The sequence below is a fragment of the Streptomyces sp. NPDC031210 genome (assembly GCF_055570395.1).
On record NZ_JBVIHH010000030.1, the window covers coordinates 1 to 52479 of the forward strand.

At 72.3% G+C, this 52479-nt stretch carries 58 protein-coding genes and 1 pseudogene; 28 read left to right on the forward strand and 31 right to left on the reverse strand.

All coding sequences use genetic code 11. From position 1 onward, the window contains the following. Positions 1-117: 117 nt before the first annotated feature. Together ACZ45Z_RS32635 and ACZ45Z_RS32640 are read right to left on the reverse strand one after the other, a co-directional pair. The gene (locus tag ACZ45Z_RS32635) at positions 118-1419 is read right to left on the reverse strand and encodes a DUF5685 family protein (protein WP_468370313.1); all 1302 of its coding nucleotides are present in this window, start codon (positions 1417-1419) and stop codon (positions 118-120) included. 160 nt (positions 1420-1579) lie between these two features. Continuing rightward, entirely contained in the window at positions 1580-2083 is a 504-nt protein-coding gene (locus ACZ45Z_RS32640; RefSeq protein WP_468370316.1) for a hypothetical protein, read from the reverse strand. A 310-nt stretch (positions 2084-2393) separates the two neighbouring features. Between ACZ45Z_RS32640 and ACZ45Z_RS32645 the strand changes: the two genes are divergently transcribed. Both ACZ45Z_RS32645 and ACZ45Z_RS32650 read left to right on the forward strand, forming a co-directional pair. Beyond that, positions 2394-2855, forward strand: a complete 462-nt coding sequence (locus ACZ45Z_RS32645) for an SRPBCC family protein (RefSeq protein ID WP_468370319.1) — start codon at positions 2394-2396, stop codon at positions 2853-2855. A gap of 195 nt (positions 2856-3050) precedes the next feature. Next, positions 3051-3128, forward strand: a complete 78-nt coding sequence (locus ACZ45Z_RS32650) for a 50S ribosomal protein bL37 (RefSeq protein ID WP_372486533.1) — start codon at positions 3051-3053, stop codon at positions 3126-3128. Positions 3129-3276: 148 nt separating this feature from the next. Here the strand turns inward: ACZ45Z_RS32650 and ACZ45Z_RS32655 are convergent, their stop codons facing one another. The 6 genes from ACZ45Z_RS32655 to ACZ45Z_RS32680 form a co-directional block, all read right to left on the reverse strand. Next, positions 3277-3675: a VOC family protein gene (locus ACZ45Z_RS32655; protein WP_468370322.1), complete on the reverse strand. Its 399-nt coding sequence runs from the start codon at positions 3673-3675 to the stop codon at positions 3277-3279. Between the two features lie 186 nt (positions 3676-3861). Beyond that, on the reverse strand, positions 3862-5148 hold the full coding sequence (locus tag ACZ45Z_RS32660) for a cytochrome P450 family protein (RefSeq protein ID WP_468370325.1): 1287 nt from the start codon (positions 5146-5148) through the stop codon (positions 3862-3864). 23 nt (positions 5149-5171) lie between these two features. Further along, a complete protein-coding gene (locus tag ACZ45Z_RS32665) occupies positions 5172-5888 on the reverse strand; it encodes a TetR/AcrR family transcriptional regulator (protein ID WP_468370328.1) in 717 nt (238 codons plus the stop codon). A 199-nt stretch (positions 5889-6087) separates the two neighbouring features. Next, positions 6088-6777, reverse strand: coding sequence for a hypothetical protein (locus tag ACZ45Z_RS32670; RefSeq protein WP_468370330.1), 690 nt, complete (start codon positions 6775-6777; stop codon positions 6088-6090). A 3-nt stretch (positions 6778-6780) separates the two neighbouring features. Beyond that, positions 6781-7374 (reverse strand): sigma-70 family RNA polymerase sigma factor, encoded by a 594-nt coding sequence (locus ACZ45Z_RS32675; RefSeq protein WP_468370333.1) that lies wholly within the window; start codon positions 7372-7374, stop codon positions 6781-6783. Next, on the reverse strand, positions 7371-7577 hold the full coding sequence (locus ACZ45Z_RS32680) for a hypothetical protein (protein WP_468370335.1): 207 nt from the start codon (positions 7575-7577) through the stop codon (positions 7371-7373). The genes ACZ45Z_RS32675 and ACZ45Z_RS32680 overlap by 4 nt, the downstream gene beginning before the upstream one ends. A gap of 575 nt (positions 7578-8152) precedes the next feature. On the opposite strand from ACZ45Z_RS32680, the gene ACZ45Z_RS32685 reads away from it, so the two are divergent. Then, the gene (locus ACZ45Z_RS32685; RefSeq protein ID WP_468370338.1) at positions 8153-8443 is read left to right on the forward strand and encodes a hypothetical protein; all 291 of its coding nucleotides are present in this window, start codon (positions 8153-8155) and stop codon (positions 8441-8443) included. Positions 8444-8474: 31 nt separating this feature from the next. Here ACZ45Z_RS32685 and proP read toward each other — a convergent pair whose 3' ends face one another. The 3 genes from proP to ACZ45Z_RS32700 all read right to left on the reverse strand — a co-directional run bounded on the left by proP (position 8475) and on the right by ACZ45Z_RS32700 (position 12553). Then, the gene (gene proP / locus ACZ45Z_RS32690) at positions 8475-10067 is read right to left on the reverse strand and encodes a glycine betaine/L-proline transporter ProP (protein WP_468370341.1); all 1593 of its coding nucleotides are present in this window, start codon (positions 10065-10067) and stop codon (positions 8475-8477) included. 204 nt (positions 10068-10271) lie between these two features. Beyond that, a complete protein-coding gene (locus tag ACZ45Z_RS32695; RefSeq protein WP_468370343.1) occupies positions 10272-11006 on the reverse strand; it encodes a Mut7-C RNAse domain-containing protein in 735 nt (244 codons plus the stop codon). Positions 11007-11083: 77 nt separating this feature from the next. After that, entirely contained in the window at positions 11084-12553 is a 1470-nt protein-coding gene (locus ACZ45Z_RS32700; protein ID WP_468370346.1) for a UDP-N-acetylmuramoyl-L-alanyl-D-glutamate--2,6-diaminopimelate ligase, read from the reverse strand. 597 nt (positions 12554-13150) lie between these two features. Here ACZ45Z_RS32700 and ACZ45Z_RS32705 point away from each other — a divergent pair. Further along, complete coding sequence (locus tag ACZ45Z_RS32705) at positions 13151-14212, forward strand: hypothetical protein (protein WP_468370349.1); 1062 nt, start codon at positions 13151-13153, stop codon at positions 14210-14212. 169 nt (positions 14213-14381) lie between these two features. On the opposite strand, the gene ACZ45Z_RS32710 is transcribed toward ACZ45Z_RS32705, so the two are convergent. Together ACZ45Z_RS32710 and ACZ45Z_RS32715 are read right to left on the reverse strand one after the other, a co-directional pair. Then, entirely contained in the window at positions 14382-14777 is a 396-nt protein-coding gene (locus tag ACZ45Z_RS32710; protein WP_468370351.1) for a DUF2267 domain-containing protein, read from the reverse strand. Between the two features lie 115 nt (positions 14778-14892). Continuing rightward, entirely contained in the window at positions 14893-15321 is a 429-nt protein-coding gene (locus ACZ45Z_RS32715; protein WP_468370353.1) for an Hsp20/alpha crystallin family protein, read from the reverse strand. Positions 15322-15543: 222 nt separating this feature from the next. Between ACZ45Z_RS32715 and ACZ45Z_RS32720 the strand changes: the two genes are divergently transcribed. After that, positions 15544-15882 carry a DUF3140 domain-containing protein gene (locus tag ACZ45Z_RS32720; protein ID WP_468370356.1) on the forward strand — a complete coding sequence of 113 codons (339 nt, stop codon included), beginning with the start codon at positions 15544-15546 and terminating at the stop codon, positions 15880-15882. A gap of 39 nt (positions 15883-15921) precedes the next feature. On the opposite strand, the gene ACZ45Z_RS32725 is transcribed toward ACZ45Z_RS32720, so the two are convergent. Further along, entirely contained in the window at positions 15922-18627 is a 2706-nt protein-coding gene (locus ACZ45Z_RS32725) for a SpoIIE family protein phosphatase (protein WP_468370359.1), read from the reverse strand. 422 nt (positions 18628-19049) lie between these two features. On the opposite strand from ACZ45Z_RS32725, the gene ACZ45Z_RS32730 reads away from it, so the two are divergent. Beyond that, on the forward strand, positions 19050-19385 hold the full coding sequence (locus tag ACZ45Z_RS32730) for a hypothetical protein (RefSeq protein ID WP_468370362.1): 336 nt from the start codon (positions 19050-19052) through the stop codon (positions 19383-19385). A 28-nt stretch (positions 19386-19413) separates the two neighbouring features. Here the strand turns inward: ACZ45Z_RS32730 and ACZ45Z_RS32735 are convergent, their stop codons facing one another. Together ACZ45Z_RS32735 and ACZ45Z_RS32740 are read right to left on the reverse strand one after the other, a co-directional pair. Further along, entirely contained in the window at positions 19414-20871 is a 1458-nt protein-coding gene (locus tag ACZ45Z_RS32735) for an APC family permease (protein WP_468370365.1), read from the reverse strand. A 326-nt stretch (positions 20872-21197) separates the two neighbouring features. Continuing rightward, a complete protein-coding gene (locus tag ACZ45Z_RS32740; RefSeq protein WP_468370367.1) occupies positions 21198-23273 on the reverse strand; it encodes a SpoIIE family protein phosphatase in 2076 nt (691 codons plus the stop codon). A 409-nt stretch (positions 23274-23682) separates the two neighbouring features. Here ACZ45Z_RS32740 and ACZ45Z_RS32745 point away from each other — a divergent pair, with 409 nt between their 5' ends. Then, on the forward strand, positions 23683-25230 hold the full coding sequence (locus tag ACZ45Z_RS32745) for an AMP-binding protein (RefSeq protein WP_468370369.1): 1548 nt from the start codon (positions 23683-23685) through the stop codon (positions 25228-25230). 131 nt (positions 25231-25361) lie between these two features. Here the strand turns inward: ACZ45Z_RS32745 and ACZ45Z_RS32750 are convergent, their stop codons facing one another. The 3 genes from ACZ45Z_RS32750 to ligD form a co-directional block, all read right to left on the reverse strand. Further along, positions 25362-25997: a DUF6629 family protein gene (locus ACZ45Z_RS32750; RefSeq protein ID WP_468370372.1), complete on the reverse strand. Its 636-nt coding sequence runs from the start codon at positions 25995-25997 to the stop codon at positions 25362-25364. Positions 25998-26103: 106 nt separating this feature from the next. Next, positions 26104-26391 (reverse strand): hypothetical protein, encoded by a 288-nt coding sequence (locus ACZ45Z_RS32755; protein WP_468370374.1) that lies wholly within the window; start codon positions 26389-26391, stop codon positions 26104-26106. A gap of 135 nt (positions 26392-26526) precedes the next feature. Continuing rightward, positions 26527-27537, reverse strand: a complete 1011-nt coding sequence (gene ligD / locus ACZ45Z_RS32760) for a non-homologous end-joining DNA ligase (RefSeq protein WP_468370377.1) — start codon at positions 27535-27537, stop codon at positions 26527-26529. A gap of 92 nt (positions 27538-27629) precedes the next feature. On the opposite strand from ligD, the gene ACZ45Z_RS32765 reads away from it, so the two are divergent. Then, a complete protein-coding gene (locus tag ACZ45Z_RS32765; RefSeq protein ID WP_468370380.1) occupies positions 27630-28694 on the forward strand; it encodes an ATP-dependent DNA ligase in 1065 nt (354 codons plus the stop codon). 60 nt (positions 28695-28754) lie between these two features. Here the strand turns inward: ACZ45Z_RS32765 and ACZ45Z_RS32770 are convergent, their stop codons facing one another. The 5 genes from ACZ45Z_RS32770 to ACZ45Z_RS32790 all read right to left on the reverse strand — a co-directional run bounded on the left by ACZ45Z_RS32770 (position 28755) and on the right by ACZ45Z_RS32790 (position 33580). Next, positions 28755-29744, reverse strand: a complete 990-nt coding sequence (locus ACZ45Z_RS32770; RefSeq protein WP_468370458.1) for an MASE1 domain-containing protein — start codon at positions 29742-29744, stop codon at positions 28755-28757. 63 nt (positions 29745-29807) lie between these two features. Beyond that, positions 29808-30641 carry a PP2C family protein-serine/threonine phosphatase gene (locus tag ACZ45Z_RS32775; protein ID WP_468370383.1) on the reverse strand — a complete coding sequence of 278 codons (834 nt, stop codon included), beginning with the start codon at positions 30639-30641 and terminating at the stop codon, positions 29808-29810. A gap of 129 nt (positions 30642-30770) precedes the next feature. After that, positions 30771-31022, reverse strand: a complete 252-nt coding sequence (locus tag ACZ45Z_RS32780; protein ID WP_468370386.1) for an acyl-CoA carboxylase epsilon subunit — start codon at positions 31020-31022, stop codon at positions 30771-30773. Between the two features lie 231 nt (positions 31023-31253). Beyond that, on the reverse strand, positions 31254-32423 hold the full coding sequence (locus ACZ45Z_RS32785) for a lipase family protein (protein ID WP_468370389.1): 1170 nt from the start codon (positions 32421-32423) through the stop codon (positions 31254-31256). A 104-nt stretch (positions 32424-32527) separates the two neighbouring features. Further along, positions 32528-33580 (reverse strand): AraC family transcriptional regulator, encoded by a 1053-nt coding sequence (locus ACZ45Z_RS32790; RefSeq protein ID WP_468370391.1) that lies wholly within the window; start codon positions 33578-33580, stop codon positions 32528-32530. A 285-nt stretch (positions 33581-33865) separates the two neighbouring features. Between ACZ45Z_RS32790 and ACZ45Z_RS32795 the strand changes: the two genes are divergently transcribed. The 15 genes from ACZ45Z_RS32795 to ACZ45Z_RS32865 all read left to right on the forward strand — a co-directional run bounded on the left by ACZ45Z_RS32795 (position 33866) and on the right by ACZ45Z_RS32865 (position 42549). Further along, positions 33866-34162: a gas vesicle protein GvpO gene (locus tag ACZ45Z_RS32795; protein ID WP_468370394.1), complete on the forward strand. Its 297-nt coding sequence runs from the start codon at positions 33866-33868 to the stop codon at positions 34160-34162. 73 nt (positions 34163-34235) lie between these two features. Then, a complete protein-coding gene (locus tag ACZ45Z_RS32800; protein ID WP_468370396.1) occupies positions 34236-34682 on the forward strand; it encodes a gas vesicle structural protein GvpA in 447 nt (148 codons plus the stop codon). Between the two features lie 3 nt (positions 34683-34685). Continuing rightward, positions 34686-35399, forward strand: coding sequence for a GvpL/GvpF family gas vesicle protein (locus tag ACZ45Z_RS32805; RefSeq protein ID WP_468370398.1), 714 nt, complete (start codon positions 34686-34688; stop codon positions 35397-35399). An 18-nt stretch (positions 35400-35417) separates the two neighbouring features. Further along, complete coding sequence (locus ACZ45Z_RS32810) at positions 35418-35675, forward strand: gas vesicle protein GvpG (protein ID WP_468370401.1); 258 nt, start codon at positions 35418-35420, stop codon at positions 35673-35675. Positions 35676-35703: 28 nt separating this feature from the next. Continuing rightward, on the forward strand, positions 35704-36249 hold the full coding sequence (locus tag ACZ45Z_RS32815; protein ID WP_468370403.1) for a hypothetical protein: 546 nt from the start codon (positions 35704-35706) through the stop codon (positions 36247-36249). Beyond that, on the forward strand, positions 36242-36913 hold the full coding sequence (locus ACZ45Z_RS32820) for an SRPBCC family protein (protein ID WP_468370406.1): 672 nt from the start codon (positions 36242-36244) through the stop codon (positions 36911-36913). Before ACZ45Z_RS32815 ends, ACZ45Z_RS32820 begins: the two co-directional genes overlap by 8 nt. Positions 36914-36917: 4 nt before the next feature. Beyond that, positions 36918-37349: a gas vesicle protein gene (locus tag ACZ45Z_RS32825; RefSeq protein ID WP_468370409.1), complete on the forward strand. Its 432-nt coding sequence runs from the start codon at positions 36918-36920 to the stop codon at positions 37347-37349. Then, positions 37346-38191, forward strand: a complete 846-nt coding sequence (locus tag ACZ45Z_RS32830) for a GvpL/GvpF family gas vesicle protein (protein ID WP_468370412.1) — start codon at positions 37346-37348, stop codon at positions 38189-38191. Before ACZ45Z_RS32825 ends, ACZ45Z_RS32830 begins: the two co-directional genes overlap by 4 nt. A gap of 44 nt (positions 38192-38235) precedes the next feature. Continuing rightward, on the forward strand, positions 38236-38439 hold the full coding sequence (locus tag ACZ45Z_RS32835; protein ID WP_468370461.1) for a gas vesicle protein: 204 nt from the start codon (positions 38236-38238) through the stop codon (positions 38437-38439). A gap of 18 nt (positions 38440-38457) precedes the next feature. Further along, the gene (locus ACZ45Z_RS32840) at positions 38458-38883 is read left to right on the forward strand and encodes a gas vesicle protein K (RefSeq protein WP_468370414.1); all 426 of its coding nucleotides are present in this window, start codon (positions 38458-38460) and stop codon (positions 38881-38883) included. Between the two features lie 86 nt (positions 38884-38969). Further along, a complete protein-coding gene (locus ACZ45Z_RS32845) occupies positions 38970-39281 on the forward strand; it encodes a hypothetical protein (protein WP_468370416.1) in 312 nt (103 codons plus the stop codon). Positions 39282-39329: 48 nt separating this feature from the next. Beyond that, complete coding sequence (locus tag ACZ45Z_RS32850) at positions 39330-39500, forward strand: hydrophobic protein (RefSeq protein ID WP_468370419.1); 171 nt, start codon at positions 39330-39332, stop codon at positions 39498-39500. A 291-nt stretch (positions 39501-39791) separates the two neighbouring features. Then, a complete protein-coding gene (locus ACZ45Z_RS32855; protein ID WP_468370421.1) occupies positions 39792-40145 on the forward strand; it encodes a PRC-barrel domain-containing protein in 354 nt (117 codons plus the stop codon). Between the two features lie 124 nt (positions 40146-40269). Beyond that, a complete protein-coding gene (locus tag ACZ45Z_RS32860; RefSeq protein WP_468370424.1) occupies positions 40270-40665 on the forward strand; it encodes a VOC family protein in 396 nt (131 codons plus the stop codon). 108 nt (positions 40666-40773) lie between these two features. Then, entirely contained in the window at positions 40774-42549 is a 1776-nt protein-coding gene (locus ACZ45Z_RS32865) for an AMP-dependent synthetase/ligase (RefSeq protein ID WP_468370427.1), read from the forward strand. A gap of 12 nt (positions 42550-42561) precedes the next feature. Here ACZ45Z_RS32865 and hypB read toward each other — a convergent pair whose 3' ends face one another. Both hypB and ACZ45Z_RS32875 read right to left on the reverse strand, forming a co-directional pair. After that, on the reverse strand, positions 42562-43314 hold the full coding sequence (hypB, locus tag ACZ45Z_RS32870; RefSeq protein WP_468370429.1) for a hydrogenase nickel incorporation protein HypB: 753 nt from the start codon (positions 43312-43314) through the stop codon (positions 42562-42564). A gap of 204 nt (positions 43315-43518) precedes the next feature. Then, complete coding sequence (locus ACZ45Z_RS32875) at positions 43519-44241, reverse strand: DUF4232 domain-containing protein (protein WP_468370432.1); 723 nt, start codon at positions 44239-44241, stop codon at positions 43519-43521. 408 nt (positions 44242-44649) lie between these two features. On the opposite strand from ACZ45Z_RS32875, the gene ACZ45Z_RS32880 reads away from it, so the two are divergent. Beyond that, positions 44650-45183, forward strand: coding sequence for a GNAT family N-acetyltransferase (locus tag ACZ45Z_RS32880; protein ID WP_468370434.1), 534 nt, complete (start codon positions 44650-44652; stop codon positions 45181-45183). A gap of 160 nt (positions 45184-45343) precedes the next feature. Here ACZ45Z_RS32880 and ACZ45Z_RS32885 read toward each other — a convergent pair whose 3' ends face one another. Then, the gene (locus tag ACZ45Z_RS32885) at positions 45344-46006 is read right to left on the reverse strand and encodes a ScbR family autoregulator-binding transcription factor (RefSeq protein WP_468370437.1); all 663 of its coding nucleotides are present in this window, start codon (positions 46004-46006) and stop codon (positions 45344-45346) included. Positions 46007-46179: 173 nt separating this feature from the next. On the opposite strand from ACZ45Z_RS32885, the gene ACZ45Z_RS32890 reads away from it, so the two are divergent. Together ACZ45Z_RS32890 and ACZ45Z_RS32895 are read left to right on the forward strand one after the other, a co-directional pair. Continuing rightward, positions 46180-47175: a ScbA/BarX family gamma-butyrolactone biosynthesis protein gene (locus tag ACZ45Z_RS32890; RefSeq protein WP_468370440.1), complete on the forward strand. Its 996-nt coding sequence runs from the start codon at positions 46180-46182 to the stop codon at positions 47173-47175. 229 nt (positions 47176-47404) lie between these two features. Further along, positions 47405-48169, forward strand: coding sequence for an SDR family oxidoreductase (locus ACZ45Z_RS32895; RefSeq protein ID WP_468370443.1), 765 nt, complete (start codon positions 47405-47407; stop codon positions 48167-48169). A 73-nt stretch (positions 48170-48242) separates the two neighbouring features. Here the strand turns inward: ACZ45Z_RS32895 and ACZ45Z_RS32900 are convergent, their stop codons facing one another. The 3 genes from ACZ45Z_RS32900 to ACZ45Z_RS32910 all read right to left on the reverse strand — a co-directional run bounded on the left by ACZ45Z_RS32900 (position 48243) and on the right by ACZ45Z_RS32910 (position 50305). Beyond that, positions 48243-49061 (reverse strand): 2OG-Fe(II) oxygenase, encoded by an 819-nt coding sequence (locus ACZ45Z_RS32900; protein ID WP_468370446.1) that lies wholly within the window; start codon positions 49059-49061, stop codon positions 48243-48245. A gap of 50 nt (positions 49062-49111) precedes the next feature. Next, complete coding sequence (locus ACZ45Z_RS32905) at positions 49112-49639, reverse strand: methylated-DNA--[protein]-cysteine S-methyltransferase (RefSeq protein ID WP_468370464.1); 528 nt, start codon at positions 49637-49639, stop codon at positions 49112-49114. Positions 49640-50077: 438 nt separating this feature from the next. Continuing rightward, positions 50078-50305 carry a hypothetical protein gene (locus tag ACZ45Z_RS32910; RefSeq protein ID WP_468370449.1) on the reverse strand — a complete coding sequence of 76 codons (228 nt, stop codon included), beginning with the start codon at positions 50303-50305 and terminating at the stop codon, positions 50078-50080. A 166-nt stretch (positions 50306-50471) separates the two neighbouring features. Here ACZ45Z_RS32910 and ACZ45Z_RS32915 point away from each other — a divergent pair, with 166 nt between their 5' ends. Both ACZ45Z_RS32915 and ACZ45Z_RS32920 read left to right on the forward strand, forming a co-directional pair. Beyond that, complete coding sequence (locus ACZ45Z_RS32915) at positions 50472-50945, forward strand: MarR family winged helix-turn-helix transcriptional regulator (protein WP_468370452.1); 474 nt, start codon at positions 50472-50474, stop codon at positions 50943-50945. Positions 50946-50964: 19 nt separating this feature from the next. Next, positions 50965-52152 (forward strand): cytochrome P450 family protein, encoded by a 1188-nt coding sequence (locus ACZ45Z_RS32920; RefSeq protein WP_468370455.1) that lies wholly within the window; start codon positions 50965-50967, stop codon positions 52150-52152. 233 nt (positions 52153-52385) lie between these two features. Here ACZ45Z_RS32920 and ACZ45Z_RS32925 read toward each other — a convergent pair. Further along, a pseudogene (locus tag ACZ45Z_RS32925) lies at positions 52386-52479 on the reverse strand (2-hydroxy-3-oxopropionate reductase); the annotation flags it as partial.

The following is a 52479-nucleotide window of genomic DNA, read 5'->3' on the forward strand; positions in this document are numbered from 1 at the left end:
ATCCCTCCGTTACTGTTTGCTGGTTTGTTGGGTGTTATGCTGCTGCTCCCCCCCTCCCCCCCCCCCCCCCCCCCCCCCCCCCCCCCCCCCCCCCCCCCCCCCCGGCCGGGTAGGCGATCAGCAGTCGCAGCAGCAGCCGTCGCAGCAGTCGCACCCGCTGCAGTCGCACCCGCTGCCGCAATCGCAGTTGTCGCAGCAGCCCTCCCGCTTCTTGCGCGACCACGGTCCCTCGTACTCCGACGCGCAGCACATCTGGCAGGTACAGAAGAGCCCGACGGCGACCGCGCAGCCGGCGATGAGCCCCCGGGGCTTCTTCGGCGGCTGCGGGAACTGGGGCGGCCGACCGTGCCCGCCGTCTCCGCCGCCCTGGCCGCCACCGTGGCCGCCGCCTCCGGGGCCCGCGGGTCCGCCCGGGGGCACCGGCCCACCGGCGTACGGGTTCTGCGGGCCGTTCAAGGCTTGCGGGCCGTGCGCGTACGGGCCGCCGGCCGGGGCCCACACCTGCGGACCGCCGCCCTGGCCGTCGTACGGGCCCGGCGTTCCGTGCCCCTGGTGGGAGCAGGCGGCCGTCCCGAAAGCCCGGTCCACCGACCGCCGCAGTTCGTGCACCAGCAGCGCGTGGACCAGGGCGGAATCGGCGAACTCCACGTCGCGCAGCGCGAGTCGGATGCCGTGCAGTGCGTCGTCGCACAGCCGGCGGGCCTGCGCGGTCGTGGCGCCGGTGGCGGTGAGCAGGTTCCAGGCGCCTTCGGCGGCGTCCGCCGCGCGGTCCTCCACGGCGTCGAGGAGGTGGGCCAGCCGTCCGAAGAGCCGGCCCGCCTCGGCCAGCGGCGCGGCGTTGCCCGGCCGTCCCGCCAGCACCGCGGTGTGCGCGAAGGCGGCGGCGGTCGCGGTCTCGGTCGGTTCGGTGATGGCGGTCAGGGGCGTGCCGGGGCCGGCCAACTGCTCGATGCCGACCTGCCGGTCGACCGCGTCGACGAGTACGGCGGTGTCGAACCCGAGCGTGGCACCGGTGCGCGCGCCGGCCCGGTCCCATCCCGCGGCGACCTTGCGCGCGGCGGCGGCGACCGGTCGGCGGCGCAGCAGTCCGTTCCGGTCGGCGACGTGGTCACGTATCTTCGCCGAGGCGAGCACCAAGGACACCGACGCGGCGAGGCGCGCGCCCTCCCCCTTCGCCACCGAAGCGGTGCGCATACCGCGCAGCGGGCAGGGCCCGGCAGTGCGACGCCGGTCGGCCGCGTGGCCGGACTGGGCGTCCGTCAGGACCGAGACGATCAGCCCGTCGTAGTTCGTCACGACGCGGGCGAACTGCCCGTGGTCGCCGCGCAGCGCGAGACAGAGACCGCACAGATGCGCCATCCATTCGGCCTTGAGACCTTGGGACAGGCGATGGGTGCAGGGCCTGACGATTCCGAACACGTGGAAACCCCCGTAAGACGTCGACGGCTGTCGGTCGACAGGTGTCGGCAGCAGCGGGAAATCGTATCCGTAGGGCCGCTGACCTGGTAACTCACCCCACACAGACTTCCGGGTCCGGTCCGAAGCCGCTGCTGACGAGCGCGGAGGTCGAGGAGCTCGGCTACGTGGCCAGCAGGCGGTACAGCGCCAGTGGCGTCACATAGCCGGGCCAGCGGCCGTCCTCGAAGAGGTGGACGCCGGCGTCCTGGTAGCACTGGTCGACGAGTTGGGAGCAGATCATGTGTCCGGTGCCGGCGATGTAGCGGCGCAGGCCCGGGACGGGGAGGTGGATCCGGTGGGCGGCGATCGCCACGAAGTCGAGGAAGCTGTACGGCACTCCCACGTACCGGCGGGACGCGGAGCAGATGTCCGCCCGCCGGCGTTCGGTGAGCCCGGACGGGCAGACGTAGAGCACGCGGGCGTCGGCGTACGCGCTGAGCGGGCGGATGCGCGCGCCGCCCGGCTCCGCTTCGAGGAGTTGGTCGTCGGGCAGCACCAGGAAGGCGTGCTGGTAGTCGGCGAATCCGTTTCCGTTCAGCCACTGGCCGACACGGATCAACCGGCCGACGCGGCCCGCGATTTGGGTGAGCCCTATGTCACCGGGCATGGGGATGGTGTGAATCATGTGCGGCTCCGGGAGACGCGAGAGGGGATTCACAGAGGTGATACCCACCTCGGGTACCGGCGGAACGGCCGGGCGTAGGCCCCTCACCGCCGCCTGCCGCACCTGGGGCAGGCGCCTGTCGGCCACTCTGCGTGACCGCGAGGTGCGGCCCGCCGGTGCCGCGGGGCACGTCTACCGGCAGTGCTGAGGTGCGGAAAAAACCGGTGTCCGAAAGGTCGTAGGCAGGCCGTCACCGGGTACCCGCTGCGCACGTGCGGAGAGCGCACGACAGGCTCGCCGCCTGCCGTAGCCACCAAAAGGAGGCGCAGTAATGAGCAAGGTGAAGGAGACGGTAGAGGTCGAGGTCCCCGTCCACACCGCCTACAACCAGTGGACGCAGTTCGAGGAGTTCCCGAACTTCATGGAGGGCGTCGAGCGGATCACCCAGCTCGATGACCGCCACAACCACTGGAGCACCAAGATCGGTGGCGTGCGCCGGGAGTTCGACACCGAGATCATCGATCAGCTCCCGGACGAGCGGATCGCCTGGCGTACGACCAGCGGCGATACCCGGCAGAAGGGCGTGGTCAGCTTCCAGCCCCTGGACGAGACGCACACACGGGTGGAAATCGTGATGGACGTCGAGCCCAGCGGGGCGGCGGAGAAGACCGCCGACATGGCGGGAATGATCGATCGGCGCGTCAAGGGCGACATGCGGCGCTTCAAGGAGTACATCGAGCAGCGCGGCGGCGAAACGGGAGCCTGGCGCGGCCGGATCCGGCCTGGTGGCTGACTCCTGCCCGGCTCGCCCCGCCCGGACGGGCTCCGGGCGGGGCCGAGTGGGGCCCGGGGCTGGGAATCCGGGGGCGTGGGGGGCGTGCGTGCTGGGTATGCGGCCCCCTGATCACCGGGTGGTCACCGATGTGACAGGGTGGATACCTGACGAAAACGCGCCAAGCACCCGAAGTGCCCCGAGAAAGGAGATGGCATGTCATCGAAGCGACGCCGTAAGAAGAAGGCACGTCGTAAGAACGGAGCCAACCACGGTCGGCGTCCCCAGTCCTGAAGCGGCCCTGAACGGTCCTGGTCGGTCCTGAACGGTCCCGCGTGTTCGGGCGCCGTTCGGACTCGGACCGGGCCGCGCCCGGCGGGTTCCCCGCGTCTGTCGCGCCGTCGGCGCGCGGACGCGGAGAGCCCGCCGGGCCCGCCGGGCCTCAGCGTTCGGCGTCCTGCGGATACCAGCGCAGCTCGACCGTGTTGCCTTCCGGATCCCGGACGTAGAGGGACTGCGCCTCGCCGCGGGCGCCGAACCGGCCGACCGGGCCTTCCAGCACGGTGAACGTGCCCGAGTCGATGACCTCGTGCCAGTCCAGCGGATCGACGACCAGGCAGATGTGGTCCACGTTGGACTCGCCGCGCGGGCTGCCGACCGGGCGGCCGACGAGATCGATGATCGTGGTCGGACTGATGCGCACCGAGGGGAACGGAGCGTCGCCGGCCCGCCACTCGTCCACCCGGACCGGCTCCAGACCGAGCGGTCCGCAGTAGAACTCCAGCGCGCGTTCCACGTCGCCTACATTGAGCACCAGGTGGTCGAAATCCTTGACCCGCATGGGTAAACCTTTCCGCCGTCCGAGACCGGTCCGCTCCGGCCCGTCCGAGGGGACGGGCGCATACGGCCGGGCCGTGACACCAAGGCTATGACCCTCGTGTGCGGTGCGGGCCGCGGGCTCCGGGTGGGGCGACGGCGCCCGCGGACCGGCCGCTCGGCGGAGCCGGGCAGACAGGCCCCGGCCGGTTCAGCCCAGGCGCAGCGGAAGCGCGTTGAGCCGCCAGCTCCCGGGCAGGGCGGCGCGTTCGAGGCGGTCGGCGGGGACGGCCAGGGACAGGCCCGGGTAGCGGGCGAGCAGTTTGCCGAAGGCGACCTCGCCCTCCTGCCGGGCGAGGGTGGCGCCCAGGCAGTAGTGCATGCCGTGACCGAAGCCGACGTGGTTCTCGGCGTGGCCCGCGGGGTGGCGGGTCAGGTCGAGGCGGTCGGGGTCGTCGTAGTGGCGGGGGTCGAAGTTGGCGGCCACCAGGATGAGTTGGACGGCGTCGCCCTTGCTGATGCGGGTGCCGGCGAGGTCGGTGTCCTCACTGGCGTACCGCAGTTGGGTCATGTGGACCGGCCCGCACCAGCGCATCAGCTCGTGCACCGCCCGCGGCATCAGCCCCGGGTCGTCCTGGAGCAGCCGCAGTTGGTCGGGGTGGGTGAGCAGCGCCGCGGTGCCGTTGGATATGAGGTGGGCGGTGGTTTCGTGGCCGGCCAGGACCAGGGTGAGGACCATGGTGACCATCTCGACGTCGCTGAGTCGGCCGCCGTCGTCGTCATGGACCCGGATCAGCTCGCTGAGCAGGTCGTCGGTCAGTGCGGCGCGCCTGATCCGGATGAGTTCGTGGATGTGGTCGACCATCGCCGGGAACGACCTGCCGAGCCGGTCCGGCTGCAGCGATACGAGGTCGGCGCCCCACGCGCGCCACTGCGGGCGGTCCGCCTCCGGGATGCCGACCAGCTCGCAGATGACGGTGATCGGCAGCGGGTAGGCGAAGTGTTCGATGAGGTCGACGACGCCGTCCTCGGCGTGCTCGGGGAGCCGGGTCAGCAGGTCGTCCGTGATCTGCTCCACGCGCGGCCGGAGGTCGGTGATCTTGCGTGCGGTGAAGGCCCGCGACACGAGGCGGCGGAGCCGGGTGTGGACAGGCGCGTCGTTGTTGAGGATGGACCCCAGGAGGTAGACGCGCAGGTGCTCGGCGAAGCCCATCATGTCCATCAGCCGGTTCAGGGGGTCCTGACCGGCGTCGCCCAGGGCGGTGGACGGGTTGTTCACGAACTTCGGGTCGCGCAGGACCGCGCGGACCTCCTCGAAGCGGGTGACGAACCACACGGGTGAGTCGTCCATGAAGCGGCCGCGGACGACCGGGCCCCGCTCGCGCAGCGCGCCGTAGCCGCCGAAGGGGTCGGCGACCAGGGCGGGGTCCATCACGTTCGGCTCGCCGGGGTGTTTGCCGACGTGTACGGCGAGCGGGTTGGCGGGTGATGCGGACATCGTTCGTTCTCCTCCGGTAGGAGTCAGTGACGCAACTGCCGCCGCATCTCGCGGGCGCTGAGCTCTTCCAGGTGCTCGTAGAGCGCGATGACCTCGGGCGCGGCCGCGGTGGCGAGCGCGCGCCGGGAGGCGGCGGGGAGGGACTCGGCCGGGGTTTCCAGCGAGCCGTGGATGGTGTGGGCGAGGGTGCGGGCCCGTTCTTCGGGGGCGGGGGGCGCGACGTCGCCGAGCAGCGCCTCGGTCATCACGAAGCCGGTGACGGTCGCCAACAGGGCGTACTGCTGGTGCGCCACGTCCATGTCGTCGCGTACGAGGTGGTGTGCGCGCAGCAGTTGGAGATGGCGGCGCAGCACCTGCCGGCCCTCGGCCATCAGCTCCCCGAGCTCCTTCACGGCGATGTCGTTGAGACGGCCGAGGAGGTCGGAGTCGACGGTGTGGACGGCGCGGAGTACCGGGTCGGCCAGGAAGCCGCGGTAGTGCCCGCTCATCATCCGACTCGGCAGGATTTCCAGCGGGTCGGCGCGGATGCGCTCCAGCATGCGGCGCTGCTCGCGGGCCTTGCTGCGCAGGACGACGGCCAGCAGCAGGGCGTCCTTGGTCTTCCAGTGGAGGTAGACGGTGCCCTTGCCGACCTTGGCGCGGCGGGCGATCTCGTCGATCGTCACCCGCCGGTAGCCCCAGGCGATCAGCAGTTCGCCCGCCGCCGTCAGGATGCGCTCACCGCGCTCCGTCTGCCCCACGGCCTCCCCCGTCCGCTCCCCCGCGCCCCCATGACGCCGTGACCAGATTTCGCATCCGGTCACGACGTCAAAGGTAGGGCCGTACGACTCGTAGGAGGAAGGTGCGTTTCGGTCAACCGGCGCCCCGCGTACCGGGGTTCGCGTACGCGAGGCCGCCGGCGCGCCGGGAGGTATCCGGGCCGGTCGCCGTCGCCGCACGTCAGAGGGCGTCGGCGAGTTCCTCGATGCGGTCGGCGAGGCAGGGATCGGGGTGGGGGACGCGGCCGAACTCGTCGTCCTCCGCGACGGTCAGCCGGCGCACCGCCGCGCGCAGGGCGGCGCTGGGGCGTCTGCGGGGGTCGTCGGAGACGTGGCGGATGCTCAGGCGGCCGGTTCGCGGGATGGCCGGATTGTCGTCGAGGTCGGCGGCCTGGCCGGCCCAGTGTTCGGCGTCGCGCAGTTCACCGCGCCCCAGGTGCAGGAGGTAGAGGCAGTAGGCGGCCGTGGGGTTGCCGGCGCCGGCGGCGAACTGCCACCAGAACTGGGCGCCTTCGTGGCAGTCGGCGAGGTTGAGCAGGCACGCGAAGTGCAGCGCTCCGTCCGGGTCGATGCGGCGGGTGTTGGCGAGTTGGGCGAGGGTTTCGGCCGCGTCGCTGCGGTGCAGGGCCTGGGCGGAGAGGGCGTGCAGGTCCTTTCCCGCCTGGTCGTGGACGGTGGGGAAGTTACCGGTGGGGGTGGCGGGGTTGCTCCTGGCGATGCCGGCGGCGCGGGCGGTGGCGTTGTCGAACATCAGGGTGTCGGCGACCTCGCGGGCGATCCGCTGTTTGGAGGCGGTGAGGTCGTAGTCGGCGAACGCGTCGGGTATCACGGCGTCTTCCAGGGCTTCGTCGATGCTGCGCGGAGGCCGCATGTGTTACTCCTTTTCGCTGTCGGCGACCACGGTCAGGGGAAGGCCGAGTTTCTTGGCGATGCGCCGCCGGGCCAGGCGCCGGTGGGAGCGGACGGTGTCGCGCTTGACTCCCATGATGCTGGCGACGCGGTCGGAGGGGTAGCCCAGCACGTAGAGCATGACGATCACGTCGTACTGCCGCTCGGGCAGGGACGCTATGGCGGTGTAGAGGCCGAGGGAGGTCTCCATGACCTCGAACTGGCAGCGTACGGATTCCAGGACCGCGCGGGCGGTGCGCTGGAAGGCCGCCGTCTCCACCATCTGCGGGGACATGCCGGCCAGCCGGAGGTGGGTGTCGACGCGGGCCTTGAGCAGCGCCCACGCGTACGCCTCGGGGCTCCTCTCCCGCATCACCTTCGCCCAGTTCAGGGCGAGGTGGGAGAAGCAGCGGCGGACGACGGCGAGGGCCGCGTCCTTGTCGCCGAGCATCGTGTAGGCGTAGTTGAGGTAGGCCCTGACGTAGAGGTCGTGGAAGGCTTCCAGGGCCGTGGGCAGGGTGTACTGGACTTCGGCCAGGTGGTCGCCGAAGTCGTCGGACGGTGGTGTGTCGGTGCTCATGGTGAGACCTCCTCGTCCCGGATGGCGGCGGGCGCGAGGGTCTCGGCCCGGGGGGCGGTGCGACGGTGGTCCTCCACCAGCGCGGCGGCTCCGACGCGCACCCCCGCCCGCAGCAGACGCCGCGTCAGGTGCCGGACGTCCGGGGCGAAGACGCGGACCGCGGTGGCCAACGCCAGCGAAGCGAAAGCATCGTTGAGAGTCACGTCGTTGTGTCCTTCTTCCAACCGACGGCACCCCACCCCCCTTGTGTGGGCGGTGCCGGAGAACGTCACGTCCTCAGGGGCAGGATTTCGGACCGGGGTGGTCAAACGTGCAACGCAACTTTCAACAAAAATACGGAAAGCGATCGTCCTCTTACCGATAGGTGAGCGCGATGCTCTCATGTTGATCGGTGAGTGATCGGACGAGCACCGAAAGATACCGACCTGACCAGGGCGGACGCGGCGAAACGACCCGCCCGGACCCCTCCCGCCGCCCCAGGGCGGCCGATTGACCCTGGTTCAGGATCGATCGGGATGTGGCGCAGGTCACTCAGCCGTCATCGGGTCCGCGCACCCGCCGGGGCGTCCCCCACCCGTCCCGCCCGTGCCATCCCCCCTCCCCCGAATGGAGTAGTCGCGCCGTCGATGCGGGGGGCCGGGTCGGCGGGAGCACCGCGAAGGGCCGCGCCTCCCGGAATTCGCGCGCGTCGATGTCCTGCGCCGTCGCCCCGCCGGTGCCAGACTTGGAGAACTGTGCCCGGCCGCCGGTCCGGGCCCCGTCGCCGAGGGGGGAGCACATGACCTGGGCTTCCTGGACCACCATCGGGATCCACGCACGGCCCGGCGCGGTGCGCACGGAGGAGGGCGGCGCGATCGGCGGCGACCTGACCGTCCACACCACCTGGTCCGAGGATCAGGCCCATGTGGCGGTGCAGTACACCGGCGCCGCGGAATGGTTCACCGTGGCCGGCAGCCCCGTGCCGTGCCACTCCGAAAAGGACAGCCGCGCCTTCCACCAGTCCGTGGTCGACGCGCTGCGCGGTGAGGACGAGGACGCGCCGACGATGGACGAGCTCTTCCGCCACTGAGGCGGTGGTGAGGCGCTACTGAGGCGGCCGGTCAGCGCCGCGCCCACGGGTGGCGTAGCCGGATCCAGACGTCCCGGGCGCGGCGCCCGGCTTCGGCGCGGCTGCCGGCGACGAGCGCCTGGGCCTGTTCCGCGCTCTCCACCATGGGCCCGGAGCCGCGCAGGGGCTTTCCGGCGGTCTCGTGGAGGAAGAACGCCGAGACGAGCCCGATGACACCGGCGGCCATCAGGTAGTACGCGGGCACCAGCTCGCTGCCGGTCGCCTCCATCAGTGCGGAGGCGATCAGGGGCGTGGTCCCGCCGAAGAGCGACACGGAGATGTTGAAGGAGATGGACAGGGCGCCGTAGCGCAGCCGGGTCGGGAAGAGGGCGGGCAGCGTGGCGGCGGAGGTGCCCGCGAAGCAGACCAGGAGGAGGCCCAGGATCAGGCAGCCCAGGGCCGGCAGGAGGATGCCTCCGGTACGGATGAGGAGTACGGCGGGCAGGGCCAGCGCGATCAGGGCGATGCTGCCCGCCATGAAGACGGGGCGCCGGCCCCACCGGTCGGACGTACGGCCCACGGTGGTGATCGTCAGCACCACGATGATCATGGTGCCGAGCACCAGGAGCTGCGCGGTGAGAGCGTCCTCGCCGAGGGTCTCGGTCATGAACGTCGGCAGGTAGGACGTCACCATGTAGTTGGTGACGTTGTAGAGCAGCACCAGGCCCATGCAGATCAGCACCGCCTCCCAGTGCCGGGTGAAGATCTCCTTCAGCCGCCCCTTGCCGGACTGCCGGGCCACCTCGACGGGGTCGTCGCCGCCCGCCGTCCGGGCGGTCTCCGCCATCTGGTGCGCCTGCTCGGCCTCGCGCTGGAACGCCGGGGTCTCCTCCAGCCGCATCCGCATGTAGAGGCCGATCAGTCCCAGCGGGCCCGCGACGAGGAAGGGGATGCGCCAGCCCCAGCGCACCATGTCGCCGTCGGCGAGCGCGGCCGTGAGGACGGTGACCAGGCCGGAGCCCAGGGAATAGCCGACGAAGGTGCCGAAGTCGAGCCAGCTTCCGAGGAATCCGCGTCGTGTGTCGGGTGCGTATTCGGCGATGTAGGTGGTGGCGCCGGCGTATTCGCCGCCGGTGGAGAAACCCTGCACCAGACGGCAGATGAGCAGCAGAATCGGCGCGGTGAATCCGATGGTGTCGTAACTGGGCAGGAATCCCACGGCGAACGTGCTGATCGCCATCATGATCATGGTTGCCGCGAGCACGCGTTTACGGCCGATACGGTCGCCCAGCGGCCCGAACACCAGGCCGCCCAGCGGGCGGACGAGGAACGCCGCGGCGAAGGTGGCGAAGGCGGCGACGACCTGGGCACCGGGAGAGCTCGACGGGAAGAAGACCCTGCCCAGGGTGCCCGCGAGGTAGGCGTAGACACCGAAGTCGAACCACTCCATGGTGTTGCCCAGCGCGGCCGCCGACACCGCGCGGCGCACTTCGGGTCGGTCGGTGACCGTCACATCCGCGGCGCTCAGCGGCTGTTTGCGGCGGCGCAGCAGAATGCGGAGCAGGCGGTCGTTGGCGGTGGTGCCCGCGCGCGGGGGTTTCCGGCTCCGCCGGGGGATCGGCGCATTGCGGCGTCCAGGGCTCATTTCATCCCGTCCATCCCGTCCATTCCGTCAACAGGGCGAAATCGGGTGCCTTGTCATTTCCCCGCATGGTCAGGACGGGTGGCTCATTATTTCCCCGGCTGTTCGTGATCGGCGAAAGGAGGCGAGGGACCGCGTGTCGGGGGGGCCGGGCTTCACGGGGCCGGGTTTCACGGGCCGGGTTTCCGCGGAGACCGCCTGTCGCTTTCACGGGGTGCGGGGTGCGCTGTCGCGCAGCGCCTCCTCGACGATCGCCTCCAGGCGGGCGTGGTGCGCGCCCCGCCAGTAGACCCGCCCGCACGACGCGCACTGCGCGAAGACGTCGTACGTGCGCTGCGTGCCGTGCTGGAGTTGCTCCTGGACCGCGTCCTTGTCGGCGTCCGCCAGCCGGCCGTTGCAGGCGGTGCAGCGGGTCCAGGGGGCGAGCGCGGGCGCGAACCGCCCGAGGATGTCGCGTAGTTGGTCGTCGGGCCGGTCGCTGTAGACGAACGCGCCCGCCCAGAGCTCCCGGCGCCGCAGCAGCCCGCGGTCCCGGGAGAGCAGCACCCGCTGTTCCTTCGCCGACAGCGCGGCCAGGGCGGCGTCACCGGGGTCCTCGTTGGTGTACGCCGCGTCGACGCCGAGCAGCCGCAGCCGCCGCGCGAGGGTGCCGAGGTGGACGTCGAGCAGGAACCGCAGCGGCGCGCCCGGGACCCGCTGCGGACGCTCCACCGCCCGCACCTCGACGCTCTCCCCCGCCCGCGGGACGTGGGAGGCGTGGACGTCGCGGCCGTCGACGAGGAGGCCGCCGACCTCGGTGAGCGGGATGCCGAGCGACTCCACGACGTGCCCGAGCGTCGAGGAGCCGTCGGTCACGACGGGCAGACGGTCGGCGGCGCGGCCCGTACCGAGGAAAAGGCGCAGCTCAGGGGCGATGCTGAAGGGGATTTCGGGACCGTTCACGCCGGACAGCATGCCACCGGGCGGGGCGGTGGGGCCACGGGATTCCCCGTGGCCGACCGGTGGGCGGGCGGGCCCGTCTACGCGGAGAGCTCCCGGACCACGGCCATGTCGCTGAAGGGCAGCAGGTCGTCGCCGACGATCTGGTGCGGTTCGCTGCCCTTGCCGGCCACCAGCACGATGTCGTCCGGCCCGGCGGCCGCCAGCGCGTACGCGATCGCCGAGCGGCGGTCGGCCAGCCGGCGGAAGGGCGTCCCGGTGGCCTCCAGACCGGGCGTGATCTGGTCGAGGATGGCCTCGGGGTCCTCGTACCGCGGGTTGTCCGAGGTGAGGACGCACAGGTCGGAGTGTTCGCCGGCGATGGCGCCCATGGCGGCCCGCTTGGTGATGTCGCGGTCCCCGCCGCAGCCGAACACGGTGATGACCCGGCCGGTGGCGAAGCCGCGGATCGTGGCGAGGACCTTCTCCAGCGAATCCGGCGAGTGGGCGTAGTCCACGATCACGCAGGTGCCCTGGGGCAGGTGGTGGCGCTCGAACCGGCCGGGGGTGGGAGGCATCTTCTCCAGGGCGCCGACCAGCGCCTGGAGATCGTGCCCGAGCACATGGCAGGCCGCCAGGGTGGCCAGCGCGTTGGCGACGGAGTAGCGGCCCGGCACCGGGATCGCCGCGGGGTACTTGCGGCCGTCGTGGTGGAGCGTGAAGCGGCTGCCCGCCGCGTCGACGACGAGGTCGGTCGCCCGGTAGTCGGCCGCTGCGTCCAGGCCGTACGTGGTCACCGCGCCGGGCATCAGGGCGGCGATCCCCGCGCCCACGGGGTCGTCCGCGTTGACGACGGCGTGGCGGCAGAGTCCCTCGAAGAGGCTCAGCTTCGCCGCCCGGTAGTTCTCCATGGTGCCGTGGTCGTCGAGGTGATCCTGGGTCAGGTTGGTGAAGACGCCGACGTCGATGAACACGTGGTTCAACCGCCGCTCCAACAAGCCCATGGACGTGGCCTCCAGCACCACGCTCGTCGTCCGCCGGTCCCGCATGTGACCGAGCAGGTATTGCAGGTCCGGCGACTCCGGGGTGCTCAGCACCGAACGCGGCATGGGGATCTTCGCCGTACCGATGCGGCTGCCCGAGGTGCCGATGACGCCCACCCGCGCGCCCTCGGCGAGGCGCAGCGTCGATTCGATCATGTAGGAGACGGACGTCTTCCCGTTCGTGCCGGTGATCGCCACGACGTCCATCGCGCGACCCGGATCGCCGTGATACCGGGACGCGGCGACCGCCGCGGCCCCCCGGACATCGGCCACCCGCACCACGCAGACCCCGTCGGGAAGGCCCGCGAGCGGCGGGGCGTCGTCGGCGGTGAGCACGGCCACGGCTCCCCGCTCCCCCGCCTGAGCGGCCCGCCCGGGGCCGCCCTCTTCGTGACCGGGTACGGCGATGTAGAGCGAGCCGGGCGTCACCCGGCGGACGTCGAAGGTGATCCCGGCGGTGACCGGCGTTTCCGGGTCGCCCTGGACGACGCGGTGGCCGTGCCCGTCGAGCAGTGCACTCAGTTTCACAACTATCCCCTCGGAGGCGGGTCGCGTGCGCACCCGCCCACCGGCGCGGGAGCCGGGGCGGCGGGGCGGTGGCGGAAGGCGGTGTCCCCACGGGGGGAGATCTGCGTGCGGGTCGAGGGCCGGATCGGCCGAGCACCGTTACCTGTCACTGCCGGAGGGTTGCGTACAGGTGGCCGGGCGGAGCAGGGGCATGCCCGACACCCCCGCAGTGTATGTCCGCCGGCGGGCCGGCCGGTGCCGTCGCTCCCCCGCCCCCGTCGTCCCCTGGCTCCCGCTGTGCCGACGCGCCCGTTCTGCCGTTGTGCGTTCCCTCCCCGCATCGCCGCCGCACCGGCCGCCACCTGTGGAAACACACCCTTCGGACAGTCAGTTCCACGGCCCGCCAGAGGGTTTGACGCGCCGACAACACTCCGGCGACACGCCGAGGACACGCCCGGAGTGCTGATTTGAGGGGATTAAGGCCCTTTCCACCGGATGGCCTTCACGAATGGCGCGGGCGCCCGAGGGGGCAGTTGGCTGAGGTAAGCATGCGCAACGCTCGCTGAGTGTCAGCGCCTCCGGTGTTTGGCGCTCCCCCTCGTTCAGTGGAGTCTCTCCATGTCCTCCGAACCAGCTCTTCGTGTCAGAGGCGAAGCCGATCTGCCCCCGGCAGAACCCGGTCGCCACGGTCCGCTCGCGCCACCCGACGAATCATCCGTCCACACCCTCCTGTGGACGGCCGCCACCAGCCGCCCCCTGGAGGAAGTCGCCGCACTCGTCGAACTGCTCAAACGCACGGGCGAAGTCCCCAACCCCGGTGACGAGGCCCTGCGTATCGCCGTCATCAGCCGTCCGGTGAGCGAAGTCCGGACGCTCATCGCGCTCCTGAGCGCACCCGACCACAGCACGGACGCGCGCGATGAGGCCCTGCGCGTGGCGGCCGTGGGCAGATCGGTCGAGGAGGTGGCGCAGTTGATCTCGGGGTTCGGCCGGGCGGAGGACGACGGCGTCCCCGACGACGGCCGGGCGGCGCACGCCGACCCCGGCAAAGACCCGACCCGCACCAGGAAATTCGGCCCCCGGCCACCCGAGGCCGACTCCATGGGGGGCGTACCCGAGCCCCCTTTCCCCAGCGGCCCGCCCCCGACGACCGCCTTTGAGGCACTCGAGTGGCGAGCGACCCCGCACAAGCAGGCGTATCCGCAGCAGGAGACCCGACAGCGAAGCGGCTTCGGGCGGAACTCGGCCGAACCCCGTCGGCGGGAGCGTGCCCGCCGCCCCGCCGAGGGGGTGATGCGGTCGGCGCTGCGCTGGCCCGCGGCGGCGACGCTCGCGGCGTGCGGGCTGAGCCATGTGCCGGTCAACATGCAGATGCCCGCCGGTCCGGCCACCGGCGTAGCGCTGGCCCTGTCGGCCCTCTACGTGCTGCTTGCCGTCTGGCTGACGGTCCGCGACACGGCCATGGCCTGGACGGTCAGCGCCGCCGCGACGGTGGGCGTCGTCGGCCTGCACTTCCTGTCGCGGGCGGGCGTGATCGTCCCGCTCAGGAACGTGCTGGGAGATGCCGCCCTCTGGTCGGAGTTGCTGGCGGTGACCTTCGCGGTCCTCAGCGCGAGCATCGCAGGCGCGGCCCTCATCTCCCGCCCGCGCCCCGTGGGCATGTCCGCGGCGGGCTCCTGAGGGCGGCCGCTGAGTGAGTGAGGGCCGGAGGCCGAGGACGAAGAGGTCCTCGGCCGCCGGCCTGCGCCCTCGCGCGACCGGCTCGACGGGCGGCGGGCTCTGCGGGTCGCGGGCCCGGCTGGTCGCGGATCCGGCGGGTCGCGGATCCGGCGGGTCGCGGGCCCGGCGGTCAGATGGGCTGCGGGTGGCCGAACAGCAGGTCGTAGCCGGGCGGGAGCTGGAGCAGGACCCGGCGCATCAGGTCCGCGTCCGCGGCGTCGGCCATGACGCTGAGGGTCGCGCCGACGTCCCACTTGGCGGTCTCCTCCGTGGCCCCCTCGATCCACGCGGCGGTGGCCCGCACGAACCGCTCGGGGTCGAGGGGTTCGTGCGCGGGGAGCGGGTTGAGCAGCAGCAGGGCGCATGTCTCGGGGAGCCGGGCGGCCAGCTCGGCGCGTTCGGAGCCCACCAGATGCGCGCCCAGCAGGGCGAGTACGACGCGGGCCGCGCGTTCGGCCTCCTGCCGCGAGGGATATTCGCCCCGCTCCTGGACCGCGGCCAAGAACTCATCCCATGTCATGCGCATCGGTGTTCCTCCTCGCCCATACCGTCCGGTGCGGTCCGCCGTGCCGCCGGTGTCGTCCCGCCGTGGGGGTCAGCCATCGGGGGCCCGGTCACCGGCGGGCCCCCTCATGCCCGGTTCAGTCGCGACTGATCTGCCTGGGTCCCGTGTCCGCCCCGGTGATACTGATCTTGCGCGGCTTCGCCTGCTCGGCAACCGGAATCGTCAGCCGCAGCACGCCCGCGTCGTAGACGGCCTCGATGCGCTCGGTGTCCAGGGTCTCGCCGAGGAAGAGCTGACGGCTGAACGTGCCGGTCGGCCGTTCGGCGATCAGGAACTCCGCGTCGTCACCTGCGCCGGAGCGGCGCTCCGCCCGGACGGTCAGCACGTTCTGCTCGACGTCGAGGTCCACCGACTCGGGGTCGGCACCGGGGAGATCGAGTTCCACGACAAAGGTGTCACCGTCGCGGTAGGCGTCGATCGGCATGGCCGCCGGCCTCGCGGCGGTGCCCATCACCCGCTGGGTCAAGCGGTCCAGTTCCTGGAAGGGGTCGGTTCGCATGAGCATCGTGGTCACTCCCTCGCTCGGCTGAGTGATGCACATGTCGACACCAAATTTGTAACTCCGCGCAAGGAGCGTTGACAACCACCGCCGGCGAGTCGGCCGGGGTGCCGGCGCGGCCGCCCGGCCGGCGGGTTCGGCTCCGGTTTCCGGCGGCTTCGGCTCCGGTTTGTCGGGATCGGTCACCGGGAACCCGTCGGCACGTTCTCGACTTCTGGGAGGAAGATCATGGCGGAAGCCGGACAGGTCGGCACGGAGCTGTGGGACGAGTTCCACACCGCCGTCAACATGACCTCGCGCGAGCTGCGGGAGTGGCTGAACACGGAGGCGGCGGGAGAGGAGACCGAGACGGTTCCCGACCAGGCCGGGAAGAAGACCGGCCGGCGGGTCGTGGAGATCCTGGGCAAGCGCCGCACGGACCTCACCGAGGACGATGCGGAGGTGATGCGGCGGGTGTGCGAGATCGTGCGGTCCGAGCGCTCCGTCGACCGGGAGCCGCAGGCCGGTGGGGCGCAGTGGCGGCACGGCCTGATGAGCATCGGCCACGACCCGCTCAAGCCGTCCTGAGCGTGCCCCGCGTGCCCTGCCCGGACCGCGCTCCCGCCCTCACTCCCCCGTCAGCCAGCCGTCCATCCCCTCCGTCGGCGGTGGCTGCTCGGTCCAGATGACCTTGCCGCCGGCGGTGTAACGGGTGCCCCAGCGTTCGGCCAGTTGGGCGATGAGGAACAGGCCGCGGCCGCCCTCGTCGGTGGTGGCCGCCTGCCGCAGGTGGGGCGAGGTGCTGCTGTGGTCGGAGACCTCGCAGATCAGGGAGCGGTCGCGGATCAGGCGTACGCCGATGGGGCCGGAGGCGTAGCGGATGGCGTTGGTGACCAGCTCGCTGAGGATCAGCTCGGCGGTGAACGCTTCCTCCGACAGGCCCCATTCGGCCAGTTTGCCGACCGCGTCGGCGCGCACCTGGGCCACGGCCGAGGGGTCGGGCGGCACGTCCCATTCGGCGACGTGCTCGGCGTCCAGCACCCGGGTGCTGGCGACGAGCAGCGCGATGTCGTCGCTGGGGCGTTCGGGCAGCAGGGCGTGGAGCGCCGCCTCGCACGTCTCGTCGGGTGTCAGCTCGCCGGTGCCGGACAGGGTGTCCCGCAGGACGGCCAGGCCCTCGTCGATGTCCCGGCCGCGGTCCTCGACGAGGCCGTCGGTGTAGAGCACCAGGCGGCTGCCCTCGGGGAGGTGGACCTCGCCCGTCTCGAAGGGCAGGCCGCCGAGCCCGAGGGGCGGGCCGCCGGGCACGTCGGCGAACTCCGCGCTGCCGTCCGGGCGCAGCACCATGGGCTGGAGATGGCCGGCGCGGGCCATGGTGCAGCGGCCGGACGCCGGGTCGTAGATGGCGTAGAGGCAGGTGGCGCCGGTGATCGCGCCGCCTTCCGCCTCGTCGGCGGACTCGTCCTGGTCGATGCGGGTGACCAGTTCGTCGAGGTGCCACAGCAGTTCGTCGGGGGGCAGGTCGAGGTTGGCGAAGTTGTGCACCGCGGTGCGCAGCCGTCCCATGGTGGCGGCGGCGTGCATGCCGTGGCCGACGACGTCGCCGACGACGAGGGCCACCCGGGCGCCGGGCAGCGGGATGATGTCGAACCAGTCCCCGCCGACGCCGCCGAGCCCGCCCATCCCGGCCTGGGCGGGCAGATAGCGGTACGCGGCCTCGACGGCGTTCTGCTCGGGCAGGCCGCGCGGCAGCAGGCTGCGTTGCAGCGTGACCGCCATGGTGTGCTCGCGGGTGTAGCGGCGGGCGTTGTCGACGCTGACGGCGGCGCGGGCGACGAGTTCCTCGGCGAGGGAGAGGTCCTCCTCCTCGAACGGTTCGGGCTTCTCCGAGCGCCAGAAGAGGGCGACGCCGAGGATGACGCCACGGGCCCGCAGCGGAACCGCGATCATGGAGTGGATGCCACGCTCGACCACCGCGCGGGCCCGCTCGGGGTCCTGGCGCTGCCATCCGGAGAATGCCGCCAGATCCGCCTCCAGGACGGCCTCGCCGTGGGTGAGGCCGGAGCCCATCCGGGTGGAGGGTTCGAAGTGGATGAGCTTGCCGAGCGGGTAGAGGGCGGTGTCGTCGGGGGCGCCGCTGACGGCGGTGCGCCGCATCGCAGCCAGCGCGCCCGGGGCCGGCTCCTCGCCGCGCAGCACGGCCTCGGCCAGGTCGACGGTGACGATGTCGGCGAACCGGGCGGCGGCGAACTCGGCCAGTTCCTCGCAGGTGCGCACCACGTCGAGGGTGGTGCCGATCTCGGTGCCCGCGTCGTAGAGCAGCTTGAGCCGTCCGCGTGCCATGTCGGCGCGGCCGGTGAGCGCTTGGAGTTCGGTGGTGTCGCGCAGGGTGGTGACGCTGCCGGGCGGGCCGCCGTGCTGGTCGGTGGAGCGCTGGTTGACGGCGAGGAGCCGTTCGCCGACGGGGTGCAGCTCGTCGGTCACCACCCGGCCCGAGGCCAGCAGCCGGGCGGTGACCGGATCGAGTCCCAGGTCGGCGACCTGGCGGCCTTCCACGTCGGGCGGCAGGTCGAGCAGCCGGCGCGCCTCGTCGTTGGCGAGCAGCACCCGGCCGTCGCCGCTGACGATGATCACGCCCTCGCGGACGGCGTGCAGAACCGCGTCGTGATGCTCGTACATCCGGGTCATCTCGGCGGGTCCCAGGCCGTGGGTCTGGCGCCGCAGCCGCCGGCTGACCAGGGCCGTGCCGCCGGTCGTCAGCAGCAGGACGCCGGCGGCGGCGCCGAAGAGCAGCGGGAACTGGTCGTCGACGACGCCGCTCACCCGGGCGATGGTGATGCCGGCGGAGACCAGCCCGACGACGCTGCCGTCCTTGCCGGTGACGGGCACGACGGCCTGGACGAGCGGGCCTATGGTGCCGGTGATCTTCTCGGTGATGATGTCGCCGTTCAGCGCGGGGCCGAGGGTGCCGACGAACTTCTTGCCGATCCGGTCGGTCAGCGGGTGGGTGTAGCGGATGCCGTCGGTGTTCATCACGACGATGAAGTCGATCTTGGAGCCTTTGCGGGCGGCTTCGGCCCGTGGCTGGAGCACCGCGGTCGGGTCGGGGCTCTTGAGGGCCTCTTCGATGCCGGGCGAGTGGGCGAACGTTTCGGCCACGGCGACCGACCTGTTGCGGGCCTCGCGTTCGCTGTCGGTCCGCGACTGCAGCACGAGCGCCGTGATGGCGGCGGCGACGAGCAACACCACGATCGCCACCTGCAGGAGAAAGACCTGACCTGCGACAGTTCGCATCCTCAGAACCGAACGCGGGCGGCCGTAGCGTCCGGCCATGTCCTCTTTCTACACCTCCCGCATACGGTGGGCGAGCCGCGCGCTGCGGAGCGCAGCAGCCGGGTGGGCGGCCCGGAGGGGCGCGGCCGCCGCGTTCGGCGACGGCCCTCGGAGCTGGTCCGATGGTCCCGTAGTCCTGGCGCGGACACCAGAGGGCCAGTAAACCAGCGGGTAGGTTTTACGGCTACGTGAATGCGGGGGCCGAAGGCCCGTGGAGCCGCGCGCGGGGACGGCGGGTGTAACTCTGGCCACAGGCCGGCCCGCGGGGACATGCTCGCCCAGCCGCTCGTGGGGCGGCCGGCCGTGAGGGAAGTTGCCTGGTCAGCCCGACTGCCGGGGACGCCGCTGCCCGCCGGAAGGGCGCTCCGGCCCGCCATGGGCCGTTCAGCGGGCGGCCGATGCGGTGTGAGACGTTCGGGGGCATGCATGTTCCAGAGGAGATCCGTGCCGAGGCGGCCGCGCTCATCGACCAGCACGCGCTCGGGCTGTGGAAGCCGGATGACGCCGATCGGCGCGCGGCCGGGGCACTGTTCCGCCACCTGGAAACCGGCCTGCCCCTGACGGGTGACGAGATCCGGTCGGTCCTCGGGCACGCCGAGCCGCCGTCCGGCGAACGACTGCTGAGCCTGCTGGGCTCCGTCGCCGCTCTGCTCGACGACACGACAGTGGCCGACGGCCCCGCCGGGCGGGACGCCGTCGACCACGTGTGTCTTCTTCTGGACGCGGTGGCCCTCTCCGGGTCCGCCGGCCGCCCGTAGGCACCCGGCGGAGCCCGGAGAGGCTCTCTCAGGCGGTCACGGTGACCTTCTCCGGCTCCGCGACCGGGGCCTGCCCGTCCTCGGGGACGGAGATGACCCAGTGCGTCTCCTGGCGCGGCCGGAGGTAGAACGCCCAGTACAGGGCCGCCCCGGCGACGATCGCGCCGGTGATGACCAGGCTCTTGGTGCTCTGCTGGTACAGCACCCAGGCCAGCACCATGACGAGCAGCGCCGGGACCACCGGCCACAGCGGCATGCGCCAGGCCAGCCGGTGCTTGTGCTCGCCGCGGCGCGAGACCAGGGCGCCCAGCGCGACGAAGACGTACATCGCGGCGACGGCCACGCCGGTGACCTCGCTGAGGGTGTCGAGGTTGACGAAGCACAGGGCCGCGCCGGGGACGCCCACGCCGAGGGTGGCCGCCCAGGGGGAGCCGAAGCGCTTGCCGACGTGGGAGAAGACCCGGTTGACCGGGGTCGGCCAGGCCGCGTCCCGCGCCGAGGAGAACAGCACGCGGGAGTTCTGGATCACCATGACGATCGCGGCGTTGATGATCGCCAGAGCGATGCACAGGCTGACGAAGGTGCCGATGGCCGAGTTGCTCCACGCCTGGACCATGCCGGCCACGTCACCGGCGCCGAGGGTCGCCAGGTCCGGCGCGCCGAGAGTGATCGCGACGACGGGGACGAGGACGACGGCGACGCCGATGGCGAGCGTCCACAGCACGGTGCGCGAGACGTTGCGGCGCGGGTTGTCCATCTCCTCCGCGAGGTACACGGCGGTGGAGAAGCCCTGGAGGATGAAGAGCGCGGTGGCCAGCCCGGTGACGATGAGGGCGGCCGTGACGGCGGTGGTGTGTCCGTGTCCGGCGTCGACGACCGGGTGGAAGAGGACGGACGCGGGCCGGTTGGCGTGGCTGAAGCCGAGGAAGGCGACGACGGCGCAGGCGACGACCTCCAGCACCAGGAAGATGCCGGTGATCCAGGCGTTGGCGCGCAGGTCGAGCAGGCCCATGGCGGTGGCCAGCAGCATGACGCCGGCGGCGGTGTACTGGGGATCCAGTTGCAGGATCGGTGTCAGATAGTCGGCGGTGCCCAGCGCGATGATGGGCGGGACGATCATGACGACGATCAGCGACAGGACGAAGACGAGCCATCCGGCGAGGCGGCCCATGAGGGTGCCGACCATGGCGTACTCGCCGCCGGAGCTCGGTATGAGGGTGCCCAGCTCGGAGTAGGTGAAGGCGACTCCGATGCACAGCAGGGCCGCGATGGCGATGGTGAGCGCCGTTCCGGTGCCCAGGCCGGCGAACGAGTCGGGCACGATCACGAAGAGCGAGGAGGCCGGGGTCAGGCAGGAGAGGGTCAGCAGCGTGCCCCCCACCACGCCGATCGACCGGGTGAGTTTGGGGGAGTTCCCCTCCGCCGCGCTCCGGGCTTCCCGCTCCGGTGCTGCGGGGGCAACAGGCGTGTAGGGCGTATCGGTCATGCGAGTCCCATCGGTGCTGGCGGCAGGAGGGGGGCACCTTCGGCGGAGAGTGCCTCGAAGCGGTGGAAACCGGGCTGAACGCGCCGGGCGCTTTCGGTGACCGAATACAACCCCTGCCGGGATCGCACGTCAAGACCTCCATGACGACGAAATCCGTTGCCGATAGGCGATCTAGAGGTCCTTATGCGCTTCAATGAGGCCGTGGAATAACGAATTCCGCCGCCTTGGGAGTCATGCGGATTCCGCCGCGGATCGGCATGAATCCATACGGCTGCCTCCGTACGACGGGCGGCCTGACGCCCCCCGCTTCCTCGCGCTTCGTGCCCTTACGCCTCGTGGGTGTGGGCGCGGGCGATCAGCAGGGCCACGTCGTCGTGGTCGTCCTCGTTCCGCATGGCCCCCAGCAGGCGGTCACAGAGCTCTTCCAGCGGCCGCTCGGGCTCGGCGAGCAGACTCAGCAGCAGCTCCAGCCGGGTGTCGATGGGCTGGTCACGGGTTTCGACCAGCCCATCGGTGTACAGCACGATCTGGTCGCCCTCCGGCAGCGGCACCGTGGTCTGCTCGAAGCCCACGCCGCCCACGCCGAGCGGCGCCCCGGTGGGCAGGTCGAGCAGCTCGGGGGGCCGCGCGGACCGTACGAGGATGGGCGGCAGGTGGCCGGCGACGGCGATGCTGCACTCCTCGCGGTGCGGGTCGTAGACGGCGTACAGGCAGGTCGCGAACGCCGGGTCGAGCCCGGCGGCGATGTGATCGAGATGCCGCAGGACCTCGGCGGGGTCCAGGTCGAGATCGGCCAGCGCGCGGGTGGTCGTGCGGAGCTGTCCCATGGTGGCCGCGGCGTTGATGCCGCTGCCCATGACGTCGCCGACCACGAGGGCGGTCTTGTCGCCGGCCACCGGGATGGCGTCGAACCAGTCGCCGCCGACCTCGCGGGCCGCCTGGGCGGGCTGGTAGCGGTAGGCGATCTCCATGCCGATGGGCTGGGCGGGCCGGTGGTTCATCAGGTGCCGCTGGAGGGTGAGGGCGGTGCGGCGTTCGCTCTGGTACGAGCGGGCGTTGTCGATGCACACCGCCGCCCGGGCGGCCAGTTCGACGGCGAGCACGGCGTCGTCCTCGTCGAACGGCTGCTGGTTGCGGACCCGGTAGAGCGACAGCGCGCCCAGCACCTCGCCCCGGGCGATCAGCGGCACCGCCAGATAGGAGTGCAACCCGGCCCGCCCCAGGAGGGCGGCACCCTGCGTGTCGGCGGCGATATGCGGCAGGTCCCGCTCGCTGACATGGCTGACCAGGACCGGGCGGGCGGTGGTCACACAGCGGGTGATGAGCCGGTCGGCTTCGTAGGACGCGATCTGGCCGGTGGGGTCGGCGGCGCGCACGGCGTCGGTGGCGTAGGCGGCCGCCACGGCCAGCGCCCGGAAGCGGGCCGGGCCGCCCTGCGGCGGTGAGGTCTGGCGCCGGCCTTCCAGTACGGCGTCCAGGACGTCGACCGCGGCCAGGTCGGCCAGCTCCGGCACGATGACGTCGGCCAGTTCGTGGGCGGTCTGGTCGACGTCGAGGGTGGTGCCGACGGTCGCGGAGGCGTCGGCGATGACCGCGAGACGGCGGCGGGCCCGGGCGGCTTCCGCGGCGGCCCGGTGCTGCTCGGTGACGTCCACGACGGAGGTGGCCAGGCCCAGGACCTGGCCGTTGGGGTCGTCCAGCCGGTAGTAGGACACCGACCAGGCCTGTTCCTCACCGCCGGTCCCGGGGGTGAGGCCGACGGTGAACTGGTTGAGCAGCGGCCTGCCGCTGGCCAGCACCTCGCGCATCCGCGCCGCGATGACGTCGGTGTCCAGGAAGGTGAGCACCTCCTGGATCTCGCGGCCGATGTGCTCGTCGGCGGGCAGGTTGTTGATCGTCTCCAGCGCCGGGTTGACCATGACGAACCGCAGGTCGGTGTCGAGGACGGCCAGCCCGATGGGCGACTGGGCCACGAGCCGGACCGACAGCGCGAGGTCGCGCTCCAACCGCCGCAGTACGGCCTGGTCGGTGGCGATGCCCAGGGCGTAGGCGTCCCCGCGCTCGTTCTGGAGGCGCATGTTGCGGAACTCCACCAGGCGGGTGCTGCCGTCCTTGTGGCGGACGGGGAACACCCCCGCCCAGCTCTTCCCGCCCGCCATGACCTGGGCGAACATCTGAAGGACCAGGTCGAGGTGGTCGGGGCTGATCAGCAGTTGCCCGGCGTGGTGGCCGAGCGCCTCCTCGGCGCTCCAGCCGAACAGTTCCTCGGCCTGCGGACTCCACAGTGCGATCCGGCCCTCCGCGTCCAGCATCACCGCGGCCACACCGAGCACGTCGAGCAGGCCGCCGGGCCGGGACATCTCCACTCCGGCGCCCTCGGGGAACGCGTCGGTCGCACCCATCCCAGGCACTCCTTCCGCCGGCCCGCGGTGACCGGCAGCCGTGGCGCTCTCCGTGCACCGGCCGACTCCCGTCGCGCTGTCGCTGCCCTCCATCATCTCTCCACTCGGGACGGCCCCGCAGGGAGAGGGACAGCCGCCTCCGGGCGCCTTCACCCGATGCGATCACACAGGCGGCGGGTACCGCCAGGGGCCGGTCCCCTCCCCTCGCGGGGTGACGCCGGTCGGCGGGGGCGCGCGGGCCGCACGACGCCCGTCCCTGCGTTGCGAGTTCGTGACGCCGGGCGCAACTTGGAGATGTCGATCAGTTGGGGCTACCCTGATCTTTAGTTGCCTCTAGCAACTAAACACCCCTGTGACCGCACCGCCGGCGGCCGCGAAGGAGCGACCCCGGTGTCAGGAGGAGCTCCCCATGTCAGCATCCGCCCCCGCCTTCCGCACCTACGTGGAGGACATCCTCGACGTACTGGGCGCCGACCCCGACCGCGAGACGCTGGTCCACGAGAGCCGGCGGATCACCGCGGGCGAGTTACGCGACCTGGTCCACAAAATGGCGCGCGCACTGCGCGCCCAGGGCCTGGGGCGCGGGCAGACCGTCACCCTGCTCAGCGGCAACCTGCCGGAGACGATCGCCGCGCGCTACGCCGCCAACCTGATCGGCGCCCGGGTCAACCACCTCTACAACAAGCTCGCCGCCGACACCCAGGCCGCCATCGTCCGCGACGTCGAGACGCGCGCGCTGATCGTCGATCCCCGCTACGCCGAACGGGCGACCGAGATAACGGACGCCGTCCCGGTACCGTCCACTCTCGTCCTCGGTCCCGCCAAGACGGGCACCGACCTGCTGGAGCTGGCCGCCGGGCAGAGCGCCGCGCCACCGGCCGGATCCGCCCGGCCGGACGACGTGTGCACCATCCGCCACACCGGCGGCACCACCGGCCACCCCAAGGGCATCTGCACCACCTTCGAGAAGGCACGGCCGATCCTCGGGGAGCAGACCGAGGAGCCCGCCGGCGGGCGGCGGCAGCTCGTGTGCACCACCCTCGCGCACGCCGCCGGCCAGGTGGCCGACCGCACCCTGCTCTCGGGCGGCACGGTCGTCCTCCTGGACGACTTCGACGCCGGAGCCGCGCTCGCCGCCATCGAACGCGAGCGCATCACCGACCTGCTCCTGCTGCCGCCGCTGCTCTACCAGTTGATGGACCATCCGGACGCGCCGCACACCGACACCTCCAGCCTGCGCACGCTGATGTACGGCGGCTGCCAGTCGTCGCCGGCCAGGATCGCCGACGCGATACGGGCGTTCGGCCCGGTGCTGGTGCAGTTCTACGGGCAGAACGAGGCCGGTGCCATCTGCATGCTGAGCGCGCCGGACCACGACCCCGCACGACCGGACCGGCTGCGCTCGGCCGGCAAGGTGATGCCCGGCGTCGAGGTGGCCGTGCGCGACGCCTCGGGGCGCGACCTGCCGGTGGGTGAGCACGGCGAGATCTGCGTGCGCTCCGCGACGCTCATGCAGGGGTACTGGAAGCAGCCCGAGCTGACCGCCGAGGTGCTGCGCGACGGCTGGCTGCACACCGGGGACATCGGATTCCTCGACGCCGAGGGGTACTTGACCATCGTGGACCGGCTCAAGGACCTGATCGTCGTGGTCGGCGGGCACGTCTACACCACCGAGCTCGAAGACCTCCTCAACCGCCACCCCGCCGTCCGCCAGAGCGCGGTCTTCGGCGTCCGCGACGCCGACCGGATGGAGCAGGTGCACGCCGCGGTGGTCGCCGCACCGGGCGGCGACGTCGACGCGCGGCGGCTGTGCGAGTGGGTACGCGCGGAGCGCGGTGCGATGTACGAGCCGGCACGGATCACGTTCGTCGACGCGCTCCCGCTGACCGACGCGGGCAAGCCGGACAAGAAGGAGCTGCGCCGGCGGACCGAGCGGGAGACCGGCGCCGCCCGCTGATCCCGAGGTCCCCGAACCCCGCCGAGGCACCCGCCGCGCCCCGTCCCGGGCCGGCGGGTGCACCTCACTTCCCCGCCCCTCGCTGCGGCACCCTCCGCCCGTACGACCCCGCCTGGTCGCAGCAGCCCACTTCAACTCACCTGCGGTGCACGCCCGTTGGGCATATCCCGGCGCACCCATACGAGCATCAGCAGGGCGGCGACGGCGGCGAGGGCACACCACGTGGAGACGAACTCCAGCCGCCACAGGGCCACGCAGAGCACCGCGCCGGCCGAGAGGAGCACCCCGAGCAGCCGCAGCGTCCGATCACCGCCGAGGAGCAGGGAGCCGAGGGTGGCCACGAGGTAGCCCGCGATGATCGGTGCCGGATGCGGCAGGTCGATGACATAGCCGACGGTGTGGCCGCGCGGGTCCGCCGTCACGGGGCGGGTGGCGAGCACGTACGCGAGGGCGGTGGCGGTGGCCACCCCCGCGGCGGCGGGCACCACGAGGCGGCGCCGGGCACTCGGGGCCGCGGCGAGCAGGACGCCCGCCGGCACCCACAGGGCGAGCAGCGGCAGGGCGATGACGGCCCAGGCCGTGGTCGCCGGGCCGGTGCCGCCGCCGGCGCGCCACAGGACGGCCTCGGTGATCTGGTGCGCGCCGAGCAGCAGGGGCAGCGCGGCCAGCGGCAGATCGCGCGCCCGGCGCAGCCGCGCGAGGCAGACGGCCCCCGCCGCGGCGATGGCGGAGCCGGCCACCAGGTCGGCCGTGGCGCTGAAGCACATCGCGTCACCTCCCCCGGCGGACGGTCGCCCGGGCGCCGTGGACCGTGTGAACGGCAACGGACCGCCGCGCCCTACCGGTGCGGCGGTCCGTCGGCGTCACCTCGGATCAGAAGCCGAAGAAGCCGCCTCCGCCGAAGCCACCCCCGCCGAATCCGCCTCCGCCGAAGTCGCCTCCGCCGAAGCCTCCGTGGCCATGGCCGTGGTGGTGATGGTGGTGGCAGTGGCCGTGCCCGCCGTGGTGACCGTGGTGGTGGCCGCAGCCGTGGTGATGGTGGTGGTCAGCCGCCACCGCGACGGGGGCCGCGGACGCCGCCTGGGACATGCCGGCGAGCGGGACGACGGCGGCCGCGGCGAGCACCGCGGCCGCCAGGGACCGGCCTATGAGTGTGCGCATTCGTTTCTCCAGGTGGGGAGGAAGTCGGACACCGGATCGATACCGCGGCGGGCGGCGCGTCGCGCAGGCACCACCGGGATACACCCGCGCGGGGCAACGAATTGATCCGAACGCAGCAGCCCCGCTGGACGCCCGTCAGCCCTTCCTGGCCCGGCTCGGCTGGACGCGGGACGGCTCTCCCGGCATCTTCGGGTGGTCGGGCGGGTACGGCAGGTCGCCCATCCCCTCGTCGACGGCCAGGCGGTCGGCGAGTTCCAGGAGCGATTCCAGTCCGAAGGCGTGCTCGTCCATGTCGGCGTGCACATCGCCGAGTTCGGCGAACCGGGGCGGCACCGTGCGCAGGTCGAAGTCCGCCGGTTCGACGTCGGAGAGTTCCTCCCAGCGCAACGGCGTGGAGACCGTCGCCCGGGGGTTGGCCCGCAGGGAGTACGGCGAGGCGATGGTCCGGTCCCGGGCCATCTGGTTGTAGTCCACGAACACCTTCTCGCCGCGCTCTTCCTTCCACCAGGCCGCGGTCACCTGCTCCGGCATCCGGCGTTCGAGCGTCCTGGCCAGCGTGATGGCGGCGCGCCTGACCTCGGTGAACGTCCAACTGGGGCGGATCGGTACGTAGACGTGCACGCCGCGCCCGCCGGACGTCTTGGGCCAGCCGCGCAGCCCGTGCTCCGTCAGCAGCTCGCGCAGTGCGTGGGCGACGCGGGCGGCGTCGGCGAAGTCGGTGCCGGGCTGCGGGTCGAGGTCGATCCGCAGCTCGTCGGGGTGCTCGGTGTCGGCGCGGCGCACCGGCCAGGGATGGAACGTCAGGCAGCCCAGGTTGGCCGCCCACAGGACGGCGGCGGGCTCGGTGGGACACATCTCGTCGGCGAAGCGCCCGCTGGGGAACGCGATCCGGGCGGTGGGCAGCCAGTCCGGCAGCCCCTTGGGCGCGCGCTTTTGATAGAAGAACTCGCCGGCCACGCCCTCGGGGAAGCGCTGCATGGTGGTGGGCCGCTCGTGCAGACCGCGGAGCGCTCCGTCGACGACCGCGAGGTAGTAGCGCACGACGTCCAGCTTGGTGAATCCACGCTCGGGGTAGTACGTCTTCTCGGGGTGCGACACGCGCACCGTACGGCCCGCGACGTCCAGCTCCACAGCTCCTCCGGCCATGCCTCCACGCTAGGTTCCGCCGGGCCGTACCGCGCGCCGGGACGGGGGTGCCCAGCGCGCGCGACGGGCGGGCGGCCCGCAGGATCGGGAGCATGGACCTGCCTGTCATGCCCCCGGTCTCCCCCATGCTCGCCAAGCTCGTGGCCGACATTCCCGCGGGCATGCAGTACGAGGCCAAGTGGGACGGGTTCCGCGTCATCGTCTTCCGCGACGGCGACGAGATCGAGATCGGCAGCCGCACGACGAAGTCGCTGACCCGCTACTTCCCCGAGGTCGCCGCCGCGGCGCTGACCGAGCTGCCGCCCCGCTGCGTCGTCGACGGCGAGATCGTCATCGCCCATGACGGCCGGCTGCACTTCGAGGAACTGCTGGAGCGGATTCATCCGGCGGACTCCCGGGTCCGTACGCTCGCCGAGCGGACACCCGCCTCCCTCATCGCCTTCGACCTGCTGGCGCTCGGCTCCGAGTCGTTGCTGCACACGCCGCAGGAGGCCCGGCGCGAGGCGCTGGTCGAGGCGCTGAGCGGGGCCCGGCCGCCGGTCCACACCGCGCCCGCCACGACGGACCAGGAGCTGGCCCGGCGGTGGTTCACGCAGTTCGAGGGGGCGGGGCTGGACGGGGTGGTCGCCAAGCCGCTCCGGCTGCCCTACCGGCCGGGCGACCGCGCCATGTTCAAGATCAAGCATGCCCGCACCGCCGACTGCGTGGTGGCGGGCTACCGGTGGCACAAGAGCGGGCCCGTGGTCGGCTCCCTGCTGCTGGGCCTGTACGACGGTGACGCGCGGCTCCAGCACGTCGGGGTGTGCGCCTCGTTCCCGATGGCCAGGCGCCGCGCGCTGGTCGAGGAGCTGGAGCCGCTGCGGATGGACGACGTGACGGGCCACCCGTGGGGCGACTGGGCCGACGAGGCGGCGCACGCCACCAGCCGGATGCCCGGCGGCCCCAGCCGCTGGAGCGGCGGCAAGGACCTGTCGTGGGTCCCCTTGCGCCCGGAGCGGGTGTGCGAGGTGGCGTACGACCACATGGAGGGCAGCCGCTTTCGGCATACGGCGCAGTTCCGTCACTGGCGTCCGGACCGTACGCCCGAGAGCTGCACCTACGCCCAACTGGAGGAGCCGGTCAACTACGACTTGGACGAGCTGCTCGAAGGGGGCTGAGCCGCCGGTCCGCCTCTACGGCGCGGGGTAGCCGACGGGGTGACGGCCCGGGGTGGCGCCTCACCGTTCGCCCTTGTCCGGCGGCCGCCACCGGGGCGTGCGCTCCCCGGGGGCGAGACGGTCCACCACCTCGGCCAGTTCGCGGCACGCGTGCTCGATCTTGCGGCGGACGCTGATCTGCTCGGTGACGATGGCCGACAGCAGGAGTGCGGTGAGCGCCGCCGAGGCGTTGAGCGCCTGGAGGTTGACCATGGCCTCCAGAAGACTCTCGTCCGCGAACGGCCCGGTGCGGTCGGTCGCGGCCGAGATCGCGAGGACGGACACCAGCAGCACGCACGGCGCCGCACCCACCAACTGGAAGCGCAGGGCCGCCCACACGATCAGCGGGAAGACCAGGAACAGCAGGGCGAGGTGGCTTTCGGTGATCAGGATCCCGACGGCGACGGATCCGAGCGCCAGGGCCAGCGCCTCGGCCCACCGGTAGGCGCGCAGGTCACCGGGCCACCGGAGCGTGCGCAGCGCCAGCAGGAGCGGGGTGACGACGAGGACGCCCATGGCGTCTCCCACCCACCAGGCCGCCCAGGTGGGCCAGAATCCGTTCGACGGCAGCGAACCGGCGAGGAGCTGCACACCGGTGCCCAGGGTGGCGCTGACCAGCATCCCGCCGAACGCGCCGAGGGTCACCAGCGCCACCCCGTCGCGGAGCCGGTCGAACACGGGCCGGAAGCCGACCCGCCGCAGCAGCAGGTAGGCGCAGACGGGCGCGAGGGTGTTGCCGGCCAGGATGCCGATGCTCGCGGGGTTCAGCGCGCCGAGGTGCAGGATGACGAAGACGGTGCCCAGCGCGATTCCCGGCCACACGCCCAGGCCCAGCCACAGCAGGCAGCTCAGGGCGATGCCCGTGGGCGGCCACAGCGGCGTGACCACCACCCCTGCGACCACTACCTGTTCCAGCAGGCCGATCCGTGCGGATCCGTAGTAGACGGCGGCGAGGGCGAGGATCTTCACGACTGCCGCGGCGAGACGCCGGGATTCCTCGGTGCGCACCACATCAGCCATCAGACAACGCCGGTGTCCCGGCGTCCGCCGCGACACGCACGCCCGGCGCGGGCTTCACCCGGGCCTGTGCGCCGCGTCGTCGAAGCGCAGGACGATCACGGCCGCGTCGTCGTTGTGGCCGGTGAACTCCGCCACGCTCATCGCGGCGGCGGCCACCTCGGCCGGGTCGTCGCCGGCCTTGGCGCTGACCAGCCGGCTCACCCGGGCCAGTCCCGCCTCTATCGGGAAGGACGGGCCCTCGATCACCCCGTCGGTGAGCAGGACGAAGGCTCCGGCCTGTGTGAGGCGGCGCCGCGTCACCGGGTACGTCTGGCCCGCCACTATGCCCAGCGGCAGGCCGCCGGGGTCCTCGGCGACCTCGTACCGGCCGTCGACCGTGGCCCAGACGGCGGGTATGTGGCCCGCGCGGGCGCTGGACAGCTCCCAGGTGACCGGGTCGAAGCGGACGAAGGTGCAGGTCGCGAAGAGTCCGGAGTCCACCGAAAGGAGCAGGTCGTTGGCCCGGCTGAGCACCTCGCCCGGGTCGGCGGCGCCGGCCGCCACGGCGCGCAGCCCGATGCGTATCTGGCCCATGAAGGCGGCGGCCTCCACGTCGTGCCCCTGGACATCGCCGATGGAGAACGCGAGCGAGCCGTCCGGCAGCGCGAAACCGTCGTACCAGTCGCCGCCGATGTCCAGGCCGTTGCGGGCGGGGGTGTAGGTGGCGGCGGTCCGCAGGCCGGGCACTTCCGGCAGGGTGGCCGGCAGCATCTCGCGCTGCAACGCCTCGGCGAGTTCGACCCGGGCCCGCTGGAGCTCCGCCCCTTGCCGGGCCTGCGCGGTCAGCCGCCCGAGCGTGGTCAGCAGATCGTCGGCGCTCGCCGACCGCGTGGGACGACGCCGGGGCATGGACCAGCTCCAAGGTGCATCGGTTCACGAGCCGCTGCCAGGGCGGACCGCCGGGGCCCGCCGTGTCCGCCTCATCATATTTCCGCCGTTTCACTTCCGCTTGACGGCGGCCGGGACGGCCCGACCGGCTCAGCGGGCCGGGCCATGCCTGCTGGCCCTGGGGGCGCACGTCCAGCAGCCCGCCCAGCAGGCGGTACGGAGGCCGGGGGCGGAGCGGGACGCGGTGGCCGGGCGCTCGGGCGGGAGGTGGTGTTCGACGGCGGCGCGTACGTGCGCCAGGCGCGCGCACAGGATGACGGTGAGCGCCGCCAGTTCCTCGGGCTTCGCGTGGCCCTTGTCGATGCGCAGCGGGAGGGGGAGAGGGGCGGCGGATGTGCTCATGTGTGGGGGTCCATGGGCTCTGGGGCGGGCGCGCGGTCGGCGCGGGTGTTCCGGCTGGTGCCCCCTTGCCGGGTCCGGGCCGGTCACAGGGCCGACGATAGGAGAGCCCCGGGGTGCTGTCGCGTGGGGCCGCGTTCCGCTGGGCCATCCGTGCGCGGCGGAACCGCCCGTGGGGGCACAGCGGCGGGGCCACCGACTCGCGGGAGTCGGTGGCCCCGGTGCGGCGGGAGATCAGGCGCAGTTGCCCGGTGCCGGCTTGCCCGCGAAGCGGTCGGCGAGCCAGTTGGCGGCCGGGACCGATCCCACGATCGCGCCGAGGATGTGCTCACCGAGCGGGATCGAGGTCCATTGGACCTCGGCGCCCCGGCCGCACCAGTCCGTGCGCAGCTTCTTGCCGACCTCGTACGGGATCAGCTCGTCGACGGTCCCGTGGTAGAGGTAGACGGGAGCGTCGGGCTTGCGCGTGCCGAGGTCGGATTCGCGCAGCCGGCGCTGCCAGTCCGCCTCGTACAGCGGGTTCTTGTCGGTCACGTCCGAGATCTTCTGGAAGAGCCCGGCGACGGTGTCGATGGCGACGCAGTTCTTCCGCATGAAGTCGACGTAGTGGCGGCCCTTGTCGTTGAGGTAGTTCTCCAGGTGCAGTTCGGGGAAGGCGGCGTTCTGGCCGACGGCGGCCATCAGCACCAGTCCGGCGCCGATGTTGCCGTTGTTGGCGTCGGCGACCTTCAGCATGTCGGCGGGAACGCCGCCGGTGGCGGTGCCCTTGACGTGGAGTTCGGGGGCGTAGGAGGCGTGCAGCTCGGCCGCCCAGCTACTGGCCTGGCCGCCTTGGGAGTAACCCATGATGCCGACCGGGGAGTCCTTGGTGACGCCGGCCGCGTTCGCTTCGGGCAGCCGCTGGGCGGCGCGGGCGGCGTCCAGTACGGCCTGTCCCTCGGCGCGCCCCACGGTGTAGGTGTGGTCGCCGGGGGTGCCCAGACCCTCGTAGTCGGTGACGGCGACGGCCCAGCCGCGGGCGGTGAGCTGCTGGATGAGGCCGGCTTCGTTGGTGGTGCCGTAGGGGAAGCCGGCCGAGGGCGCGCAGGAGTCGCCGAGGCCGACCGTGCCGACGGCGTAGGTGATCAGCGGGCGGGGACCGGTCCTGCCGTCGTCGGGGACGATGACGGTCCCCGAGACGGTGTTGGGGGCGCCGGTCGCGGTGGTGGAGCGGTAGGTGAGGTGCCAGGCGTGGGTGCGGGTCGGCTGGCCCGGCAGGGGGTGGAAGGACGTGGCGGAGGACGTCACGACGTCGCCGGGGCCGCCGCCGGCGGTCGGCCCGGCGGAGGCGGTCGTGGCGCCGGTGAGCCCGAGTGTGAGGGACAGGGTGGCGACGGCGGCGAGTGCTGTGGAGCGAAGGCGCATGCGGTCTCCCAACTGACGAGCGGGCCGGGGTGGTTGGGGTGACCGTAGTGACTCGCGGGTAAGGAAGGCGCTGACCGGGACGCTCAGCTTTGTTGACGCCGCGTCTACCGGCGTCGGGGCGCGGGGGCGGACCCGGTGAGCCGGTAGGCGCCGGGCGTCGTCCCCGTCCAGCGGCGGAAGGCGCGGAGGAAGGCGGTGTCCTCCGAGAAGCCGATCCGCGCCGCCAGCTCGGCGATCGGCTCGTGCCCGGCGGTCAGCGACGCGATGGCCGCGTCCCGGCGCACCGCGTCCTTCAGCTCCTGGTACGAGGTCCCCTCGGCCTGGAGCCTGCGCCGCAGCGTCGCCGGGCTCACCGCCAGCCGGGCCGCCACCTCGCCGGACTCCGGCAGCCGCGCCGGGGCCTGGGCCCGCAGCGCCTGGACCAGGGCGCGGCGGACCTGTTCGGCGACGGTGGTGCCGTAGTCGCGGCGGCTGAGCAGGTCCGCAGGGGCCCGGCGCAGCAGCGCGGTCAGCGCGGCCTCGTCCCGTACGACGGGCGCGGCGAGCCAGCGGGCGTCCCAGCTTGCCGCGGTGCGGGGCGCGCCGAAGCGCACCGGGCAGCCGAAGAGGACCTCGTACTCACCGGCGTGCGCCGGCGCCGGATAGGCGAACTGGGCCCACGCCAGCGGGATACGCCGGCCGATCAGCCAACTGGAGAGGCGGTGGGAGATGATCAGCACGCATTCGGCGAGGAAGTGGTCGGCGTCGTAGGGGCGTAGCTCGTTGTGCACCGAGAAGACGGCCTCCGGCGAGCCGTCGGGGCCCACGCCGGTCTCGACGGCCATCTGCGGGCCGCCGGGAAAGAGCCCGTAGAACCGCGCGGCCCGGTCCAGGACCGCTCCGAGGTCGTGGCAGCCCAGGCAGGCGTGGCACATCATGGCGAACGTGCCGCGCCGGCTGGGGACGGGGCCCAGCCCCAGGAACTCGTCGTCGGTGGCCTCGTGCAGCGCCTTGACCAGGCGGGTGAACTGTTCGGCGGTGACGCGCGCGCGGTCGTCGCCGAGGAGCAGCGGCGGGATCCGCGAGGTCTGGAGCAGCGGCACGGTGTCGATGCCGAGCCGCCGGGCGCCGCTCAGCGCGGCCCGCACATGGTGCATGGCGATCGTCAACCGGCTCATGTCCCGCCCCCTTGGCGCCTGGTGAACGCGGTCCTGGGCCCCAGGATCGGCCGGTGACCTCGGCCGCGTACAGAGGCGGGCGGGCAGGAGATGCCTCCGGGCGCCTTTTCCTCGCAGCGGAAAGCCGCCGGGCGCCGGCCGACGCCGCCGCGTGCCGGCCAACGCATATGTTCGAGCGTGCCGGGCACGCGAACTCCTGTCGCCGCCGGGCGGACCGGCCGTGGTCCGGCGGTAGGAACCCTCATCACGAGACACAAGGACCCTCGACGCACGACAGGCGGGATCATGGCGACAACGCAGCGCAAGGAAGAAGAGAGCGGGCCGGAGCGCCTCGCCGCTCCCGAGGCGATGCGGCAGGCCGCCGGTCAGCTCGCGCAGTTGCTCGGATGCGAACCCGACGCGGTTTCCGCGCTCAAGGCCACGGACGACGGCTGGTCCGCGGATGTGGAAGTGGTCGAAATCGAGCGCATTCCGGACACCGCGAGCGTGATGGCTTCCTATCGGGTCCGTCTCGACGCGCGGGGCCGGCTCATGGAATACGAGCGCACGCGCCGCTACGCGCGAGGCCAGATCGACAGGTGAGCCGTCGACCGCCTGCCGCACGTCACGCACATCCCCCCTGACCGCTTTCCGCACATGGGAAGGAAGACCGACCGTGACTGTCGTTCAGCAATCCAGCGCACCGGCCACCGGAAGTGGCTCCGGAAATCTCTACGACGTCCTCGAACTCATCCTTGACCGGGGACTGGTCATCGACGCCTTTGTTCGCGTCTCTCTCGTCGGCATCGAAATCCTGAAGATCGATGTACGGGTCGTCGTGGCGAGCGTCGACACCTATCTGCGCTTCGCCGAGGCGTGCAACCGGCTCGATCTGGAGTCGGGCCGCAAGGCGCCGAGCCAGCTCACCGAACTGGTCGGTGACGCCACCGAGAGCGGCGCCAAGGGGAAATCGAAAGGCGCGCTGACCGGCGCCGTGGAGGCGTTCAGCGAATCCCTCCACAAGGGCCGCGGAGAGTCCGGGGATTCCGGGGAGGAAGAAGCACGCCCGGCGGGCAAGTCCTCCTCGACCAGCCGCCGCACCGCCCGCCGCCGGGAGGAGTGACCCATGCCGACCTACATCTACGCCATCACCGACGCCGGCCACCCGATGCGGCTGGACGGCGTCGAGGGGGTCGGTGACCCCGCGGCGCGCCTGCGCACCGTCCGGACGAAGGACCTGAGCGCCGTGGTCAGCGACGCGCCGGCCGACCTGCGGGCCAAACGGCGGGACCTGCTCGCCCATCAAGCCGTCCAGGCACGCCTGCTGGCCGACGGCGCGGCCCTGCCGATGCGGTTCGGGCTGGTCGGCCACGACGACGAACAGGTCGCCGCCGCCCTGGAGGAGAACCGCGAGACGTACACCGAGCGCCTCAAGGAGCTGGCGGGGTGCGTGGAGTACAACCTCAAGGTCGCCCGCGACGAGGACGACCTGCTGCGGGAGATCGTGCGGGAGTCCGATGAGGTACGGCGGCTCAACGCCCGCACCCGGGAGAACTCCGCCACGTACGAGGACAAGGTGGCGCTGGGCGAGCTGATCTCCCGGGAGGTACAGGCCCGCCACGAAGCCCTCGGCCGGGACATCACGGCCCGCCTCTCGCCGGCCGCCGCGCGTACCGCCGTCGCCGAGCCGACGAAGACCCACTTCCTGAACGTGTCGTTCCTCATCCGGCGCGAGGAGGCCCCCGCCTTCTCCGAAGCGGTGCACACCGAGGCCGAGGAACGCGGCGAGGGCTACACCTTCAACCTGCACGGCCCGCTGCCGCCGTACAGCTTCGTCTGACCGGCCGGCGGAGACCTCATGGGCCTCATCACGCAGATCCTGACCCTTCCGCTGGCGCCCGTGCGCGGCACCGTCTGGGTCCTGGACCAGGTGCTGATCACCGCGGAGCGGGAGCACTACGACCCGGCCCCCGTCCGGGCGGAACTGGCCGAACTGGAAAAGCGGTTGCTGGACGGGCGCATCGACGAGGAGGAGTTCGACCGCCGCGAGGACGCGTTGCTCGACCGGCTGGAGTGGCTGGAGGCCCAGCAGCGGCGGCTGCGTACCGACTCCTGACCACGGGGAGATTCGAGGTGTACGAGAGATGACGACCAACGCCAAGATAGGCGCGGCCCTCCTGGGCGGCTACTTTCTGGGCCGCACGAGAAACGCCAAACTGGTCCTCGGCCTGGGCATGTTCCTGGCCGGCAGGAAGATGGACCTCGATCCGCGGCGGCTGGGTGAACTGGTGGCCGCCTCACCGGTCCTCAGGCCCCTCGACCCCCAGGTGCGCGAGGAACTCCTGGACGCCACGAAATCGGCGGCCACCTCGGCGCTCACCCGGCGCATGTCCCACCTCACCACCTCGCTCCAGGAGCGCACCGCCGGATTCGGCGGGATGGACGACAACGCCGGAGCGGACGGTGGCGAAGCCGACGGTGGTGAAGTGGACGGTGGGGCGGACGCCGGAGACGCGGCGGCCCCTTCCGGGGCGCCGCGCGGGACCGCCTCCGCCGCGCGCAGGAGGACGCCGAGGGCGCGGAAGACTTCCTCGGGCACGCGTAAGACCGCCTCGAAGGCCCGCAAGACCGCCTCGGGCGCGGGCGCGGGCGCGGGCCGGGCCGCCGGCCGGGGAGGCGGCGATGACTGACTCGGCGCTCAGCGAGGTGAAGGACGCGGTGGCCGAGAGCGAGGCCGTCGCGCGACTCAAGGAAGAACTGCGCAACTACCTGCGCGCCCGCGCCCGGCATGCCGTCACGCGCCTGGGACACCGGCTGGGCGAGAGCGTCGGCAGGCTGGAAAAGCCCGGGCGGGAGGGCGGTGGCGGGAGCGCGGCCACTCCCGTGACCGTCACCGAGGACATCGACGTGGGCGTCCCCGTGCGCGAGGCGTACGACCGGTGGACGCGGTTCCAGGAGTTCAGCACCGTCGCCAGGGCCACCCGCGGTGGGCGGGCGCACCTCACCGAGCAGGTGCCCGACGAGCGCATCGGCTGGACGACGGAAGGCGCCAGGGGCTCGGTCAAGGGTGTGGTGACCTTCCACGCCCTCACGGACGACCTGACCCGGGTGCTCCTGGTACTCGAACACGTCCCTCGGGGCCTGTTCGAGAAGACGGCCGGCCTCTGGCACGCCCAGGGCCGCCGGGCCCGGCTCGACCTCAAGCGCTACCGCGCCATCCTCATGACGCGTGAGCCCGAGCCGGAGGACGTTCCCGACGACGCGTGGGACGGTCCCGAAGACGCCTGCTGGGACGACGAGCCGGAGGACGACGACGCGTACGACGACCGACTCGCACCGCACAGACAGGGCTGATCACGTGTCCGATTCACTGGCCGGCCGGATGGGACCTCCCTCCGGGACGTCGCCGTACGGCCCGCAAGGGTCCTCCGCCAACCTGGCCGACATCCTCGAACGCGTCCTCGACAAGGGCGTCGTCATCGCGGGCGACATCCAGATCAATCTGCTCGACATCGAGCTGCTGACGATCAAGCTCAGGCTGCTCGTCGCCTCCGTGGACAAGGCCAAGGAGATGGGCATCGACTGGTGGGAGCACGATCCCTCACTCTCCTCGCGCGCCCCCGCTCCACAGCAGACCTCCCCCGCGCGCCCGCCGGCCGTCGGCGGGGACCCGCTGGCCGAGGAGAACGCGCGGCTGCGGGCGGAGCTCGCCGAACTGCGCGCGGCGGCCGGCCTGCCGCAGGCGTCCGGACCGGGCGCGGGGCAGACCGACCGGAAGGAGAACCCGTGACCGCCGGTACCGGGACGACCGCACCGCACGCCTCGTACGTCTACGCCATCGGCCGCGCCGGCACCGGCCTGGACGCGGCTGCCGGGCGGCCGGCCGGCCTCGGCGGTGGTCCCCCGCGGACGGTCGCCGCCGGCGGACTCGCGGCGCTGGTCTCCTCCGTCCCCGCCGACGCCTACAGCGCCGAGGGCATGCGGGCGCGGCTGGAGGACCTCGCGGAACTGGAGGCGCTCGCCCGTACGCATCACGCGATGGTCGAGGCGGCGTACGCCTACGCGACCGTGCTGCCGATGCGGCTGGCCACGGTCTACCTCGATGACGCGCGGGTGGCGTCGATGCTGCGCGAGCGGGGCGCGGAATTCGCCGAGCTGCTGTCCTGGCTGGAGGGCCAGGTGGAGCTGGGCGTGAAGGTTTTCGCCGATCCGCGCGAAGCGGCGGCCGTCGCGGCCGCGCCCGCGGAGCCCGCGGCGGCCCCGGCGAGCCCCGGCCGGGCGTATCTGCTCCGGCGTCGGGCCCAGCGGCGTACGCACCGCGATGCCTACCGCGCGGCGGGCGCCGTCGCCGCGGGGGTGCCGGACCGGGTGGCCGCCCTCGCGCGGGCGCGGGTCGCGCACCGTCCGCAGCAAGGGGAGCTGGCGTCCGGCGCGGGCGAGAACGTCGCCAACGAGGCGTATCTGGTGCCCGCCGACCGGGTCGGGGAATTCCACCGGGCGCTGGCGGGGGTGGCGGACGGCAGCCCGGGCGTACGCGTCGAGATCACCGGCCCGTGGGCGCCGTACTCCTTCGCGACGCCACCGGCACGGTCCGCACCGCCGGCACCGCCGCCCCCTGGAGCGGGACCGTGAGCGCCGGGGACGGGCCGGTGGGCGGCGTCGCGAGCCCCGGCGGGATCGGCGGGATCGGCGGGATCGGCGACGAGGAGAGGCTCGCCGGGCGGCAGGTCGCCCTCATCGACCTGCTGGACCGCCTTTTGAACGGCGGGGCGGTGCTCACCGGAGACCTCGTCCTGTCCGTCGCCGATGTCGACCTCGTGCGGATCAATCTGCGCGCCGTCATTCACTCGATCACGCCCGACAACCCGGCGCCGTGGTGAGCGGTGAGAGGAGACAGGATGGACCACCGTCTGGGCCACCGCGCGGACCACCCCGCGCCGCACCCCGTGGAGCCCGCTTTCGTCGAGGTGGCACAGGCCGCCGCCCGGGCTTTCGAGCTGGTGCCGGCCGGTCCGGACGAGCGGCAACCGGGCGGCGATATCGCCCAGCGGCTGAAGACCGATCCCGAGACCGTCGAGCGTGATCTCATCAAATTGGTGCTGACGATCGTCGAGCTGTTGCGGCAGCTCATGGAACGCACCGCTTTGCACCGCGTCGACCAGGGTGATCTGAGCGAGGATCAGGAAGAGCGGATCGGATTGACGCTGATGGTTTTGCAGGACCGTATGGCGGAACTCTGCGAGCGTTACGGACTCACCCTGAGCGATTTGAATCTGGACCTCGGACCGCTGGGCTCGCTGCTTCCCACAGACGACCTCGCATGACCTCACATTCTCTCGGATGACCCTCACTGAACCCATGTCATTAAGTCCCCGCGTTTCAAACAGAATTGAGCGGAAAGGCGAATGGTATGACTGAAGAGCGCAAGAATTCCGACGCACCCGCCGACCGGCCGCAGAACAAGACGAAGGCGGCGGCCGCCAAGGGGCGGCGGACTGCCGAGAAGACGGGCAGCGCCGCTCAGCGGACCGCCGTGGACGTGCCCGCCAAGGTCGCCGCCACGGCCGACGCCACCTGGACCGCCGTCAAGCGGCGCAAGGCCATCGCGGCCGGTGCAGGGGCGGGTCTGATCGGCGTGGTCGGGGCCGCGTTCGCCGCGGGCCGCGCGACGGCGAAGCCGCAGACCGGCCCCCTCACGCGACTCACCCACGGCCGCGTCTGAGGCTCTGAGTCCGTCCCCAGCCGTCCCCCGATCCGGAGGTTGACAGCAATGGTTCCCCTGCTTCTCGTCCTGCTTCTCGCACTGATCCTCTTCGGCGCCGGGTTCGCCTTGAAGGCCCTGTGGATCGTCGCCGTGGTGGTTCTGGCGTTCTGGCTGCTGGGCTTCCTCATGCGCTCCACCGGTGCCGGCGGCGCCCGCAGCCGCTGGTACCGCTGGTAGGCGGCCGCGTCACATGGGCCCGCCGCCCGCCCGAGAAACCCCCTCCCCCGCCGGAGCGATTCCGGCGGGGGATTTCCCGTTTCCGGGCGGCCCGCACGGCCGGACACCGCACGGCCGGTCACCCCGCTCCCCTCCCCCGTTTTCGGCCGCGCGTCTCCCGGTGCAGGATGCGTACAGCGCGGCGTACCGGGAATCCGCCCCTCAAGAGGACGGCACCGCCACACCGGCGGGGCATTCACCTTTCCGTCCCGGGCCCCGCCGTGATCGCCCCTCGCGAAAGGAGCGTCTCCCATGACGGACGACACCCTGTGGGATTTCAGCGACGCCTCGGGTTACCAGGCGGGCACCGACCTGACCGGTTACACCGTCGAGGCGATCGACGGGACCGTCGGAAAGGTCGACAAGCATTCCGAGGACGCGGGTGCCACCGCTCTCGTCGTCGACACCGGCGTATGGATCTTCGGTAAGCATGTCCTGCTGCCGGCCGGCACCATTTCCTCCATCGACTTCGAAAGGAAAACAATTTATCTCGCCCGCACCAAGGACGACATCAAGCACGCCCCGGAATTCGACAAGGAAAAGCACCTCGGCGACGAGGAGTACCACCGGACACTGGCGGGCTACTACGGCGCACCGCACACCTGAACCCGCCCGCCGCCCCGCGTCCGCCGAAGGCGACGACCCCGTGCCCGCGGAGTGCCGGGACCGATCGGGGGTAACCGGACCGCAACGGCGGGCGCGGGGCCCGCGCCGACTGGGGAGGAAGCGGATGGCCGTCGCCAAAAGCAGTGTGCTGGTGCTGGATTGCACGGAGCCGGAGCAGTTGGCGGACTTCTACGCGCGGTTTCTGGGCGGCGAGGCACGGCCCGGCGTCAGCCCCGATTACATCGAGATCGTCGAACCGCGCGGCATCCGCATCGCCATCCGGCGGGACCACGGCGCCGCGCCGCCGAGCTGGCCCCGCCCGGACGCCTCGCAGCAGGCGCATCTGCATTTCCTGGTGCCCGAGGCGGACATGGACGCGGCCGAGCGGGAGGCGATCAGCCTGGGTGCGCGCCCCTTGGAGACGAAGGACAACGGCGGGCCGTACGACATCCGGCGCTACGCGGACCCGGCCGGCCACCCCTTCGTGCTGGCCGCCGACGAGGGCCACGGCACGCCCTGAGCGCCGAGGCCGGCGCGGATGACGGTCGCGGTCATCCCGCGCGGCCGGGGCACTGCCTAGCGTCGTACGCGCCGTACGGTCCGTACGCCCTGGCTCCCGGGAGGCGCGATGCACCACAGGCCCGACACCCTCGCCGTGTTCACCGAGTGGACCGCCCGCCGCTTTCCCGCCCTTCCCGCGCTGCGCTTCAGGGACGGCGACGGATGGGGTGAGCGGTCCCACGACCAACTGCGGGACGCGGTACGGGCGGTGGGACGCGGACTGATCGGTGGTCTCGGGGTGCGGGCGGGCGACCGGGTCGCGATCTGGTCCGAGACCCGCCCGGAGTGGACGTACGCGCACTTCGGGGCGCTCGCGGCCGGAGCGGCCGTGGTGCCGGTCTATCCGACGGCCGGCGAGGAGGAACTCACCTGGGTGCTGCGCGACTCGGGCGCGTGCGTGGTCATCTGCGAGGGCCGGGAACAGGCGGCCCGCCTCGCGCGCGTCCGGGACGCGCTGCCGGCCCTGCGCCATGTCGTGCTGCTGTCCGAGGCCGGCGAAGGCGACCTCCGTCTGGACGCGCTGCCCTCGCCCGCGCCGCTGGAGGACCTGCTGGAGCGGGCGGCCTCGGTCGGCGGCGGCGACCTCGCGGCGATCGTCTACACCTCCGGCACCACCGGGCCGCCCAAGGGATGCCGGCTCACCCACGGCAACTTCGCCGCCGTGCAGGACAGCACCGCCGACCTCATCGAGGGCGGCCCCGGCGATGTCACGTATCTCTACCTGCCGCTGGCGCATCTGCTCGCCCAGCTCATCGAGTTGAAGGCGCTGCTGCTGGGCGGCGCGCTGTGCTACTTCGGCGGGAAGATCGAGAACGTCGTCGCCGAACTGGCCGAGGTCCGCCCCACCCATCTGCCGTCCGTACCCCGGCTGTTCGAGAAGGTGCACGCGACGGTCCGCTCGCTGGCCGAGTCGCGGCCGGGCGGCCGGGAGCGGTTCGAGGCGGCCGTACGGACGGGCGTCGAGGCGGCGGCGCTGCGGGAGCGCGGCGAGCAGCTCGAAGGGGAGGCGCTGGAGCGCTGGCGGATCGCGGACCGGGAGCTGTTCTCGCTGGTCCGGGCGGCTTTCGGGGGCCGACTGCGGTGGGCCCTGACCGGTGCGGCGCCCATCGCGCCGCAGACCCTGGACTTCCTGCGCGCGTGCGGCATCGCGGTGTACGAGGGATACGGCATGACGGAGTCGGCGGGTGTCATCGCGCTGAACCACCCGGGGGCGGTGCGCTACGGCACGGTGGGGCGGCCGGTGGCGGGCTGCGAGGTGCGGATCGCCGAGGACGGTGAGGTCCTGGCGCGTGGCCCGCACGTCTTCGCCGGCTACCACGCGAACCCGGCGGCGGACGCGGAGGCGCTGGATTCCGGCGGCTGGCTGCACACCGGCGACCTGGGGTCCCTGGACGAGGACGGTTTCCTCTGCCTCACCGGCCGCAAGAAGGAGCTGATCATCACCTCGGGCGGCAAGAACCTCGCGCCGGCGCCGGTCGAGTTCGCCCTCCAGGAGTCGCGCTATGTCTCCCGGGCGGTGATGATCGGCGACCACCGCCCGTACCCGGTGGCGCTGATCACTCCGGACGCCGAGGAGATCGCGCACTGGGCCGCGCGTACGGGCGTCCCGCTCGGCGACGCCCCCGCGCAGCACCCGGCGGTCCGCGCGCTGGTCCAGGAGGCGGTCGACGCGGCGAACGCGCGGGCGGCCCGGCCGGCCAGGATCCGGGCGTTCGCGCTCCTGGAGGCGGAGTTCACCGTGGAATCCGGGGAGCTGACGCCGACGCTGAAGGTGCGGCGGGCGGCGGTGGCGCGGCGGTACGCGCGGGAGATCGAGGCGCTGTACGCGACGCCCGCTCCCTGACCGGCCGCCGGGTCAGCGGATCGGGGGCGCCGCGACGCCGGGGTCCGGGGCATCACCGTCGTCGTGGACGTGGTGGGAGCGGCGGGTCATGACGGGCAGGTGGACCGGCGCCCCGTCCCGCGCGGCCAGCGCCCGGTCGAGCAACGCGCCCTCGCCCTCGCCGCCGTGCGCCGAGGTGCGGACGATCTCCACCCCGGGGTTGATCCGCTCGACGTTGGCGCGGAAGGCGTCCTCGTCGAAGGCGGCGGCCGCGGCGAGGTCGCTTTTGGTGACGACGACCAGGTGGGCGAGGCCGAAGGCGGTGGGGTACGTCAGGGGTTGGTCCTCGCCGTCGGTCACGGACGCCAGGACGACCCGCAGGGTCTCGCCCAGGTCGTAGGAGGCCGGGCAGACCGGGTTCGCGATGTTCTCGACGAACAGCAGCCGGGTGTCCGCCGGCAGCCAGCCGTCGAGGTGGCCGCCCAGCATCTGGGCTTCGAGGTGGCACAGCCCGTCGGTGAGGATCTGCTTGACGGGCACCCCGCTCCGGCCCAGGCGTGCGGCGTCGTCCTCGGTGGCCGGGTGGGCGGTGAGGGCTGCCACGGGTATGCCACGGGCGCGCGCGAGGGTCAGTTCGCGCTCCAGCAGGGCGGTCTTGCCGCTGCCGGGGCCGGAGAGCAGGTTGACCACCGCGGTGCCCCGGGCCGCGAGGTCCTCGCGCAGGGTGTGCGCGCAGGCGTCGTTCTTGGCGAGGACCGCCTGTTCCAGGTCAACGACACGGCACATGCTTCAGCGCTCCTGGTGGGTGGCGCGGTTCGCGGACGCCGCCGCGTGGCACGAGGACGGCTTCCGCTCACCTTCGTACCACCGTTCGGGGTGCCCCGGGCCCTCGGCATGGGCCGTTCAGGTGACGCCGACAGCCTCCGAGGGGCGGACCACCCCGTGGCCCACGGGCCGGCCCGCTCCCCTCCCCCATGGACCTCTCAGACGTCAGATGTCGGCACCGGCCGTCACCGTCGTCACGGTGAACCGTCCGCCGCACACCCTCAGCCCTCCGCTGCGCGTGGTCATCGACTGCTTCTCGCCGGGCGGGTAGACGTAGACGATCTGCGAGGCGGCCCAGCACGGGGTGTCGGACAGTCCGTCATTGACGGTGTGCAGTACGGCGTGTGCGCTCTGGCCGGGCTGCAGGCGGACCGGACCGCCCGCCGCGCCCTCACGGGTGGCGGGCTTGCCGATGGGCGAACCGTCGCGGGCGATCAGCGAGACGCCGGGGAAGCCGCGCAGCGTACAGGCCGTCTTGCCCTTGTTGGTGAACACCAGGGGGTAGTGGAGGTTGCCCGCGCCGATGTCGGCGCGTCCCAGGCTCAGCGACATGTTCGCGGACGTGCAGCGCGACGACGGCGACAGGGCGGAGGTCTCCTTCGGCGCACCCGGAGAGCCGGCAGAGGGCTTGCCCGCTCCGGCCGACGGCTTCCCGGTGCCCTGGGAGGGCTGTGCCGGGGATCCGGACGGCCGTTCGCCGCCACCGGACGGGCGTGCCGCGTTGCCGCCTTCCGGACTGCTCGCCGTGGCGGGGGCGGAGGCCGACGGCGCGTGGGACGCGGAGCCGGTTCCGTCCTGACAGGCGCTCAGCGTGAGCGCGGCGACGGCGATCAGCGATCCGGCAGCGACACGGCGGCCGCGACCGAGGGTCTTGGTGGTGAGCGACATTCGTCTCCCCCTCATCTGGTGGGTGCGTGCCCTCGTGGGTGGGCGTGGGTCCGTCCGTTGCTCTTCCAGCGTGACCCGGAGCACTGGCAGTCCGCTAACGCCGGGCTAACGCGCCGCTAACGGGCCGCCGCGCCGGCCGTAGACCTCACGGGTACCCCGCGCCGCAGACGCGTACGCCCGTTATCGTCCACCCTGGTGCCCCCGGTCGTGCGCTGAAGCCACCGGCCCGCCCGGAGATCGCCCGTCTCGGAGTAAGCCGTTAGCCCCGGGGGTGGGCCCGCACGGGGGCCGGAGCGGCTGACGGGCGGCGCGCCCGGCCGCCTCCGGGCCCCCTGACCGGCGGCGCGGCGCCGGCTGCCGACGGCCGCCGATTACCGCTCGCGCCCCGCGTTCGACAGGATGGGCGGCATGACCGAGATCCGCACCCCCCGCCTCCTCCTCCGCCGCTGGACCGACGACGACCTCGCCCCCATGGCGGACATCAACGCCGACCCGCTGGTCATGCGCTGGGTCGGCGACGGCTCGGTGCTCGACCTGGACCGCACCGCGCGGGACATCGAGCGGTGGGAGGAGGAGTGGGACGACGAGGGCTTCGGTCTCTTCGCCGTCGAGCTGCTGGCCTCCGGCGAGCTGATCGGGTTCGCGGGTCTGTCCGTGCCCGAATTCCTGCCCGAGGTGCTGCCCGACATCGCGATCAGTTGGCGCCTGGGCCGCCAGTTCTGGGGCCAGGGCTACGCCTCCGAAGCCGCGCAGGCCGTCTTGGAATTCGCCCTCCAGGACCGCGGCCTGGACCGTGTCATCGCCATCGACCGACTGGGCAACGAAGCGTCGGAGCGGGTCATGGACAAGCTCGGCATGACCTTCGAACGGGAAACCGTCCACCCGGACTACGGGCACGCGCTGACCGTGTACGGGATCGACCTGACGGAGTATCAGGGCTGAGGAGGGTCGCGGGGCAGGGTGCGGCCGAACACGACCGCGCGGTATGGTTTGACGAGCGCCATTCCCCCGAAGCCCCCGCGAACCGCTCCCAGACCCGCGATTTCCGCTTCAAGGCCCGCACTTCACCCGAGAACGGACGCGCTCCCGCTGCCGTGCCGAATTATCGTTCCGCCAGGTCGGCGAGGGCTTTTCCCTGCAGAGCCGCGTCGAGTTTCGGACCGCGCTCGGGGTCCAGGTTGAGCCGTGCGAGCACCGCGGGCACCGCGATGCTGGGCAGGGTGTGCTGGAAGAAGACGGTGAGCCGGCGGCCGAGATCGGCCTGGTTGGAGATGGCGTGCGACATCATCTGGAGGCCGGCGAACGCGCCGACGAACAACTCGGCGGTCTCGCGTAGATCGACGCTGTCCAGCACCTCGCCGCGCGCTCTCGCCTCGCCCAGCAGGCTCTCGACGAACTGGGTCCAGGCGTTCATCGACTGCTTGCGGTCGAGGTGATTGGAGCCCTGTTCGACCGCGAGGCGCGCGGCTCCCCGCTGGATCGGGTCGCTGCGCAGCCGGTAGGCGAGGACCTGTCCGGCGTCCACGAACTCCTGCAACTTGATCTGCTGCGGCTCCACGGCGATGTCCACGACCTGCTCAGCCAGGACGGCGAGGGCGAGCTGCTCCTTGGAGGCGAAGTGGAAGTACAAGGCGCCCTTGGTCACCCCGGCGCGCAGCAGGACTTCGGCGATCGTCGCACGGTCGTAGCCGAGCTCGTCGAAAACGGCGGCGGCCGCTTCCAAGATCACTCGACGGGTCCGGATCGCGCGGTCCTGTTGCGCCACAGGACGCCTCCTGTTCTTTCGAAGATTCAAGCTCAGCAACACTTAGCTACAGCTCAAGTGGCCTTCGAGTCAGCTACTTGTCCTTTTTCCTCGCCCGGCATTGAAAATAAAACCGGATGGTACGTATCTTAACAGCGTTCGACATCATCCCGTTGAGATGCCTGGGGGCATTCATGAGCGACACGATGCACGTCGGCAGCGCAGTGCATCCCAGAGCTCCGCACGCCGCGCGGCCGTCCCCGGACCCGTGCGGCGTACCGGGCGCCCGGAGCGCCCCGGGCGCCGACGCCGGTGTCCCCAGGGAATTCGTGCACCGTCCCGCGGCCGAGGACATTCTGGTCAGCTCGTGGCGCAGGCTCGGCGACGCGCGTTTCTCGCTCACCGCCCAGTGGCCTCACGATCATCCCTACTTCACCCCCAGCCACGGCCGCCACCACCTCATTCTCACCGGCGAGACGATCCGGCAGGCCGGCCTGCTGCTCTCGCACACCGAGCTCGGCGTGCCGGTCGGCCACCACTTCGTCCTTCGCGACCTGGCATACACCACACACCCGGAACACCTCGCCGTCGGCAGCGGGCCCACCGAGCTGACCGTCGAGGTCAGGTGCAGCAAAATGCGGATGCGCGGCGGCGCGATGGCCGCCGGCCACTTCGACATGACGCTGCGCAAGGCGGGTGGCATCGTGGCGACCGGGCACTCCGGTGTCACGGTCGCCTCTCCCGCCGCCTACCGCCGGCTCCGCGGCGAGCGGCCGACGGCCTGCCGGGTCGAGGAACCGCTCCTGGCCCCCATCTCCCATGAGTTGACCGGAAGCGCCAAGGGCAGCGATGTTCTGCTCGCGCCCACCGGCCGACCGGGCCGGTGGCTGCTGCGCGTCCCGCCGGGCCACGCCGCGGTGGTCAATCCGGCGAACGACCACGTCCCGGGCATGGTGCTTCTCGACGCCGCCCAGCAGGCCGCCCGCGCCCTCACCGCGCCCGACAGCTTCGTCCCGTACGCCTTCGGCACCGAGTTCCGCCGCTACGCCGAGCACGGCGTGCCCTGTGTGATCCAGGCGCGCCGGGTGCCCTCGGCGATACCCAGCACCACCACCGTCGAGGTCACCGGCCTCCAGGAGGGCGAGCCGGTCTTCACTTCCACCCTCACCGCGCTCGACGCGCGTTCCTGAGCCGGCCGGATGCCCGCGGTGAACGCGCGGCCCGGAGCGTGACCGGCTCCTGAGCCAGACCCCTCGGTGGACGCCGGATCCCGGCGACCGTCCCCGGACCCACGACCTACGCGGACCCCCGGTTCCGCAATTCCCACACCACCGTCGGTGGCCGCCATCGACGGGTATCAGCACGGCCGTGTGCCCAGCGCCATGGCCGGTCACAGGCAAAAGGAAGGCCGAATCGATCATGGGTGAGCTCAACGGAAAGACCGCGCTGGTGACGGGATCCAGCCGGGGCATCGGCCGGGGCATCGCCCGGCGCCTCGCCCAGGACGGCGCCCTGGTCGCCGTCCACTACGCCAGCAACGACACCGCGGCGAAGGAAACCGTGAAGAGCATCCAGGACGCCGGCGGGCGGGCCTTCCTGCTCGGCGTAGAACTCGGGGTGCCCGGCGACGCCGAAGCGCTGTTCGCCGCCTTCGACGCCGAACTGGCCGCGTTCGGCGGGGAACCCGGCCTGGACATCCTCGTCAACAACGCCGCGATCAGCCTTCCCGGGCACATCGACGAGGTGACACCGGAGGACTTCGACCGCACTCTCGCGGTGAACACGAAGGCGCCGTTCTTCGTGATCCAACACGGGCTGCGCCGGATGCGGGACGGCGGGCGCATCGTCAACATCTCGTCGGCCGTGACCACTACGGCGTTCCCGGCGACCATCGCCTACAGCCTGTCCAAGGGGGCCATCGAAGCCCTCACTCTCACCCTGGCCAAGGACTTGGGCGAGCGGGGCATAACGGTGAACACCATCGCGCCCGGCTTCGTCGAGACCGACATGAACGCGGCGATGCGCGCGACGCCCGAGGCCCACGCCGCGCTGGCCGCCATCTCGGTGTTCAACCGACTCGGCAAGCCCCAGGACATCGCCGACGTCGTGGCCTTCCTCGCCTCGGACGACTCGCGCTGGATCACCGGTCAGCGCTTCGACGTCACCGGCGGGTCCATGCTCTGACGTTCGATGCTCCGACGGGCGATGCTCCGACGGGCCGGCGAGGGGTCGGGAAGGCCCTTCGCCGGGGCGTGGGTCAGGCGTCGTGGAAGACCAGGCCCAGGGAGTGCCGGCGGCCTGAGCGGACCGTGCTCACTCCGTGGCGTACGGGTCCTGCCGACCAGCCCCGGGCGGAGCGCACCGGGCGGTCGCGGGTGGTGAAGATCAGGCCGTGTCCCTGGGGCAGGACGGTCGTCGTGCCCCGGGACTGGGCGCGCGGGCGCTGTTCGACGAGGAGGAATTCGCCGCCGGTGTAGTCGGTGCCCTGTTCGTCGAGGCCGATGACGACCTGGAGGGGGAAGACCATCTCGCCGAAGATGTCGCGGTGCAGGGCGTTCCAGTCGCCGGCGCCGTAGCGCAGCAGGATCTGGGAGGACTTGGCCTGCCCCGCCGCGTGGCACTTCACGAGCCATTCCTCCAGGGTGTCCGGCCAGGGCGCCGGCCTGCCGAGCCTGTCCGCCCAGTCGCGCGCGATGTCCAGCAGGTGGGGATAGAACGCCTCGCGCAGCGCCTGGACCGGTTCGGGCAGCGGCTGGGCGAAGTAGCGGTACTGGCCGGAGCCGAAGCGGTGCCGGGCCATGTCGATGGTCGACCGGAAGCGGTCGGCCTCGTCGTACAGCCCGATCAGGGCCCGGCAGTCGGCCGGTGACAGCAGACGGGGGGTCAGGGCGCAGCCCAAGTCGTCGAGTTCGTCGGTCAGGGCGGGCCAGTCGGCGGCGTCGACCCGGTCGGCGAGAGCGGTGGGGCGTGCGGGTCGGGTGGTCTGGTCGGTGGCGGTGCTGTGGGTGGTAGCGGTGGCTTCCGTGGTGCCGGCTCGGCGGTCGCTGGGCGTGTTCGTGGACGTGGTCGTGGACATGGGGGCTCCAGTGGACGGGGCGGTGTTCCCAGGAAGGCGCCGCTGCGGGGTCAGTTGACGCCCGGCGCGGTCGCCTCCAGGCCGAGGAGCTGCTGCTTGCGGTCCAGGCCGCCGGAGTAGCCGGTCAGGGAGCCGTCCGCGCCGATGACGCGGTGGCAGGGACGGACGATGAGCAGCGGGTTGGCGCCGATCGCGGTGCCGAGCGCGCGGACCGCGCCACGGGCCGCGCCCATGTCGGCGGCGAGCCGTCCATAGGTGGTCGTGGTGCCGTACGGAATGGCCTCCAGGGCCTGCCATACGCGCTGCTGGAACTCCGTGCCGCGGGCGACGTGTTCGAAGGTGAAGCGGGTCAGCTTTCCGTCGAAGTAGTCGCGCAGTTGGCGGGTGATCTCGTCGAACGCGGTGGGCTCGTGCGTCCACCCGTCCTGGACGGTCGCGCCGCCCTTCTGGCCGGGCACGGACAGCGAGGCGAGGGCCGTGCCGCCCGGCGCGGTGGCCGATTTCCGCCCCACCAGGAGGAGTTCGCCGAGCGGGCTGTCGACGGTGGCGTACAGCGTCTCGGACGCCGGAGCCGTCATGGGTGACCTGGGTGCGGCGGGCTTGGTGGAGCGGGTCGGCGTCGCGGAGTCCGCCGAGGTCACGGCGGTCGCCGGCGTCGCGGGGGTCATGGGGCGGGTGGGAGTCATGGGTCTGTTCTTTCCGTAGTGCGTGCGTACTGCCGGAGCGGCCGACGCGGTCGGGCGGCCGGGCCGCGGTCGGCCCGGTCGTGGACACCGTGAGGAAGCAACGCAGGCGCCGTCGGGTACGAAGGCCCACGGTCGCGCCGAGGGATACGGCGCTGCCAGGGATACGGCGCTTCTGCCGCGCTCAAGTCCCCTGTCCGCCGTGCTCACTTCCTCACAGATCCGCTGTTCTCACAGGGTCTACTGTGCGGCAGTGGCGGTAGGGGTGCTGGCGGAAATCGGACAGAGCATTCCTGGGTCCGGCGGCGGCCGGACGAACGCCCGGATCGCGGCTCAGGCGGGTGGCATCGGCCAGTCGTCGAGGTTGCCGCCGCGCCACTCCACCAGGTTGGGGTTGTCCAGCGCGATGTCCTCGGCCGGCTCGGCGATGCCGGCGCGGCGGAGGAATTCGGCGACGTCACCGCGGCCGTGGGCCAGGCCGACGATCTGTCCGCGCACGGTCACCCGCCGCCCACCCGAGGGCGTCGGCGGATGCACGATGACAGGCGGGTGCTCGGTCATGCCTCCAGCCTGCGCCGGGCTCGGCGCGCGCGCACCTCGAAAGCCGCGTACGGCGGCCACGGGCGGCGTACGCTGCGGCGGGGGCACGACCGCCCGCCCCCACGCGCCCACCCGGCCGGGGGCGCCGAGCTTTGAGCCTCCAAGCACCGCTCGTTAGACTGGTGGCGTGCCCTCGACACAGGCCGAACTGACACGCGAACTGCTCACCGCCGTCCATGAGGTCGTGAGCCGGTCCGACGTGCGGCTGCGGGCGACGCTGGACCGGCTGGACCTGACCGCACCGCTCTCCGAAGCCCTGTGGGCGCTCGACCCGGACCTGCCCGCACCGTCCATGAAGGTCCTCGCGAGCCGGCTCCACTGCGACCCCTCCAGCGCCACGTTCCTGGCGACGCGCCTGGAGCGGCAGGGCCTGTCCGAGCGGGTGCCCGATCCGGCGGACCGCCGCTCCAAGACGGTCGAGCTGACCGACAAAGGCGCGAAGGTACGCCACGAGCTGATCGAGGCGATGCTCGAACAGACGCCGCTGGCCGCGCTGCCCGCCGCGGACCAGACGGAGGTCCTGCGGCTGCTGCGCAAGGCGCTGGCCGAGTCGGCGGCGACGCGGGAGATCATGCCGCCGTATACCGGCGACGACCTGTGACCGGCCCGGGCGGCGATCTGTGACCGGCCCGCTGGAGTCCGCCGAATTCTCCCAGGATCCCTATCCGCTGCTGGCCGCGCTGCGTGAGCGCGGGCCCGTAGGGCGGGTACGGACGGGGAGCGGCCGCACGACGTGGGCGGTGACGGGATGGGCGGCGGCCCGGTCGGCGCTGGCCGATCCGCGGCTGTCGAAGGACACCGCCCGCTACTTCGCCGGCCGGCCGTCCAGCCGTGACCTGGCCCCGGCCGTCAGCCGCACCCTGCTCGCCACCGATCCCCCCGACCACGGCCGGCTGCGGAAACTCGCCCTGCGGGCGTTCACCCCGGCGGCCGTGACCCGGCTGGAGCCCCGTATCCGCGAGATCGCCCAGCACCTGGCCGCCCCGCTCACCGCGCGCGGCTCCGCCGACCTCATCGAGGACTTCGCCGTCCCGCTGCCGATCACCGTGATCTGCGACCTGCTGGGGGTGCCGGAACGCGACCGGCCGGCGGTGCGCCGGTGGTCCAACGACCTTTTCGCGGCCCACGATCCGGACACCGCCGACCGCGCCTCCCACGCCCTCAGCGACTACATGACGGCGCTGATCGCGGACCGGCGCGGCGACCTCGGCGACGATGTGCTCAGCGGCCTGATCACCGCCCGCGACGACGGGGACCGGCTGAGCGAGGCCGAACTGCTCTCCCTGGCCGTGCTGTTGGTGGTCGCCGGGCACGAGACGACCACGAATCTCCTGGGCAACGGCATGCTCGTCCTGCTCCGCGACGCCGCGCTCCGCGCCCGCCTCCGAGCCGAACCCGCCCTGCTGCCGGATGCCGTCGAGGAATTCCTGCGCTACGACGCGCCGCTGACACTGGCGACGTTCCGCTACGCCACCGAACCCTTCACACTCGGCGGCGCCCGGATCGAGGCGGGGGACGTGGTCCTGGTCTCCCCCGGTGCCGCCAACCGCGACCCGGCCCGATTCCCGGCCCCCGACGCCGTACGCCTGGGCCGGCCGCCCGGCCACCTCTCCTTCGGCCACGGGCCGCACCACTGCCTCGGCGCGCCGCTGGCCCGCGTGGAGGCGCGGATCGCGTTCGAGGTGCTGCTGTCGTGCTGCCCGGACATCCGTCCGGCGCGGGAAGAGGATGCCGGCGAGCCCGAGTGGCGTCGTACGCGGCTGATGCGCGGCCTGGCCCGGCTGCCGGTGGTCTTCGACCGTTCGTAGGGCCGCGGGCGACGCCGGGCCGGGCGCACCAGCGTGCGGGCAGGGAGAAGCCCCGGCCGGCCGGGGGGTGCCGGCCGGGGCGGCTCGGCGCGGGGCACCGAGGGCGGTCGCCGGTCGCCGAAGGGCACCGAAGCGCCGAATCCGGCGCCGCGACCGCAGTGCGGCGGTCGCGGCGCCGGACGTTTCCGGGGCGGGACGGTCCACAGAGTGCGGTCACACGACCGCGGACCGGCTCAGCTTTCGGTGGTGTGTCCGGAGAGGCGTTCGACGCCGCGCAGGAGGGCGGAGTGGTCGAGGTTGCCGTCGCCCTGGGCGCGCAGGGAGGCG

Excerpts from the sequence above, each read along its gene's own strand:
- ACZ45Z_RS32660 (WP_468370325.1), bottom strand. The coding sequence starts at position 5,148 with ATGTCCGCATCACCCGCCAACCCGCTCGCCGTACACGTCGGCAAACAC.
- ACZ45Z_RS32910 (WP_468370449.1), bottom strand. The coding sequence starts at position 50,305 with ATGACCGAGCACCCGCCTGTCATCGTGCATCCGCCGACGCCCTCGGGT.
- ACZ45Z_RS32720 (WP_468370356.1), top strand. The coding sequence starts at position 15,544 with ATGGCGGAAGCCGGACAGGTCGGCACGGAGCTGTGGGACGAGTTCCAC.
- ACZ45Z_RS32780 (WP_468370386.1), bottom strand. The coding sequence starts at position 31,022 with ATGAGCACATCCGCCGCCCCTCTCCCCCTCCCGCTGCGCATCGACAAG.
- ACZ45Z_RS32855 (WP_468370421.1), top strand. The coding sequence starts at position 39,792 with ATGACGGACGACACCCTGTGGGATTTCAGCGACGCCTCGGGTTACCAG.
- ACZ45Z_RS32820 (WP_468370406.1), top strand. The coding sequence starts at position 36,242 with ATGACTGACTCGGCGCTCAGCGAGGTGAAGGACGCGGTGGCCGAGAGC.
- ACZ45Z_RS32775 (WP_468370383.1), bottom strand. The coding sequence starts at position 30,641 with ATGCCCCGGCGTCGTCCCACGCGGTCGGCGAGCGCCGACGATCTGCTG.
- proP (WP_468370341.1), bottom strand. The coding sequence starts at position 10,067 with ATGAGCCCTGGACGCCGCAATGCGCCGATCCCCCGGCGGAGCCGGAAA.
- ACZ45Z_RS32880 (WP_468370434.1), top strand. The coding sequence starts at position 44,650 with ATGACCGAGATCCGCACCCCCCGCCTCCTCCTCCGCCGCTGGACCGAC.
- ACZ45Z_RS32740 (WP_468370367.1), bottom strand. The coding sequence starts at position 23,273 with ATGGGTGCGACCGACGCGTTCCCCGAGGGCGCCGGAGTGGAGATGTCC.
- ACZ45Z_RS32815 (WP_468370403.1), top strand. The coding sequence starts at position 35,704 with ATGACGACCAACGCCAAGATAGGCGCGGCCCTCCTGGGCGGCTACTTT.
- ligD (WP_468370377.1), bottom strand. The coding sequence starts at position 27,537 with ATGGCCGGAGGAGCTGTGGAGCTGGACGTCGCGGGCCGTACGGTGCGC.
- ACZ45Z_RS32905 (WP_468370464.1), bottom strand. The coding sequence starts at position 49,639 with ATGACGGCTCCGGCGTCCGAGACGCTGTACGCCACCGTCGACAGCCCG.
- ACZ45Z_RS32730 (WP_468370362.1), top strand. The coding sequence starts at position 19,050 with ATGCATGTTCCAGAGGAGATCCGTGCCGAGGCGGCCGCGCTCATCGAC.
- ACZ45Z_RS32895 (WP_468370443.1), top strand. The coding sequence starts at position 47,405 with ATGGGTGAGCTCAACGGAAAGACCGCGCTGGTGACGGGATCCAGCCGG.
- ACZ45Z_RS32845 (WP_468370416.1), top strand. The coding sequence starts at position 38,970 with ATGACTGAAGAGCGCAAGAATTCCGACGCACCCGCCGACCGGCCGCAG.
- ACZ45Z_RS32900 (WP_468370446.1), bottom strand. The coding sequence starts at position 49,061 with ATGTCCACGACCACGTCCACGAACACGCCCAGCGACCGCCGAGCCGGC.
- ACZ45Z_RS32810 (WP_468370401.1), top strand. The coding sequence starts at position 35,418 with ATGGGCCTCATCACGCAGATCCTGACCCTTCCGCTGGCGCCCGTGCGC.
- ACZ45Z_RS32735 (WP_468370365.1), bottom strand. The coding sequence starts at position 20,871 with ATGACCGATACGCCCTACACGCCTGTTGCCCCCGCAGCACCGGAGCGG.
- ACZ45Z_RS32850 (WP_468370419.1), top strand. The coding sequence starts at position 39,330 with ATGGTTCCCCTGCTTCTCGTCCTGCTTCTCGCACTGATCCTCTTCGGC.
- hypB (WP_468370429.1), bottom strand. The coding sequence starts at position 43,314 with ATGTGCCGTGTCGTTGACCTGGAACAGGCGGTCCTCGCCAAGAACGAC.
- ACZ45Z_RS32675 (WP_468370333.1), bottom strand. The coding sequence starts at position 7,374 with ATGAGCACCGACACACCACCGTCCGACGACTTCGGCGACCACCTGGCC.
- ACZ45Z_RS32890 (WP_468370440.1), top strand. The coding sequence starts at position 46,180 with ATGAGCGACACGATGCACGTCGGCAGCGCAGTGCATCCCAGAGCTCCG.
- ACZ45Z_RS32685 (WP_468370338.1), top strand. The coding sequence starts at position 8,153 with ATGACCTGGGCTTCCTGGACCACCATCGGGATCCACGCACGGCCCGGC.
- ACZ45Z_RS32865 (WP_468370427.1), top strand. The coding sequence starts at position 40,774 with ATGCACCACAGGCCCGACACCCTCGCCGTGTTCACCGAGTGGACCGCC.
- ACZ45Z_RS32725 (WP_468370359.1), bottom strand. The coding sequence starts at position 18,627 with ATGGCCGGACGCTACGGCCGCCCGCGTTCGGTTCTGAGGATGCGAACT.
- ACZ45Z_RS32710 (WP_468370351.1), bottom strand. The coding sequence starts at position 14,777 with ATGCGCATGACATGGGATGAGTTCTTGGCCGCGGTCCAGGAGCGGGGC.
- ACZ45Z_RS32755 (WP_468370374.1), bottom strand. The coding sequence starts at position 26,391 with ATGCGCACACTCATAGGCCGGTCCCTGGCGGCCGCGGTGCTCGCCGCG.
- ACZ45Z_RS32840 (WP_468370414.1), top strand. The coding sequence starts at position 38,458 with ATGGACCACCGTCTGGGCCACCGCGCGGACCACCCCGCGCCGCACCCC.
- ACZ45Z_RS32860 (WP_468370424.1), top strand. The coding sequence starts at position 40,270 with ATGGCCGTCGCCAAAAGCAGTGTGCTGGTGCTGGATTGCACGGAGCCG.
- ACZ45Z_RS32795 (WP_468370394.1), top strand. The coding sequence starts at position 33,866 with ATGGCGACAACGCAGCGCAAGGAAGAAGAGAGCGGGCCGGAGCGCCTC.
- ACZ45Z_RS32655 (WP_468370322.1), bottom strand. The coding sequence starts at position 3,675 with ATGCGGGTCAAGGATTTCGACCACCTGGTGCTCAATGTAGGCGACGTG.
- ACZ45Z_RS32645 (WP_468370319.1), top strand. The coding sequence starts at position 2,394 with ATGAGCAAGGTGAAGGAGACGGTAGAGGTCGAGGTCCCCGTCCACACC.
- ACZ45Z_RS32875 (WP_468370432.1), bottom strand. The coding sequence starts at position 44,241 with ATGTCGCTCACCACCAAGACCCTCGGTCGCGGCCGCCGTGTCGCTGCC.
- ACZ45Z_RS32750 (WP_468370372.1), bottom strand. The coding sequence starts at position 25,997 with ATGTGCTTCAGCGCCACGGCCGACCTGGTGGCCGGCTCCGCCATCGCC.
- ACZ45Z_RS32715 (WP_468370353.1), bottom strand. The coding sequence starts at position 15,321 with ATGCTCATGCGAACCGACCCCTTCCAGGAACTGGACCGCTTGACCCAG.
- ACZ45Z_RS32745 (WP_468370369.1), top strand. The coding sequence starts at position 23,683 with ATGTCAGCATCCGCCCCCGCCTTCCGCACCTACGTGGAGGACATCCTC.
- ACZ45Z_RS32805 (WP_468370398.1), top strand. The coding sequence starts at position 34,686 with ATGCCGACCTACATCTACGCCATCACCGACGCCGGCCACCCGATGCGG.
- ACZ45Z_RS32640 (WP_468370316.1), bottom strand. The coding sequence starts at position 2,083 with ATGATTCACACCATCCCCATGCCCGGTGACATAGGGCTCACCCAAATC.
- ACZ45Z_RS32650 (WP_372486533.1), top strand. The coding sequence starts at position 3,051 with ATGTCATCGAAGCGACGCCGTAAGAAGAAGGCACGTCGTAAGAACGGA.
- ACZ45Z_RS32765 (WP_468370380.1), top strand. The coding sequence starts at position 27,630 with ATGGACCTGCCTGTCATGCCCCCGGTCTCCCCCATGCTCGCCAAGCTC.
- ACZ45Z_RS32790 (WP_468370391.1), bottom strand. The coding sequence starts at position 33,580 with ATGAGCCGGTTGACGATCGCCATGCACCATGTGCGGGCCGCGCTGAGC.
- ACZ45Z_RS32785 (WP_468370389.1), bottom strand. The coding sequence starts at position 32,423 with ATGCGCCTTCGCTCCACAGCACTCGCCGCCGTCGCCACCCTGTCCCTC.
- ACZ45Z_RS32670 (WP_468370330.1), bottom strand. The coding sequence starts at position 6,777 with ATGCGGCCTCCGCGCAGCATCGACGAAGCCCTGGAAGACGCCGTGATA.
- ACZ45Z_RS32705 (WP_468370349.1), top strand. The coding sequence starts at position 13,151 with ATGTCCTCCGAACCAGCTCTTCGTGTCAGAGGCGAAGCCGATCTGCCC.